This is a genomic window from Neoalteromonas flava (genome assembly GCF_002807685.1).
GTDB lineage: Bacteria > Pseudomonadota > Gammaproteobacteria > Enterobacterales > Alteromonadaceae > Alteromonas_E > Alteromonas_E flava.
In genome coordinates this window covers 173,015-230,685 of the sequence record NZ_PEAX01000006.1, presented here as the reverse complement: position 1 = coordinate 230,685, position 57,671 = coordinate 173,015, and the positions used below count along the sequence as shown (strand labels likewise).

Sequence of the window (57,671 nt, the reverse complement as noted above, 5' to 3'; positions counted from 1 at the left end):
CAGTCACTTTTGGTCTTATTGCCCTTGGTCGCAAGCTAGGTGGCGGGGCGATGGGGCCCTGGCAACTCGCTTGGGCGCGCATCCGTCGCCGCGCCATGGATAATTCGGTACAGCTAATCAGTTTCTCTATTACCATCATGCTGCTCTTGGTGGTATTGGTTATGCGCAATGACATGATTGCGCAGTGGCGGGCGCAGTTGCCTGAAGGCACGCCAAACTATTTTGTAAGTAATGTTACCGAGGCGCAAAAAGAGCCGTTAATTGCCCAGTTCGAGCAATTTAATGTGCGCCACGACGATTTCTTCCCGGTAGCGCGCGGGCGATTTGTTGCCATAAATGATGAACGTATTCGTACTGAAGTCACCAAAGAAGGTGATGAGCAGCCCCGCGAAGGCCGCGATGGATTGGGGCGTGAGGCAAATTTAACCTGGGATACCCAATTACAAACCGAAAATCGAATTGTCGAAGGGCGTTGGTTAGATGCATGGCAACCCGGGATGCCGCATGAGGTATCGGTAGAGTCAGAAGTAGCACAGCGTTTGGACATCAAACTCAATGATAAATTGACCTTTAATATTGGCAGTGAAATTGTCGAGGTCACGGTGACCAGCCTACGCGAAGTCAATTGGCAAACCATGCAGCCGAACTTTTTCTTTGTGCTGCATCCCGCAGCAATGGAATCCTTTGCGGCTACTTACATTACAAGTTTCCATCTGGACCAGTCGCGCAAGGCTGAGATCACCCAAATTATGCAGCCTTTTGCCTCGGTAACCTTGTTTGATGTTGATGCGCGTATTAACCAGCTCAGAGAAGTCGTCGACCAAGTCTCACTCGCGGTTGAGTTTATCTTAATTCTGGTGTTGGCAGCAGGAAGTTTGGTATTGATCGCGCAAGTGCAGGCGAGCATGGATGAGCGTCAGCAAGAACTCGCCATTCTGCGCACGCTGGGTGCGAAAGGGAATTTGATCCGCTTAAGTGTGATCTTTGAGTTTTTGATCATCGGCATTGTCGCAGGCTTTATGGCAGCACTGGCCAATGAGTTTAGTTTGTGGTTACTGCAATCCCAAGTATTTCAAATGGAAGCGAGTGTGCATCTGGAGTATTGGTTAGTCGCTCCTGTGGCTGGCGCCATTGTCGTTGGGTTACTCGGGGCCATTGGTTGTTGGCGCTTATTGGCGCTAAATACCACAGCTCTTTTACGACGGATGGTGTAATTCGCTGGCGTTGTTCAGTACAACACTTTAGTTCATTGTGGCCCAGAGGGAACTGGGCCAATAAGGTTATTGCCCACGAATGTCTTAAGACAAGGTTTCTCTATTTACCTGCAGAGCTTTCTGGCAGAAGGAATGGTGCCTAGATATTGCCGAAACCTTCCTGATTTAACCAACTAAAGGCATCAATGTAAGTTCGAAAGTAGCGCGCGTGATAGAGTTCATCAGGCGGCATCATGGCGTCAATCTGAAACACTTTCACCTGACTCTCATCGATAACATAGGCTTCTCGGCGTAAGCCCATGGCTACCTGTTTCTCTGTACCCGCAGTGATAACGTCTTGAAATTCGGGGGTGCCTAACTCCCATTCGCGCACATCAACAATGGTCGCCCAAGGGCGCCCATCAAGCGGTGCGATCAGAGTTTCCACTTGTTCTAAAAACTGATGTGCCAAGCGCTCATCCCAACGGCCAATGGCAATTAACTCGATAATGTCGCCATTGCGTTCGAGTTGAAAGCTTCCTTGATTTCCTGCAAATCCTGTCATGACTTTATCTTTGTTTTCTACTACTGCTCATTAATAGTAGGCCATGGATCTAATAGCGTACAGGTGAGGGCGAAAATTGTTTTAGTTTTTTTTAATATGGAGTTAACTAAATGATTTTATTGAGAGAATATTCTATTAGCGGGCGGCTATTTTGCAGGTTTTAGCCGCAGATGCAGCGACCACGCGCGGATTAAAGCAAGCAAACTTAAACTCTCCAGATAATCGTTCCCGCTGTTAGGTTAATTCGGTTAACGCATCCTCAAGGTACGGGAATAGAAAGTGAAAGTCCTCACGCAGCAATGCCTGCGGCACAACATTTTGCCCGTAAACCAATAAATCAGCGGCTTCTCCCATCATCGCTCGGAGTACAAACTCTGGCATGGGAAAAATGCAGGGACGATGTAAGGCGCTGGCCAACTTCTTGGCAAACATTTTATTGGTTTCCGGGTGAGGCGCGGTCAAATTATAGATACCTGCACTGCGTGGGCGCTTAAGTAGATGATGAATAGCATTCACCATGTCGCGAATATGGATCCACGACATATACTGGTTTCCAGAAGCGATAGGACCGCCCAGTCCGCATTTGAACGGGAATAACATCTTGTCTAAGGCTCCGCCATCCTCTGCTAGCACGATACCGGTGCGCATAATACATACCCGGGTTTTTGCTGACTGAGCCTGTTGTGCTAGTGCTTCCCATTCTCGACACAACTGATGGGAAAATTCGTCATAGGGTGCATCGAAGTCTTCATTAATCGGAGTATCACCCTGTCGACCGTAATAGCCAATGGCTGAGCCGCTGATAAACACTTCTGGCGGCAGCCGGCTGTTATTGATGAGCTTAGAAAGCTGCTGGGTGATCCCCAAGCGGCTCTCACGGATCACGGATTTCTGCTGTTCGCTCCAGCGCTTATCGACGATGGGTTCACCGGCCAAGTTTATAACCGCATCAAAAGCATCAAGGTGTTGCAAACCATCAAGGTCAGTAATGAATTCACAGCCTTCGGGTAGAGTTTGTGCGGCTCTCGTTCTGTTGCGTGTCAGCACGGTAAAACGGTAAGACGCGGCATACTGCTCGATAAAATATCGTCCGATTAAGCCCGTACCACCCGTCACCAAGATATTCATTTTAATTAGCCTTTAGTGCATGAAAGCATGAGTGAAACAGAATCTGAAAAACGCAATGCATGCGGCTTATCAACTTCAACCTCAGCATAACTAACCCATGGATGTTCTGCCGCGATGGCCAATACATCTGCGGTGAGTTTTTCGAGCAAATAAAAGCGATTGTCCTCGACCAATTTGATGATGGCTTTGGTTATCGTCTTGTAGTTAAGCGCATCATCCATTTGGTCACTGTTGGTGGCTTGCTCTGCGTCATAATGGATCTTTACATTGACCACTACATCCTGCTTATTTTTGATTTCATCTTCATTAATGCCGATGTAGGTGCGCAGGCGCAAGTTTTTGATCCGAATGGTCGCTTGGTTTAATTGCATGGATTAGTGCTGTCCTTTTAATAGTGTTCAAAAATGGCAAGATTTGTTAGTTTGTCTTATCCCGCACGTTATTGAAATAGTTATGGAATTAAAATCACCCACAGTCAAAGCTCTGATTATCATGGCTTGCGTTATTGTTGTCTTAGCTGGTTTAAAAGCCGCTAGTGAAATTGTTGTGCCATTTTTACTTTCAGGGTTTATAGCCATTGCTTGTAGCCCTGTGATCCATTGGGCCAACCGCTACAACATTCCGCGCTGGCTATCTGTCTCTCTAGTTATACTGTTAATTGTGATATTTGGTTTCATGCTAGCAGGTTTAGTTGCCCAATCTATGTCTGAATTTAGACGCAACCTCCCCGAATACAGTGCCCAATTAAGTGAGCAGTTTACTTGGGTTGTGACCCAACTAGAGGCTTTAAACATCAGTTTGAATACTGATCTACTCCGCGAGCATCTCGACCCGGGTATGGCAATGTCGATGACCACCAATTTACTGGGCGGCCTTGGGGGCGTGCTGTCTAATTTATTTCTGATCTTGTTAACCGTTGTGTTTATGTTGTTTGAAGCAGACTCCATGCCACGGCGCATTCACGTTGCATTAGCAGACCCCGACATGAAATTGAATCATATCGACCGCTTTATTCGTTCGGTGAATAGCTACTTAGCCATTAAAACGCTAGTGAGTTTAGCCACTGGGCTAATAATTGGGATCTGGCTATGGGTACTTAACGTCGATCATTTCTTACTCTGGGCGGTGCTGGCTTTTTTACTTAACTATATCCCTAATATCGGGTCGATAATCGCGGCTATACCAGCAGTATTGATGGCCTTTGTGCAATTTGGCTTTGGTATTGCAGGCCTCGTGGCTTTGGGTTTTGTGTTGGTTAATACCGTTATGGGCAATGTCATTGAGCCACGTTTAATGGGGCGGGGGCTTGGTTTATCAACCCTGGTAGTATTTTTATCATTGATATTCTGGGGGTGGCTCTTGGGTAGCGTGGGTATGTTGCTCAGTGTACCTCTAACCATGATTGTTAAAATTGCGCTTGAAACACGCAAAGAAACGCAATGGTTGGCGATCCTCCTGAGCAGTGATGATGATCAAATTAAGGCTTCTGCTTAATGGGGTAATTGCACGGTAAAACGAGCGCCGCCAAGTGGGCTGCGCTCAATCCTTAGCTGGCCGTTGTAGGTTTCCATTAAATCAATCACCACGGCTAAGCCGATCCCTTGCCCTTCGGCGTAAGTGTCGAGCCGTTCACCACGATTTAAAATAGCATTAGCATCGGCTTCATTAATGCCGCTGCCGTCGTCATCCACGTAGATGTGAATGCTGTCTGTAAACGTATTAGCGCTGATTTGCACTGTATTTTGTGCTGATTTGCAGGCGTTATCCAGCAAATTACCAAATAGTTCCATCAAATCGGTTTCATCGGCTTTGACACCCAAGCCTGGCTCGATATCACAGCCTAGGGTCAGTGACTTTTCTGCATACACTTTACGCATCGCGCCCACGAGCTTGCTTAAGGTATCAGCCAGCAATACTGTGGGATAACGCTGCGCGTTGCCACTCACTGCGCGTTTGAGTTGACGCTGGATAATGGCATTGATCTGCTGTAATGGTTCGTTAATATGCTCTGGTAACTGCGGCGTTGATTGGATAACAGCCAGTGGCGTTTTCAAGCTATGGGCGAGATCGCCCAAGCTGTTTTTATAGCGTTGGCGCTGCTGTGCTTCGCTGTTTAACAGTTGGTTAATACTTAACTTCAGGGTTTCCAGTTCGGGTGGGTAGGTTTGTGTGAGTTTTTCAATTTCGCCGCGTTCAGCGGCGCGAATATTCCCGATAATACTGTCTACCGGTGCCAACACGCGGCGAGTAATAAGGATAATGGTAGCCAATATTAATAGACTCAATACGCCGAGCCATTGCCACAAAGTGTTAATAAAGGTTTGTCGATTCTGTTGAAATTCGGCGTCTTCGTTAATGACAATAAACGATACTGGCTTAAACTGGCCGCGATCTTCATATTCAACGCTGTAAGCATAATAAAACGCGTTCACTTGGGTGGCATCAAAGTCGCGCGTAATGACAAAATCACCGCGTTGTTGTTCGTCACCAACGGCGGGCAATTGTAATTGAGCCGGATCGCTATAATCCAGTGCTGATAAACTGCGCCAAACCACTTCCTGCTGCCACACAATGTAACCTATATAGCCCGAACCCAGTAGATTCAGTTTTTCTTCAAACAGCTGTTGCGGCATGTAGGGCACACTGTCATCGAGTTCAAACTCGCTGATCATGGCTAAGCTCATTAGCTTTAACTCGTTGAATTTGGCTTGTTCTAGGCTGGTGGTATAGCTACGCTCAACTGTGAATACAAAGCCCGGTACAATGATCACAAGACTTGCAATTGCTAGCAATAAGCTGCGAACGCGCAGAGATAAGCGTTGCATAGGAGTGCTATTAAGCGTCGGACATTTGTCGATTTAACCGGTAGCCGCGCCCACGCAGGGTTTCTATCGGTTTGAGATGGCCGTCGGGATCAATCTTTTTACGCAAACGCCCTACAAAAACCTCAATCACGTTGCTGTCTAAATCGAAATCCTGATCGTAAATGTGTTCGGTCAGTTCGGTTTTGGATACGATCTTACTTGGATTCATGAGTAAGTATTCCATCACTTTATATTCGTAGGCGGTTAAATCCAGGACCCTGCCTGCCACGGTTATTTCTTCACTGCGTGTGTCCATGGCAATGGGACCCAGCTCGATCAATGGATTGGGTTGTCCCGATGCACGTCGGATCAAGGCTTTAACCCGGGCCAGTAGCTCCTCGTTATGGAAGGGCTTGGTTAGGTAATCATCGGCTCCGGCATCTAGTCCTTCGACCTTTTCCTGCCACCGGTCACGCGCAGTTAAAATAAGTATGGGACATTGTACGTCAGCGGAGCGTGCCTTGCGGATCACCTCAAAGCCATCCAGTTTGGGTAACCCAATATCAATGATGGCCAAATCATAGGGGTGCTCTTGGATCAAGAAGAGGGCTTTTTCACCATCATCAGCAAGATCAACACTATAACCATTGCTGCGCAGGAAACTATCCAGTTGCATTAACAAACGACTATCGTCTTCGACTACTAATAATCTCATCGTTTGTCCTTTTTATCTTTACTGCGTTTAACGGATCCAGACTGGTTATCGACATCCACCGAAACCACGCGGCCAGATTTTTGTAAAACTTTAACGCGGTACTTATCTTGGCGTTTTTCAACTTTCAACACACGTCCATTGACTTGTGCACGGGCTCGCTCGGCCGCTTGAGTTTTATCAATCTTTTCGGTCTTTGCCGCTTCGTCTTGCTTTTTTTGCGCCAGCGCAGGTGAGGCAGTGAATAGAAAACTACCGAACGAAAGAGTGACCATAAGCAAACATAACCGCTTTAATCGCATACTTTTTAATTTACTCCGCGCTTTTGTCAAAGATTGTACTGCATTGTATGCCATAAGCATACGCTAGCAGCATGAATGCTGGCTGAACTAACTTAAATCCACTTTACCGCGCAGTTGTTTGTTAAGGCCGTGGCGCTTTTTGGCGTCCATGCGCCTCTTTTGCGAGGCGCGAGTGGGTTTAGTCGGCTTGCGCGGCGTTGGCACATACGCGGCGTGTTGAATGATTTCGACCAGCCGTGCCAGAGCATCTTTGCGATTAGCTTCCTGCGTGCGTTGCCGCTGGGCTTTGATGATCAATACCCCGTCTTGATTCACCCGCGAATCAGACCCCTGTAATAATTTACTTTTGATGCGCTCTGGTAAACTTGAGGCAGTAATATCAAAGCGCAAGTGAATGGCCGATGAGACTTTGTTGACATTTTGACCACCGGCGCCCTGTGCACGCATTGCACTAAGCTCAAGCTCATCCAGAGAAAGGCTCAGGTGTTGATTGATAATTATGTCTTCGGCCATGGGGTTTATGGTGTGCCTAGGGAAGCACTTTTTTAAACGGTTTTACCTGCACCGATTCGTATACCCCAGCACTAAAGTAGGGATCGGCATCCGCCCATGCTTGCGCTTCCTTGAGGCTAGCAAACTCAGCAATTACCGTACTACCGGTAAATCCAGCTTGAGCTGGGTCATCAAGGTCTGCGGCTGGATTGGGGCCGGCGACAAATAAACGCCCCTCAGCATTGAGTGCCTCCAAACGCGCTAAATGAGCAGGACGTGTTTGCAACCGCTGCGCCAGAGAGTCAGGCGCATCTTGAGCGAAGATAACGTATAGCATGAATAATCCTTATCAATCCTTGTGTGTGGCCGCTTTCATTGCACTGACAAATTGCGCAAGTGAACGTAACATTTCGGTTTCATCGTGCAAGTGTTTGGCGATGATGTTGACTGTTGCTGAACCTGATATGGCACCCGCAGCTCCCGCTTGAATGGCTGATTGTACTTGTTCTGGAGTAGAAATTCCAAAGCCCAGTAACGGTGGCGCAACCTGATATTGGGTTAGCTTGTCGATAAGCGCTTTTGCGGGCACGTCAGCAGCAGTTTCAGCACCAGTCACGCCGGCGCGTCCAAGCAAATAAGTGTATCCAGCGGATAACTTACCGATGGCTTGCAAGGTTTCTTCGGTTGCATTCGGTGGCGCGATTAGGATTTGCTCAATATGGCGTTGCTTGGCAACATTAATAAAGCGGTCTGCTTCACGCAGCGGCACATCAGCAATCAATATTGAGTCAACGCCGGCCTTCGCTGCAGCGGCATAAAACGCCTCAGCGCCGCGCTTGAGCACTAGATTGCTGTACAAGAGCAAACCAATGGGTACATCACCATAGGTCTCACGCACACGTGCAATAATACTAAAACAGTCGTCTGGCGTGACTTTATTGGCCATTGCTCGAATACTGGCGGCTTGAATGGTGGGGCCATCGGCAATCGGATCTGAATAGGGAATGCCGAGCTCCAGCGCATCAGCACCGCTTTCAATCAATTGGCAGATGATCTTGTAAGATGTTTCAGGATTGGGGTCACCTAACATCACGAAGGGCACAAATGCACCTTGATTATCTGCGTTTAAACGGCTGAACATTGCTTGATAACGTGACATTAGGCATCTTCTCCCAGAATATTGATAACGTGGCTTAGGTCTTTGTCGCCACGGCCTGATAAATTGACCACGATTAAGGTGTCGTCTTCGGCTTCATCTGCCATGTTAAGTGCGTGGGCGAGGGCGTGGGAGGATTCCAAGGCCGGAATGATCCCTTCTTTGCGCGCTAATAACTTAAATGCGTTTAGCGCTTCATCATCCGTCACGGCAACATATTCAGCGCGACCCGTTTCCGCTAGGTAAGCGTGCTGAGGTCCAACAGCGGGGTAATCCAAGCCAGCCGAGACCGAATAGGATTCTTCGATTTGGCCGTCATTGTCTTGCATAATAAAGCTATACGCCCCGTGCAATATGCCTTTCGAGCCAGTACAAATAGCGGCGCCGTGTTCGTGGGTGTGGAGGCCTTTACCTGCGGGCTCAACGCCAATGAGTCGCACCGAGGGCTCGTCAATGAAGTCAGCGAACATCCCGATGGCGTTACTCCCTCCGCCTACACAGGCCACGACCGCATCGGGTAAGCGACCTTCTTTTTCCATGATTTGACGTCGGGTTTCTTCACCAATCATACGGTGATATTCACGCACAATCGTAGGGAACGGGTGAGGACCTGCGGCAGTACCGAGCAAATAATGGGCTTTGTCATAGTTGGCTGACCAGTCACGCATAGCTTCATTCACCGCATCCTTCAAGGTACCAGAGCCGGAATTGACCGGGATCACCTCCGCGCCCATTAAGCGCATTCTAAATACGTTAGGGGCTTGGCGTTCGACGTCTTTGGCACCCATATAGATCCGCGCTTTAAGGCCCAATAAAGCGCAGGCTAGTGCCGTTGCCACACCGTGTTGCCCGGCGCCGGTTTCAGCAATCACTTCTTGCTTGCCCATACGTTTAGTTAGCAAGGCCTGGCCTAAAACCTGATTAGTCTTGTGCGCACCACCGTGCAGCAAATCTTCGCGTTTTAGGTAGAGTTTAACCTTCGGGTTACTCACCAAATTACGGGTGAGCGTCATTGCCGTAGGGCGACCGGCATAATCGGTTAATAGCGCCATAAATTGTTGCTGAAATTCAGGATCTTCTTTTGCGTCTAAGAAAGCCTGTTCGAGCTGATCAAGGGCAGGTATCAATAGCTCCGGCACATACATGCCGCCATATTCACCAAATTTAGAGTCCAACTTATTCATGATAATCCTGTGTTAATAAAGTTACGCTGTACGCAGGTGAGCATACAACTGATTAATTTTGCTTTGATTCTTTTGTCCGGGGGCGTCTTCTACGCCTGAATTAATGTCGATAAGCGAAACCCCGGTTGCCAATGCTTTATGGCTGTTTTTTATTCCAATCCCGCCAGCTAAGATCAATCTGTCTGGGTAGACCATGGCATTAATTAATGACCAATCAAATTCTTGGCCGGTGCCACCGCTATTTGCGCCGACTTTACAGTCAAGTAAGACCTTATCGACAACCTGCCACAGTCGATCGGCGCCATCGGTCAGCACACTGGGTAGAGCATCAGGGGCAGATAAGCTGGCATCAATGCCAATTGCCCGCCAAATTTCGCAATCATCACCGAGCACGTTTTTGAGAGCAGTGATTTGCTCAAGGGGTTCATTGCCATGTAATTGCACTGCAGCTAGGTTGAGCTCGCGCGCACAATGCGCGATAAAATCAATGGGTTGATCAACAAACACACCAACATAGGCATTCGCTGCAGCAGCAACGATCCGCTTGGCTTGTGCGAATGAGATCTTTCGTTTGGACTTTTCGGCAAAGATAAGCCCGACATATTGCGTGGGTAAGGCACTGAGTAACTGAGCGGTTTCTACATCGGTTACTCCACAGATTTTGGTCGCTGGGTAAACTAAACGCTGCACTGCTCGGCGTAAATCGGTTTGTGCCATCAACGCACTACCGACTAGAAATCCATCGCATAGTGGAGCCAGTCGTTGTACATCAGCCTGGGTATAAATACCACTTTCTGAAATTACCACATGCGGATAATCCACATTAGCTAACATCGGCGTTAAGCGTTCTGTAGTAGCTAAATCGGTGCTTAAGTCACGCAAATTGCGATTGTTAATGCCGATGATATTGGCTTTCAGTGCTATCGCCCGCTGCATTTCTTCAGCGTTACTTACTTCGGTCAGTACTGCCATATTGTAATGTGCAGCCAGATCAGCGAGGGTTTGATATTGTGCATCGTCTAGCACCGACAACATCAGCAATACTGCGTCAGCGCCATAATAACGGGCTAAATGAATCTGATATTGGTCAATAAAAAAATCTTTATTGATCACCGGCTGACTAACTTGTGATGTGACCGTTTGTAGATACTCAAATTTACCGTGGAAATACTTTTCATCAGTTAACACAGAAATACAGGCAGCGTATGGCGTGTAAGCTGCTAGGATTTCGTCCAAATCAAAGTTTTCGCGGATCAAACCTTTGGATGGTGAGGCTTTTTTGCACTCCAGAATGAAGCTAGAACCCGGCGCTGCAAGTGCGGCAAAAAACGACTTAGTCGTGGGTTTTAACTGATCGACAAATTGTTCCAACGGAAAGGTTCGTATGCGCTGGTCGATTTCTGCGCGTTTATCTTTGACAATGGTTTCGAGCACATTAGCCATCTAGTCGTTGTCCTTTGGGTTTGTTTGACTCAAGCGCGCGGCTTGCTGAATGGTTTTTAACGGTAGTCCGGCGTCCAATGCGGCAAGCGCAATGTCTGTCGCCGCTTTAAAGGTATCTGCTTTACCACTGAGCTTGATCAGCGCCGCAGCATTGATTGCGATGGCGTCACGGTGGGCGGATTGGCCGTTACCACTGAGTACTTCAGCGATCAATTGACGGTTCACTTCGGGTTCATCACCCTTGATGTCTTCCAAGCTATAAGTCGGCACACCAAAATCACTAGGGGTCAATTGGTAATGAGTTTGTTGACCGTCATTAACTTCAATGATCTGAGTTTCACCGTGAATAGCAATTTCATCCAAGCCGCTGCCATGTACGATCATGGCATGCGGTAACGCTAAGCGCTGGGTCACATCCGCGTAAACTTGCAATAATTCAGGGCTATAAACACCAAGCACGCTATAGGTGGGTTTGGCTGGATTCGCCAACGGACCGAGGATATTAAATAGGGTACGGGTTTTCAGCGCGGTGCGCACTGGCATAGCGTGTTTGACTCCGCTGTGATACACCGGTGCAAATAAAAAACAAAAGCCCGAGTTATCTAAACTGTTGCGCGCGCCTTCGGGTGGCGCCATCAATTCGTAACCAAAGGCAGCGAACAGGTCCGCTGAACCTGATTTAGACGATACACTGCGATTGCCGTGTTTGGCCACAGGTACTCCACAGCTGGCGGCCACAATTGCCGCCGCACTGGAAATATTAATGGTGTTGTGGCCATCGCCGCCGGTACCAACAATATCGGCAAACGCATAGTCAGGGCGTGCGAAGGGGGTTGCGTTGGCACGCATGGCATCAGCTGCACCGGCGATTTCTGCGGCTGACTCGCCTTTAATCTTGAGTGCGATCAACAATGCTGAGAGCTGACTCGGATCCAATTTGCCTTGCATCACATTACTAAAGAGCGCAAAGGTGGTGTCTTGATCCAGCGATTCTCCACGATAGAGTTTTTCTAAATTGGCAATGACCTGTTGATTATCCATCATCGTGTTAAAGCTCCTCGTTGTTAGCGGTCGGCTGTGTTAGATATTCAATACTTTGCATAAGCAACTGACTGCCTTGGGCTGTGAGTATAGATTCGGGATGAAACTGAAAACCGATCATCTTTTTTTCTGGGTGATACACCGCCATAGGTAGTTCATCAACTTCTGCAATCACTCGTAGTGAGACGGGGAGTTCGGTTCCAATCAACGAATGGTAACGTGCCACGTTGAGTGGATTGGGTAACTGCTTAAAAAGCGCCGGCATACTGTGGTTTACTGCTGAGGATTTACCATGCACCACGCTGTTGGCTCGGACCACTCGACCACCGCAATACTCCACGATGGCTTGATGACCTAAGCAAATACCGATCACTGGGAAAACGCCAGCGCACTGGGCTAATAATTCTGGCATACAACCCGCTTCAGCGGGGCTGCCCGGGCCCGGTGATAACACTAATACAACGGGATTGCTTTGCTGTGCCGTCTGCATTTGCTTGAGGATAACGGCAGGGTCTACCGTATTGCGAAAAACTTTTACATTGAGCGCCAGTGCGCGTAACTCGTCGACCAGGTTATAAGAAAAAGAATCCACATTATCCAACAAAAAGACCGTAATCATAGTGCCTCTCCTTGTGCTTGCTCGGAGCTAAATGCCGATACGATGGCACTGATGACCGCTTGCGCTTTGCTGCGTGTTTCATCAGCTTCTGCTTGCGGATCGGAGTCGTAAACCACTCCTGCTCCCGCTTGAATATAGGCGATTTCGTTGCGCACAAAGGCACTGCGGATCACGATACATGAGTCCATATCGCCAGTGCCGGTCAAATAGCCCACGGCGCCTCCGTAACTGCCGCGACGTTTTTGCTCGACCTCACGGATCAGGCGTGCCGCGCTGACCTTCGGCGCACCAACTAAAGTGCCCATGTTCATGCAGGCTTGATACGCGTGCAGGGCATCCAGGTCATCGCGCAGCTGGCCGACAACTCGTGATACCAAATGCATTACATGCGAGTAGCGGTCCACCTTAAGTAAATCCTTAACAAACCGGGTGCCGGGCTGACTCACTCGGGCTACGTCATTGCGAGCTAAATCAACCAACATTAAATGCTCGGCCTTTTCTTTGTGATCATCGCGCAATGAGAGCTCTATACGACTATCCAGATCGGCGTCTAAACTGCCATCGGCGCGTTTACCGCGTGGGCGGGTTCCAGCTATCGGGTAGATCTCAACAATGTTGGTGTCAGCGCTATACTTTAAAGCTGATTCCGGTGACGCCCCAAACATACAAAAATCATTATCCTTAAGATAAAACATGTATGGGCTCGGGTTTTGTTGGCGTAATTTAGCATAGGCTAACATTGGATCAGGGCAGGGCAATGAGAATGTGCGTGAAGGCACAACTTGGAATATATCCCCGGCAAGAATGTGTTCTTTCAAGGCATTCACGTCGGCAATAAATTCACTATCAGTTTTATCTACTTGCAAGACGCCGCTCTCTGCCACCGGGTTAAACTTTGGTAATGCGCTGGGTAATTCAGTTAGCGCGGCTTTTATAGCTTCTACCCGCTGGCTAATACGTAAATAAGCGTTTGCCACCTGAGGGCCAGAGAAAACGCTGCCTAATACGTTGGTTGTGCGTGTTTGATGGTCAATTCTCAATAACGTCTCGGCAACATAAAAAACGTAGTCAGGACAGGTGTTCTCGCTTTTAGCAACAGCCGGCAGTTGCTCGAATGTGGCTAATAAATCATAGGCAAAAGCGCCACCTAAAAATACCGCGTGAGGGTCATTGCGAATCGCTTGAATGTGCTGCAATACCAAGCGCAGAGCATCGAAAACTGAGGGCTGTTTTAGACGTTCGTCTTCGTCGATGTCGCTGGCTGGTGGGAGACATTGCAAAGTGATGTTGTTGGCGCCTAGGGTTTTCTTTATTGTTGTTGGGCACTCGGCGTCAATCAAAGACAAGATATGCTCACCGTTTTCACTTAATGCCCGACACACCACCGTATCCTGGTTACATTCAAAACGCAGCGCAGCGTCGACCAAAATAATGCTTTGCAGGTTGTCTTTACTTTCAATTTCAGCAGATTCCAACAGCACGGCATATTCACTGTCGGCACATAATTGCTGAAAGGCGATAAGAGGATCCATGACATACTGGGCTGCTTGGCAAATGGATTCGACTTTGCCAACTTGATTACCCAAATCCGCTAAACTCATGTAATTTTTCACTCCTGCAAAAACAAAAAAGGCCCGTTAAAAACGGGCCCATAATTTCTCAACGCACACACGCGCACCGCCCGTTAATTCAGGGAGTGCCACCACCAGATGTTTGCTTGTGTCATGTGTTGCGTCATAAAAATCTACTTAACTGTTGCTTAGGCTTAGGATCTTTCTTGCCATCCACGTATACTATGCCTATAGAAGAAAACAAATCAGCGCTTGTGTCAACCGTAAATTTCTCCAATCAGCAAAAAATCGACCTGCACACCCATACGCGTTGTTCGGATGGCCAGCTTACCCCCGCTGAACTCGTAATGCGGGCCCACACTATGCAAGTGGATGTGCTGGCAATTACCGATCACGACACCGTGTCTGGGGTAGCAGCAGCACGAGCGTTTCAGCACACGCAAAAACGCCCGCTTAGCATCATCAGTGGCATTGAATTATCTACTCGCTGGCATGGTTTCGATATTCATGTGGTAGGTCTTAATGTGGATGAAGATAATCCACAATTTCTTGCGCGTTTGGCCCAACAGCACGCATGCCGTGAGCAACGCGCGATTAAGATTGCCGATAAACTTGCGAAGTGCGGAATGCCAGATGTGGGTGAGGCAGTGTTAGCAATGCAGCACACAGAGCAGGTGACGCGTTCACATTTTGCCAAGGCGATGGTGACCCTCGGCCACGTAAAAGATCCGGCACAAGCGTTTAAACAATACTTGGGCAAGGGCAAGCGCGCCCACGTAAGCCCTCAATGGATTGCGCTCAGCGAAGCGATTGAGTGGATCCACGCGGCGGGTGGGCAGGCAGTATTGGCCCACCCCAGTCATTACTCTATGACCACAAAATGGCTGCGCCGATTGGTGGCAGAGTTTTCCTCTGCGGGCGGTGATGCTATGGAGGTCAACTATCCTAACTTAACGCCAGATAAACAACGTTTGTTGCTGGAAATGCTGAGCGAAAATAACCTAAAAGCGTCAGTCGGTTCGGATTTTCATATGCCGAGCCGCTGGACAGAACTGGGCCGTCGTTCAAGATTACCTGACGGCGTGATGCCAATATGGCATGATTGGCCCATTATCGATAATGCATCTTCACAGAGAGACTCATGAGTCAGTTTTTTTACGTTCATCCCGATACCCCGCAAGCGCGGCTAATAAAGCAAGCGTGTGAGTTAATTCGGCAAGGTGAGGTAATCGTGTACCCAACAGATTCTGGGTATGCCATTGGGTGTCAGATTGATAACAAGCAGGCGCTGGAACAGATTTGTCGCATTCGTGACATCGGTAAAGACCATAACTTTACTTTGATGTGCCGCGATATGTCGGAACTATCGCTCTATGCCAAAGTCGACAATACTGCTTTTCGGCAAATAAAAAATAATACCCCCGGGCCTTACACCTTCATTTTGAAAGCCACCAAAGAGGTGCCTAAGCGCCTGCAAAATCCCAAGCGTAAAACGATTGGGATCCGGGTGCCAAATAACCCGATAGCACTACAATTGTTGGCTGAGTTGGGTGAGCCCATCATGTCAACGACCTTGATCCTGCCAGGTGCTGATATGGCTGAATCTGATCCAGACGAGATCCGTGATAAATTAGAACGTCGCGTTGGCTTAATCATTCATGGTGGCTACCTTGGTGAACAACCCACCACCGTGGTCGACATGTCTGAAGGCGATTGTACAATTATTCGCTATGGTAGTGGCGACCCGAGTCCTTTTCAGTAATGAGCGATAGCGAGCACGATCCTCTTTCCCAGCCGGTTCAGCAGCCGCTGCCACTGGCGTTTGTTAATGGGCAAGCGGTGATTGAAAAGCCCGAGGATTTGTATATTCCTCCGGATGCGTTGGAAGTTATCCTTGAAACATTTGAGGGGCCGCTGGATTTACTACTCTATCTGATCCGTAAACAAAAATTCGATATTGTGAACATGCCCGTGCTGCAGGTGACCAAACAGTACCTCGAGTATGTTGACATGATGCAGGATCTAAAATTGGAGTTAGCCGCCGAGTACTTATTGATGGCGGCGATTTTGGCCGAGATTAAGTCGCGTATGTTGTTACCCAAACATACTGAAGATGACGAAGATGAGGGCGATCCGCGGGCAGAATTGATCCGCCGTTTGCGTGAATATGAAGTCGTTAAACAAGCGGCTGAAGAACTCGACCAACTGCCACGCGCAGAGCGTGATGTGTTTAATGCCAAAGCCATTGCAGCAGATGATGTCACGCCAATAAAAATTATTCCGCAAACCACATTGCGCGAGTTGGTATTGGCGATGCACAGCGCCATGCAACGTGCCAAGGCCTTTGAGCATCATCAAATCGCCCGTGAAGTGCTCTCTACCCGCGAGCGTATGGCGAAAATTTTAAGCGTACTGAAGCATCAGGAATATACACCGATGCAGCAGCTTTTTACGCCACAAGAAGGTCGCAGTGGTGCGGTAGTGACCTTTTTGGCCATCTTAGAATTAGTGAAAGAAGGCTTGATCGATTGTATTCAGGCACAACCCTTTAGTAATGTGCATGTGCGGTTAAGCAATGATGAGTAGGTTACGATGGCAAAAATAAACGCTACGCAATTAAAACAATTAGTTGAGGCGGCCATTTTTGTTGCTGATGAGCCGCTATCTAAGGCACGCATGCAAACCACAATATTGGTGGACTTTTCAGTTTCTACCCAACAGTTAAATAACGTCTTGGAAGAGTTGAAGCAAGACTATGCTGCACGTGGGATCCAGCTGCATGAATTGGCCTCTGGTTTCGCCTTTCGTTCATTAGACTCGCTTAGCCCATTCTTATCTAAATTGTGGCAAGAAACAGCCCCTCGTTACTCCCGCGCGCTCCTTGAAACCCTAGCATTGATTGCGTATCGCCAACCTATTACACGGGGTGAAATTGAAGAAGTTCGTGGTGTAGCAGTGAGTAGCAATATTATCCGCACGCTGACCGAACGCGAATGGGTTCAGGTTGTAGGGCATAAGGAAGTCCCGGGTCGACCAGCATTATATGCAACAACTGATCGGTTTTTAGATTACTTTGGGTTAAAATCGCTCGCTGAGTTACCCACTGAAGCGGCCTTTAATGCGCTGGTTGAAGAACAAGCTTCGTTGTCGTCAGGTACGACAGAGTCCAACAACGAACCGCCAGCGCCTACCAATAATGAGCAGTTACATTAATGAGTGAAAAATTACAGAAAATTCTGGCGAATTATGGCCTAGGCTCACGTCGGGAAATGGAGAAATGGATCGAGCAAGGGCGCGTTTCTGTTGATGGTAACGTTGCGGCTCTTGGCGACCGCGCAGCGCCAACTGCACAGATCCGCGTAGACGGCCACATTATTTCCGGGCTGAGTAAAGACAGTCATTGTCGCGTGTTGATGTATAATAAACCCGAAGGCGAATTATGCAGCCGTAGTGACCCTGAAGGACGTCCCACTGTGTTTGACCGCTTACCGCAGATCCGTCCGGGGCGTTGGATAGCGGTCGGGCGCTTGGATATCAATACGTCAGGTTTACTTTTGTTTACCAATGACGGTGAGCTTGCCAATCGCTTGATGCATCCGAGCCATGAAGTTGAACGGGAATACAGTGTCCGCGTCTTTGGTGATGTGAATACCGCGCATCTTAAGGCACTGAAAGCAGGGGTAAAACTCGACGATGGTATGGCTAAATTCACCGATATTAAAGCCAAGCCCCGTGCCAGTGAAGATGAAAGCTTAAATCATTGGTTTAACGTAACCTTATCCGAAGGGCGCAACCGTGAGGTACGTCGTTTGTGGGAGTCACAAGGATTGCAAGTCAGTCGCCTGATCCGGGTGCGCTATGGCAAGTTAGATTTGAAGAAACGCCTACCACAAGGAGCGTGGATTGAACTTGGCTTGGACGACATTAATGCTCTGCGCAGCATGGTGCAATTGGCGCCTGAAACCGAATCCAAGGTAGTCGAGCATATGAACCAATTGGATCACGCGCGATTGTCGCGAATGCGACGTTCAGTGAAGAAACATAAATTAATTAAGTCACGTACCCATAAACCAAAGAAAAGGACACCGCGTAAATAGATGGATACCAAGGACGGAGCTTTACCACAACAGAGCGCGCAAAATGAACTGTACGGCATCAAGGGTTGGCTAATTCTAGTGGCTATTGGCGTGGTTGTCGCGCCAATCCGCCTAGCGTTGATTTACGTGCCGCTTTATTACGGCATCTTTACGGATGGCACTTTCACTGTTTTAACGTCGGTTGACTCTGAGGCATATCATCCACTTTGGGGGCCATTATTGATCGGCGAGGCGTTGTTTAATACAGCGATGTTTTTAGCCTCTGCGTGTTTGATGGTCCTGATGTTTATGAAGCATCATTGGTTTCCAAAATTATTCATCATTATTACCGTAACGAGTGTTGTTTTTATTCCCTTTGATGCCTGGTTAGCGTCATTTGTGTTAGTCGATGAACCTATCTTCGATGCAGATACGACAAAGGAATTCGCCCGCAGTGTCATTGCGACTGTGATATGGGTGCCTTATATGTTGAAGTCAGAGCGCGTGAAAGTCACTTTTGCCAAGCGTACTGCCCCACAATCCTTGCCCATAGCCATTACCGCGCCCAAGGTGTATCTGCAGCAAAAGTAAGATATGCATTTGGGACTTGACCTTCGATTGACTCGAAGGTCTAGGCTACACCAATGTTAACTTGTGGAGCGCAGTCGCTATGCCTGACTTACTAACATCGACCCGTTTATTAAATTATTCACATGCCGATATTCAGGCACTAGTTTCAAGCCGGCAGTGGCGCCAATTACCTGTGTATGAACGCATTGGTGCAATCTATGATTTTGTCCGCAATGAAATCGCCTTTGGTTACAACGCTGACGATGCAATTTCAGCGTCTCAGGTATTGCATGATGGCTATGGTCAGTGCAATACCAAAACAACTTTACTGATGGCGCTGTTTCGTGCCGTGGATATACCCTGTCGCTTTCATGGCTTTACCATTCACCAAGCGTTACAGAAGGGAGCTATTCCACACTGGCTGTATGCGTTAGCGCCACAGAAAATCATCCACAGTTGGGTAGAAATTGAATACGCTGGTCAGTGGTTAGCCTTGGAAGGTTTTATTCTAGACCACGACTATCTAAAGGCGATCCAGCAAAAATTTTCCCATCACCGCGGGGCTTTTTGTGGATATGGCGTCGCCACGCCTGATTTACACTCGCCTCCAGTGGAGTGGCAGGGGAAATCAACTTATATTCAACAGCAGGGAGTGGCGGATGATTTTGGGATATATGCTTCACCGGATGAATTTTATGCTGAGCATGGTACTAATCTGCGCGGGCTGAAACGTTGGTTCTATCAATGGATAGGGCGCCACTTGATGAACTGGAATGTGGCGCGGCTGCGGACCAACCGTTCAGATTGTCTGGCCCCCCAAAGACCATAAATCAGCAGGGGGCCTGCCAATGACTATTCACCAAAGTGTTTTATGACTTTGTCATGGAGTTGCGGATCAGCAAACTCTAGTTTAACTGGGCGATGTAATACGATATTCCCGCCGACGGTTGAGTCAGCATCAATTCGCAGAGTGGGGCGGTCGTTGTCCCACTGACGGCTGTTATTGCGTTCATATATAATATCGCCACTGACCGACGTGCCGCGTTGCAAATGGATATCACCATTAATGGTAATAATATCGTTGTTTACCGCGCTCTCATTCAATTCAATATCACCGTTGACGGTTTTTATCATGCCATTGATAACCCCATGAGCAGCGATTTGAATATCGCCATTCACTGATTCGATACCATGTTGGTTACTAAAATGTTCACCGGCCTCAATATCGCCGTTAACCACGTCGATACTGCCCACTGAGACACGCTCGCCAATTTCAATATCACCATTCACTGACGACGCACGCTCGGCTTCCACGCGGTCGTGCAGCTCAACGTCGCCATTGACAGAAGAAACCTCACTAACCTGCTTACCAGCACTGACGCTTACGTCACCAAAAACACTGCTGACTTCGTGATCATCTGAGTCCCAATCATGGGCATCGGCACCGACGTGGATAACACAGCCACTCAACATTATTCCCATGCTGATTGCGATGGTTGTTCTTTTAAACCCTGTGAATAAAGTATTCATGTTTTTCCTTTACGTTATGTTGTCATGATAAGCACAAATAAGCAGAAACCGAGCCACTTATATTAAGTTTAATTATCAATGGGTTAGCGTTACATCGTCGCCGCACAGATATATTAATGAGTGGAATAAACGATTTATTAGCGAATTTGATAATTACAGAGAGTAAGTCGTATAGAGGAGATAAAAGGTTTAAAAACTAACAAAGATAAATCGCTCAAACGCGATAACTAAGGAGCATTACTTCCCCCAAAAAAGAGCGTCATCCCATTGGAAAACGGGGCCCACTTTGTTCAACCGTGAATTAAAAATATCAATACTATAGCCGTCGTATGAGTTTTTCGTTTGGGGTTTCAAGTGCTGTAGAGAGGTCGTGACTTTCGTCACGATGACACGGTTCTTTGATATTTCATACGTCTGAAATACGGGCTCGACATATCCTGACATTATTGAGAACGACGGGCCTATGGAGGTACTCAAGAGACTGTTAGATTTGATTCGGCTCTATTACTGAAAGTGTCAGGTTAGGTTGTTACTTGAATATCTAATTAAAAAAGCTCAATGTCATCGTCACCAACTTCATCTTCAGCGGGTGACTCTGTCATCTCTGGCGCACTGTCATCAACGAGGTTTTGGGCACACTGTTTTAACAAGTCAACGACTTCACCGAATTTTTCATTACTCTGATTGTTGTCTAACTTTTGTTCAATCAGCTTGATAAAGAAATCTTCTTGTTCGTCGGTCATTTCCAGTTGATGAAAACTCAGACTGATACTTGTGGCTATACTTTCTAAATTCTCGCGGCGCTCGATTTCCATTGTTTCGATAGCCTTGGTCACTTTATCGATGGTTTCGTTTAGCGATGCACGTGTTTTATTCATGGTTTGAATATTCATAAGTGCGGTAAAACGGGTACCCAGCGCAGGAACGAGCTTAGCGAACAGATCGATAGCTGCATCGTAGGAGTTGGTGCCTTCGGTGGGCATATTCTTAACTAAAATCGATGAATTGTTTTCATTAAAGATTGCGCGTTTACCAAAATTATAAATCCGGCCATGATTGTGGAGCAATTGGAACACTTTCTTTTCATTATCAGTGCAAACTTTAGTATCAACGTCAAAGGAATAATTCTCGACCTCCGTTCGAAACTCAACGGCACAATGATAGCCTTGTGCGAGTAATCCATTAACTAAGGTTTCCATAAATGTCTCGACATTTTGGCAACGATTGAGTCGCGCCAGTAGCTCTAGACCAGAGCCGTACGCAGATGCCTGTGTCATGGCCATTTCCGCAAGATTGCGTACGCTTGAGTCTTTTTGCTGCAATGCCTTGACTTGGTCGATGTCTCTAGACATCCGCATCAAGCGTTGATGGAACGAGACAACATTAAAAGGCTTAACAATGTAGTCACCAGCTCCAAACGAGAACGCTTGTTTGATGGTTTCATCGTTTTGATCACCAGATAACACAATAATGCTGGGGCGGGTGTCTGCTTTCAACGCCTCTACGTACGCACAAATATCGAGTCCAGATTTCTTAGGTAAGTGAATATCGATTAACACAATGTGAAAAGTGATTTCTTCAATCGCTGAAATCGCTTTTTCGCCGTCGTCGACGATAGTTAAATCAAAGTCCTCTTCAAGCATAAGCTCAAGCACAGCTTGTAAATCAGTGTCGTCTTCTGCGATTAAAACCTTGTGTTTTGCCACGCACACCTTCCTCGATGAACCTGAATTTCCGTTGAAACAAACCATGGATTTTTCTATCCATTACAACCATAGCCTAGCATTCTGAATTTTATAAATTTTTTTTAAGAAATTTTGCAAAATAGTTTGTTTATTTTTCCATCCTACTGCTATACCTATTAACAACAACGCTACTCGTTAGTTTTTTTGCGCCTTACCGGCAACGTTCAAGCAATGCGAGTTTTGTTCAATACATTAGTTGGTTAGTTAAATATAAAGTTTGAATAACTGGGAAGTAAAATGGCAAAAATTTTGACTGTGGATGATTCTGCGTCGATGCGCGCAATGGTGACATTTACCTTAAGTGAGCAGGGGCATGAAGTTGCAGAAGCTGAGAATGGTCAGATCGGGCTTGAGGTCGCAAAATCTCAGCAATTTGATTTGGTTATTTCAGATGTCAATATGCCGATCATGGATGGCATCGAGTTGATCACGCGCTTGCGACAGGAACCTGCGTATAAATTCACCCCTATTTTAATGCTTACGACTGAATCCGGGCAAGATAAGAAAATGGAGGGTAAACAAGCTGGTGCAACGGGGTGGGTGGTTAAACCTTTTGACCCGCAGAAATTGGTAGCTGTTGTTAACAAGGTGCTTAAATAAGGCGTTCATATGTCTGATCCAATGGAAAAATTTCGTCAGGTATTCTTTGAAGAAAGTGCTGAAGCATTAGATTCCATTGAGCAACATTTGTTGGGCTTGGATATTAGTAATATTGAGTCTGAAGTTGTGAACGATATATTCCGTTCAGCACACTCGTTAAAGGGTGGTAGCGCTACCTTTGGCATGAGCCAACTCGCAGAGTTTACCCATTTTATGGAAACTCTGTTAGATATGATTAGGGCCGGTCAGCGGGCATTTACCCAAGATGTTGTTGATTGCTTGTTTGAGTGTCTGGATTGTTTACGCAATCTGGTCAACCATTACGAGATCGACGAAGCAGTCAATGCGGAATTAATCGAAGGTGTCAAAGTTAAGCTGCAATTACTGATCGACGGCGAGTCGCCAGTTGTAAGCGCAGCAAGCACCAATGCAGATGCCAATCCTATCCAACAGTCGCGCGACCAAGGTCATCAATGGGAAATTACCTTTTCCCCTGATCCCAAATTATTATTATCGGGCAATGAGCCATTACGCTACATTGAAGAGCTTGCCGAATTAGGTGATATCACGGTTGAGTGTGACACCGATAGAGTACCCGATCTGAATACATTAGAGCCCCTTGATCTATATATTTCTTGGCGAGTGACATTGAACTCTGGCTCGGTTGTCAGTATTGACGATTTGAAAGAAGTATTTTTGTGGATCGAAGATGAGGCCGAATTAACTTATCGCTGTTTAGATGAGCAAAGCTCGGATATTCAGCAAGCAGTCGACATAGCACCGGCTAGTGCGCCTGCAGCTGCGGAGCCGGTAAATATGGTCGCTGAGAACTCAGCCTCGAGTAACCCAAAAGCGTCAGAATCAACAGCATCAGCGAAGACCAAAAAAGCGAACCAGTCAATCCGGGTAGAACTGTCTAAAATCGATGGCCTCATTAATCTTTTGGGTGAGTTAGTTATTACTCAATCGATGCTCAGCACTTTTAATGACGCTGAGAAGTTCCCCCAGTTACAGCGCTTGCAGGAAGGCTTGGGTCAGCTTGAACGTCATACTCGAGACTTACAAGATGGCGTTATGCAAATACGCATGCTACCCATTGATTTTTGTTTTAGCCGATTCCCACGCATGGTGAGGGATCTGTGCAAACAATTGAGTAAAGAAATAGACGTTGTGATCAGTGGCGAATCGACAGAAGTTGATAAGACGGTGATCGAAGAGTTGACTGACCCAATGGTTCACTTAGTCAGAAACTGTATTGATCATGGCATTGAAAAACCTGATATTCGTGAAGCTCAAGGAAAGCCTCGCCATGGGACGCTCAAACTGATTGCTTATCATCAGGTCGGAAATATCATTATCGAGGTGAGTGATGATGGCAAGGGGCTTGATGTAGAGCGGATCCGGGCTAAAGCGATTGAGAATGGGGTTATCAGCCAAACCGAGCGAATGTCAGACCAGGCGATTAAAGAGCTAATTTTTGCGCCCGGTTTTTCAACTGCCGATGCCGTAACTGATCTCTCCGGGCGAGGTGTGGGCATGGATGTTGTGAAACGCAATATTCAGTCCTTAGGCGGTCAGATCGATGTGAAGTCTGAGACGAATGTCGGCACCACGTTTAGTATTAAATTGCCGTTAACGCTGTCGATTCTAGATGGACAACTAGTGAAAGTGCGCGGAGAAACTTTCGTCATTCCCATGCTTGCAATTATCGAATCTATTCAAATTCAACGAAATGTTATCAACGAAATTGGCACGCAAGATGTGTCTTTTAAATGGCGCTCACAGTTTATCCCCTTATTGAACCTCGCTGAAACTTTCGGCGCTGGAGCTTCAGACGCCAAATCAGACGAATTGCTGGTGGTTGTTGTTGAGCACGATGGGCAACATTTTGGCCTTATTGTGGATGAATTGGCGAATCATCAACAAGTAGTGGTGAAGTCACTTGAGGCTAATTATATCAAAGTTGATGAGCTATCCGGTGCAACCATACTTGGCGATGGCTCGGTGGCGTTAATCTTGGATGTGGGCGCACTTATGCGCAGGCTGAAGGTGCATTGATTATGCAGCAAGAAGTGGTAGACGCTGACGTCAGCGAAGAAACCGAGCAAAAGTCAGAATGGCTGAGTTTTACCTTGGGCAAAGTGACGTATGCAGTTGATATCTTGCGCGTTCGCGAGATCCGTACTTGGGAAAACATGACACGAGTTCCCTACGCAAAACCCTTTATTTTGGGGTTGATCAATATTCGTGGAGCCATTGTTCCGATCATCGACCTGCGTTGTCGTTTTGATTTACCGAGTCGTGAGGCCGATAAAGAAACGATCGTATTAATCCTCAACGTCGTTACCGAGCCAGGTGAAAAAACCATGGGGATAGTGGTTGATCGTATTTCCGATGTGGTGAACTTAACCGACGATGAAATTAAAAGTGCCGAAAAATTCGATTTATCAGTCGATGACAGATTTGTAAGAGGAATTGCTGACATTCGCGGAGCGATGTCAGTGTTGTTAGATATTGATGCAATGCTAGATATAACAGATTTTTAACGCGTACAGTTAAATGAGGAATAAACAATGAATAACAACCAAAACAGCTTTATTCTGCTTGCCGCTTTGCTGGCGGTTGCCGGATTAGGCGTTTCACTTTGGCAGTTTCAACTAACGCCATGGGTATTCGCGATATTCATATTCCAAGTGATTACGCTATTTGCCGCTATGGCCTTTTTCAATAAAGCTAAAGCCCAACAGGCCGAAGTGCTCGCCGATTCGCAAACGATTTTACAGCAAAAAGAATCAGCCGCGTATCAATTGAACGCAGCGGTTAAAGGGCTATCGACTAATCTAATGATGGCTGATTCTGAACTTAACATTACCTTTGTGAACAGTACTTTACAGAGAATGTTGCAGTCCAACGAAGCAGAAATACGTAAAGTGTTGCCACAATTTAATGCCGATAAGTTGATTGGTGTAAATATTGATACTTTCCATAAAAATCCCCAGCATCAACGGCAAATGCTGGCACGCTTGACCTCGACGTATGAAACCACAATTCAGGTTGGTGACTTGCATTTTGGGTTAGTCGTTAACCCCCTATTTGATAGCAACAATCAGTCGTCAGGCTTTACCGTTGAGTGGCATGATTTGACGCTAAAACAGCAGCAGGAAATCGAACAAAAAAATACGGCTCGCTTACAAGTTGCATTGGATAACGTTAATACTAACGTGATGCTGGCAGACAATAACTTCAACATCATTTATCTCAATAAAAGTTTGATGCAAATGATGAAAGACAACATTGCCACATTTAAGTTAATCAGACAGGATTTTAATCCCGACGCACTGGTTGGTGTAAACATTGATACCTTTCATAAAAATCCTAGTCATCAACGTGCACTTCTGGAGAAACTCACTGATACCTATCAAACCGAAATATCACTGGGTGAGATGGTGTTTCGATTAACTGCTACGCCGGTCATTGATAAAAGCGGTGAGCGCATAGGTACTACGCTTGAATGGGCGGATATTACTGCCGATAAAAAGCAAGCTATTATTGCGGCGGATAATGCCCGTGTACGTTCCGCATTAGATGGGGTCTCAAGCAATGTGATGGTCGCAGACGCTGATCTAAATATTGTTTATATGAACAATTCTGTGCGCGAAATGATGAAGGCGGCCGAATCAGATTTACGCAAAGAGCTACCTAGTTTTGATGCGAATAACTTGCTGGGTAGAAATATCGATCAATTCCACAAAAATCCCGCGCATCAGCGTGGCATGCTGGAAAAATTGCAGTCAACCTATAAAACACGGATCCAAGTGGGCAGACGACGCTTTGATTTGATCGCGAATCCGGTATTTACAGCAAACAATGAACGCATAGGATTTGTGGTTGAGTGGGCTGATGTAACTGCCCAAGTTGAGACCGAGCAAGAAGTAGAGAAATTAGTCACCAGCGTGGCACAAGGTAACTTAGGCGCATTAATTGCCACTGATAATAAGCAAGGATTCTTTCTCAACATTGCAAACGGCCTAAATGAACTGTCGCAAACGGTGAATGCCTTCGTACGTGATGTGAATACGGCGCTACAGCGCATGTCCGAGGGGGATATGCGAGTGCAAATAGTGGATGATTATCAAGGTATGTTTGGTGAGGTCAAAACCGCATTAAACGACACGACGCGCCGGTTAAACAGTGTCATCTCTTCGATCAAAACCAGTGCCGACTCGATCCGTTCGGCCAACCATGAATTATCGCTGGGTAATGATCAACTGTCTGAACGGACTGAGAAACAGGCATCTAATCTTGAAGAGACAGCAGCAAGTCTCGAAGAGTTAACGGGGAATGTGAAGAGCACTGCTGAAAATGCATCAACCGCGAACCGTGCAGCTGAGGAAGCCAGAGTTAAAGCGAATAAAGGCGAACATATCGTGCTGAACGCAGTTAAATCAATGGGTGAGATCACTGAAAGTTCGAATAAGATCAGTGCCATCATTGGTGTGATAGATGAAATCGCGTTCCAAACTAACCTACTTGCACTTAATGCTTCTGTGGAAGCGGCGCGAGCTGGCGAGCACGGGCGAGGCTTTGCGGTAGTGGCCAATGAGGTACGTAATTTGGCTCAACGTTCCGCCACTTCTGCGAAGGAAATTAAAGAGCTGATTGACGATAGCTCATCTAAAGTTAATACCGGCAGCGATCTGGTGAATCAGTGCGGCGAATCGCTTAAGGAAATTTTGGCCAACATAGACCAGTTGTCTTCGCTGATTGCCGACATGGACAACGCTACTAACGAACAGGCTAGTGGTATCGCGCAAGTGAATCAAGCGGTTGCAGAGTTGGATGATATTACTCAGCAAAATGCGGCTTTGGCTGAAGAGGCTTCCTCGGCAAGTCAATCTTCAGTGCAACAAGTGGATGAGATGGTAGAGCGTGTGTCCTTCTTCCAGGTTGAGGATGATGGCAGTGATGTTCCGATGGCAAAACCAGTCTCAAAACCCTTGGCTAAAAAGCCAGTAATGAAAGCACCGCCGGCTCAGGCGCCTAAGGCAATAAAGCCGACTTATCAGTCGAATGATGAAGAATGGGAAGAGTTTTAGCCCATGAATATAGCTGCAGACGCAAATTTTGAGCTGCTGAGTTTGGACGTCGGTGGTGATTTGTTTGCGATCAATATCACTGATGTGCAAGAAGTTAGAGTATTGGAAGGGGTGCGAAAGTTACCTGACCTTCCTGCTGGCTGGCTAGGAGTCATAGACTTTAGAGACTCTATAGTACCAATAGTCGACTTGAGGGTTGTCTTGGACAGTGATGATACAACGATTGGCGATAAAACTGTGGTGGTTATTGTACAAGCAAAAAACGATGCGCAATCACGTTTGCTTGGAATTGTGGTTGATGCTGTGTCGGACGTGATGACGGTAAAACAAGCGGATATTCGTCAACCACCGAACGTCAAGAATATTAGAAATCGAGTTATCTTGGGGGTTTTCAAACGCGCTAAAGACATCATCTTACTGCTGGATATTGAACAATTGCTCGAGTCCACTGATTTTGCTGAAGTGCGATCACAAATATCGGATGTAAGTAATAACCCGTAATGACCAGAAACATCAGTTTCGTGAATCAAAAAGGTGGTGTCGGAAAAACCACTATGTGTGCCAATCTGGCAGATGCTTTGGCAATCAAAGGGCATAAAGTTATTGCGATAGACATGGACCCACAGGGGCATTTGAGTCAGCACCTTGGTTGCATGGATAAGACAGTGCCTGGAGTGTATGAGGTGATCCAAGGAGAGGCGCAACTTTCAGAAGTCTTTATAGAGTGCGCGGATAATCTTCGCTTGGTCGCGCCAGGTGCCAAATTAATGCGCTTGGAGAGCGTGCAGATGAGCCCTGGACGGGGCCTGATCATGCGCAAAGCGATAGCAAAAGAGAGTGGTTTGGATGCGGATTTTATTTTGTTTGATTGTCCTCCTTCAAATGGCTTTTTGGTGATTAATGGAATAGCAGCATCAAACGAGCTGTTAGTGCCAGTAACGCCGGACTTTTTGGGATTAAGTGGGCTGTCAGAAATGACCAAACAGATACAGCGTTTTGAAAAGGTCATGGGGCAATTCGCGCATTTATGGGTAGTGATAAGTCGCTTTCAGCATCGCACCGTATGCCGCGAAGCGGAGGAAAAAATCAGACATTATTTTGGCGATAAAGTGGCTCATCAAGTGATATTTGAACGTGCAGCAATTGCTGAAAGTCCAGGTCATGGACAATCAGTTATTCGTTATAGTCAACGTAGTTCTAGTGCTGATGATTTTATGGCGTTAGCAAGCGAGCTGGAGAGAGGCAATTAACATGAGTAAGAATAACAATAGCAATGACACTGAGAAACTCGGCCACGATCCACTAGAATGGTTGCAGGAAGAGGGAAACGAGGAAGATCTTCAACCAATCGCTGCGCCCGCAAAAGATAACGATGTAGAGTCAGTAGCGCAGGGTTCAGAAGAAGATTCTCAAGCCGCTGGGAGTGAGACTGTTAGAGAACCAGAACCAGAAGACGTAGGCTCGAATGGCAGACTAAGCCCTGAGTCTTCCCTAACAGTGCAATATGCAGAAAGTTTGCATCAGCAGATTATGGCTGCGGTGCAAGCTAGCTCAACCGAGCCGTTGGCGATTGACTTATCTCAGGTGACCCATGTTGATTCGAGCGGTTACCAACTGTTGATTAGTGCCTTTAAAACCTGTCAGTCAGAAAGCCGAAGTCTGCGATTATCTGGCGTTAAACAGGAGTTAGTCGAACAATTTAGGTTGTTAGGTGATCAAACATTGGCTGTCTGTATGGAAGCAGTTGATGACTAGAAGTAAAGAGTTTGCTTTTACTTTTGAACATTTTGATACGTTGCGAAAGTTAGCGTACGGGTATTCGGGAATTCATATTACCGACGATAAGTTCGAAATGTATTACGCACGTTTAGCTAAGCGATTGCGGGCTCTAAAACTAACTGAGTTTGCTGCTTATATTAAGTTGGTCAAACGTGATCCTGAAGAGTTCTCAGAATTTATCAACGCCATTACCACCAATGTGACGGCTTTTGAGCGCGAGCCCCATCATTTTGTGCGTTTGGGTCAAGAGTTGGAGCAATACTCGCGGCGAGACTTGCGTATTTGGTCTGCTGGATGCAGTAGTGGGCAAGAACCTTATAGTATCTTGATCAACAGTTTGCCCATTTGCGAACGCCGCAATATCGATATTAAGTTACTCGCCACTGATTTGGACACCAATGTTTTAACCAAAGCGAAGCAGGGGATTTATCCCTTGGAAGACATAAAAAACTACTCAGACGCGCAAAAGAAGAAGTTTTTTCTAAAGGGTAAGGGGGCTAATCAAGGGCTGAGTCGAGTTAAACCAAAATTGACTGATTTAATTGAATTCAAACAATTAAATCTTTTTAATCCTTGGCAGATTAATCAATCCTTTGATTTCATCTTTTGCCGTAACGTTCTGATCTACTTCGAAATGCCGAAAAAACTTGAGATCATTGCTCGTTTCAGAGCGAATCTCAAAGTTGGCGGGATTTTGTTTCTTGGGCATTCAGAGTCCATCCCGCGCACGGAAGAGCATTGGCTTAATATTGGTAAAAATATGTACCAATTAAGTGAGTAATGATGAATACCTTACCGCGGTGTATTAGAGGCTTTGAACACATTAATCGGTATATTGACCGTAATCTAGGCATCAGTACCGCAAAAATCTTGCCCGGTGAATTTTATGTCACTCAAGACGCTGAGATTATTACTACCGTGCTTGGGTCTTGTGTATCAGTTTGTATCTATGACCTTGCTGCACAAGTGGGAGGAATGAATCACTTTATGTTACCTGCCAGTACCGCTAATTCAGGCAATGTAACCAGTGAATCTTTTCGCTTTGGTGACGTTGCGATGGAACAGTTGATTAATGAAGTTTTAAAAGCAGGCGGTGATAAAAAACGCCTTAAATTCAAAGCCTTCGGCGGTGGCCATATTATCCAAAAAATGACTTCTATTGGTGACAGCAACATCAATTTTTTAAAGAAATTCATGGCACTAGAAGGGTTTAGTTTGGATATCACTGATCTTGGCGGTCCGCACCCGAGAAAAGTTCGCTTTGAACCACAGACCGGTAAAGTGTGGGTTAAAAAGCTTGCTCACTTGCACAACGACACCGTTAAACAGCGTGAAGAAAGTTATCAACAAGCGATAGCTTCCAGCACCGCTAAATACGGTGATATTGATTTGTTTGAGTAACCCTTATGAAGCCAATACGTATCGTTATAATTGATGATTCCAAGTTAATTCAAAGCGTCTTGCACGATATATTCTCCAGCGATCCTAGAACAGAAGTGGTAGGCATAGCTGAAAACCCCCATGAAGCCAGACAAATCATAAAAGACTCCGACCCGGATGTCATAACTTTAGATGTTGAAATGCCTAAGATGAATGGCATTACTTTTCTCCGTAATCTTATGCGACTGCGACCAATGCCGGTGGTAATGATTTCAACATTGACGGCAGAGGGGGCTGGAGTAACGATAGAAGCTTTAAATATTGGAGCTATTGATTTTGTCGAAAAGCCGGCCAATCTAGCTCACTCGATAGACGCCTATCGCGACGAAATATGTGCCAAAGTCATCTCAGCGGCGAAGGTTCCCAAGCTTAAATTGCTTGAATTGCAACAACGTTTGCAGCAAGGCAGTGTAGCAACAACAGGTACAAGTACATCAAGCTCTACGCCACAAAAGTTACCGCTATCGAGTGTTGCTGGTCTGAAAATCTGTGCGATCGGCGGATCGACCGGAGGACTAGAAGCGTTATCAAATCTTTTATCGCGGGTCAGATTTAATGGACGCGAAACCATTGTCGTGTGTTTGCATTTACCCGCCGGTTTTACAGCCTCCTATGCCAAGCGGTTAGATTCGCTTTTACCTGTTGTTGTAAAAGAAGCGGTCTCCGGTGAATCTCTTGAGCAAGGTAAAATATATATTGCACCTGGCGGGAGGCACATGGAAGTGGCCAAAAAGGGAAGTAGCTTTTGTGTACGGTTAAATGATGATGAGCCTGTGAATCGTCATCGACCGAGTGTGGATGTTTTATTTGACTCAGTTGCTCAAAATGTTGGCTCCGGTGCAATTGGCATGATTTTAACCGGCATGGGAAGGGACGGTGCGCAGGGACTTGCCAACATGCGTGCAGCTGGCTGTAAAACATTTGCCCAAGATGAAGCCTCATCGGTGGTATGGGGAATGCCAGGCTCTGCCTTTGAAATAGGGGCGGTAGAACAACAAAATGTGCTCCCGCTGGAAAAACTCAGTGCGTGTGTCGAGCATTACTATCAACGTCGATAGTGAGCTCTTGTTAACGAGGACTTATCATGTTTAGACTTATTTATGTCAGTGATGTCAATCAGGATCTACTAGACTCGGATGCTTTAGCGTCTTTGTTAACCAAGGCGCGTAAAAACAATGCAGAATTGGACCTGACCGGCATGTTGTTATGCGACTATGTGAATTTCTTCCAGGTGCTGGAAGGCGACGAACAACAGGTCCGCAAATTGTTTGACGTGATAAAGCGAGATCAGCGCCATACAAATGTTGTAATTGTTGCAGAAGAGTCCTGTTCTGACCGGCTTTTCGGTCAATGGCGGATGGGGTTTTCAAGTTTAGAGAACGTAGATAAACAAGATTTATCAAGACTTAATGCTGAGGAAGCAAAAGCCCTCGCTGCAACCTATGCAAATTTTCACGAAAAGTCGTAAACCAAGTGAGTAAAAAGTTAATGGAGTCAATGGTTGCGTTAACACGCAACAAAGATATTGATTCACTTGAAGCAAGTCTATTATTGACGTTGGTCGATTTTATTCCCGATTCCAGTATCACCCTGTACGATTGTGAGTTCGCCAATGATGATTCACGGACTAGTATGCGCTTATGCGTAACCGCAAACGAGGGTGTCATCGATTTAAGTGCCACGCAGCATAATGACAATTTTGGTCAATTAACTCAGAGAATGAAAGACACCATTGAGAGTGGCTTGGGCATGTTTATTCAAAGTGACGAAGGCTTGCAAGAGCACTGGTTGGCACAGACGCTGGGAGATGGTCTATATGCTATCTTACGTTTAACCGTCACAAAAAGGTTAACTAAGCATGAATTGTTTCTGGTGCAAGCCTTTTTAAAAGTGTATTCGAATTATGCCACTATCATCGCTCTTAGCGAGAAGGATAAGCTGACGGGGCTATTAAATCGGCATTCTCTGGAACGTCGTTTTCAAGGACTTATAGCCAGTCAATTAAAAACTCCACATCAACATGAAGAAGGCTCAAATAAAAGGCAAGAAGTATCAACTGAGCAACTGTGGTTAGGTGTTATCGACATCGATCATTTTAAGCAGGTGAACGATGTGTACGGACATCTTTGCGGGGATGAAGTTTTGCTTAAGTTGTCTCAGTTGATGCGCGAGTGGTTCCGCAAGACTGATTTATTGTTTCGCTTTGGGGGCGAAGAATTTTTAATTTTATTGCAGCCAATAAAACAAGACAGTGCTGAGAAAGTCTTTGATAATTTTCGCCAATGGATAGCGCAACAAAAGTTCCCATTAATCGGTCAGGTGACACTCTCCATAGGTGTCACTGCGGTAACAGCGAATGAATTTTTAAACAACGTAGTGTCGCGTGCAGATAAGGCCCTGTACTTCGCCAAAGAACAGGGCAGAAATCAAGTCGCAGTGTATGAGTATTTGCTGCGAGCGGGTGTATTTAGTGAACAATCGGTGACAGAAGGTGACATTGATTTGTTTTAGTTCGTGTTAAATCTTTGATGAAAGGTAATAGAGCGCTACTTATTTACTTGGTAGCGACGTAATTGAGAAATATTTCTAATCGGGTTGCAATTGGCGAACTATACTTTACTAGGTTACCTACATAATGCACTTTAATTGAGGCCGTCAAGCGACCTCCCAGAGTTAGCGGAGTTATACAATCGAAAACATAATGCACAAATTATGCGCAGTCGCAGTACAGTGGATCCGGCGTTATTAATAGGAAAATGCAAAGAATGATAAACGTAACTGATAGTGTTGAGAGTATAGACGGTCGGCACATCGTGGTCGTTGATGACGATGTTGAAATTTTAGAAGTTACAAAGCTTTTACTAAAGTCTGATGGCGCTCGAGTCAGTGAGTTTTCGAATGCCGAAGAAGCCTTAAACTTTATTAGCGGAAATGCTGACAATATCGATATCGTTATGACTGATCAGTCCATGCGTAGCCATATGCAAGGAGACGAATTAGTGCAACGCATTACGGCTAGTTGGCCAGCGATAAACTGCTTAATTATGACGGGGTTCGCTGCGCACAAGAAGCTTGAGCGGGTCAATGTTAAGGTCATGCAAAAACCCATAAACCACAGTACGCTGGTAAGTCAACTAAAGAGTTTTTATGTCAAGTATTAAGGCGATTGCTCCATCCAATAGTGATTTTCTTGGCAAGATGTTGGCAGATTCAGCCTCTGTTCTCATTTGGATTGCCAATACTGACAAAGAATGCATTTATTTTAATCAAGCTTGGCTGGCTTTTCGTGGCCGGTCGCTGGAACAGGAAATGGGATATGGATGGGCCAAGGGGGTCCACCCAGAAGATTATGAACGTTGCATTAGCATCTATTCTCAAGCATTTGAACAACGAGAGCCGTTTAATATGGACTATCGCTTGTTGGCGGCAGATGGCAATTACTATTGGATCAGAGATGAGGGGCGTCCTTACTTCGATGAAGATAACGTATTTCAGGGCTATATAGGTTCTTGTTTTGAGGTGAGTGACTTAAAGGACGCTCAATCGAAAATACTGCAAAAACACAAGATGGAAGCGCTTGGGAAGTTGGCTGGAGGCTTAGCCCATGATTTTAATAACAAACTGGCCGGTATCATGGGGTACGCACAGTTAATTTCTACGTTGTCGAGTGAAGAAAAAGCGAAAAAGCTGGCTGATAACATCGTACGGATTTGTGAGAACACAGGGCAAACAACCAAGACCTTATTGGAATTTGCAAAGAAGCGCGAGATTGTCACTTTTAAGTTTGACGTGCACCGTGTCGTCAACGCTGCGGTGCAACTATTGCAGCACACACTGGATAAGAAAATTGAGATTAAGGTTAGCTTAGAGGCAACTAGTTCGCATGTTCGTGGTGATGAAGCAGCAATAGAAAATGTACTTCTTAATCTTTGTTTCAATGCAAAGGAAGCTATTCTAGATTCCGGTACAATTACGGTATCTACCACCAATGTTGAGATTGATAATACGCAGCGTGACAATCGTTACCCTGATCTTGCTAAAGGCCAATATCTTTTAATCACGGTGGCTGACACTGGCATCGGTATTTCGACCGAGGATATGCTTAAGATATTTGACCCGTTTTTTACTACCAAAACAGACGGTACTGGGATGGGGTTGTCTTCTTCATTTGCGACGATCCAACAGCACGAAGGTCATATCTCTGCTGAGCCAAACACTCCGGAAGGCTCTACCTTTAAAGTCTTGTTACCGATCGCAGCGAGTTAAACTGATTAGTTATCTATACAGCTTTTTTGATAATTAACTGTAGATGGCTATTGATCGAGTGGAGTCATAAAGTCTTCGGACAATTCGAAATCACCCTCGACTGTAGAAATTTTCTCGTTCTCGAAGCGCACGATCAATGATTTTTTAAAGTCATCGCCACGCTTTTTCATGCCGCGTTTCATTTCGTAAACGTAGTACCAAGTGTCATGATCAAATGAGTCTTGCACAACGGGGTTACCCAAAACATATATCACTTGCTCCTTGGTCATGCCAATGCGCAATTGCTTAACGTCGCGATCATCTAAAAAGTTACCTTGAGGTACGTCAATACGGTAGATCCAATTTGAGCAACCGGACAAAAGAGTAGATATTACAGCGATAACAGCAAGAAACTTCATGAGAACCTTAATTTAACGAGAAAACAAAAACGATAGCCTGCGCAATCGGGTACGCATGCTACCTCAGCAGCATATGACCAATCAACTGCTAAATAGTTCTGGCTTGGCGAAAATTAACACTCAGTAATGGTCTTCTTTTGGTGAGAGAGTTAGGCCAGACACCGTTCCTTGTTGAATAACACTGCCAGAGCAAGATTTTCGCGCTGAGATTATTCTTTGACTATAATTTACCCAAACAACATAGAGATGTCGTAGCTGTAACGTGTTTCAACGATTTTGTTTTATCTTAATCATCATGCTGCAACTGCAATTCGTCGTGAATGCAGCTCCAGAGTCCGTTAAAGTTTGCATGATGGATACTGATCTTTTCCCTCTCTGGCGTCAGCCCAGAGATGAAAATCAAACTCACCCGGGTATTAATATAGAATTACAACAATACATCAGTTACCAGTTGGGTCATTCAATTGTTTGGGTGAGGGCACCTTTTCCACGTTGTTTGGTATTACTCAAACAAAACGAGGTTGATCTTCTGAATGTAGCCAGTTACAGCCCAGAACGAGAACAATATGGCCTTTACCCCAAAATTAATGGTGCCATCGATATTGAAAAGCGCCTGAAAAGCGATGCCTATCATGCTTACACGCTGCAACACAGTCACGTTGTATGGGACGGAGAAAGCTTCTCCCATATACAAGATAAGCCTATTGCCATTGAAATTGGTGCTTCAATCCGAAAATTCCTGAATGAGAAAACTATTCCTGTTTATGAGGTAAGCCGCGTGGATCAAGCATTTGGAATGCTTGAATTGGGCCGAGTGAGTGCGGTAGTGACCAATAAGTTTAATGGATTGTCGTTTATCTCTACTGATGTCAAAGAACTGCCAGTTCCAATAACGACAAAGCCCTATTACATCATGATTTCAGAAAAGTTCCATCGTGATTATCCAGAATACGCCGAACAAATTTGGGAGCATTCTAAAGATGCACGAGAGGCGCTATATCACGGCTTATTAAAAAAATACGGCCAATTTGAAGATTGGCCGCCGTAATCTTTAGTCTATATTCAGTCGGCTAGGTTTCCTGTTGTCTCTGGCGTTTGTTTTACCAGCAGAAAATACATCACTATATGTCGTCTAAAAACGAGAATTATGCAACCGCAGCGAGCAGTGAGCGTGCATTAGAAATCGCACTCTCGGTAACTGTGTCGCCGGCTAACAATCGTGCTAGCTCATTTACGCGCTGTTCCTTCGCTAACTCAACAATCGCAGTTTCAGTTGAATTTGTATCTGTATCGGCGTGTTTACTCACGTACAATTGCTGATCGGCCTGAGCGGCAACCTGCGGTAGGTGAGTGACACACATGACTTGAGCTTGTTTGCCCATGCGGCGCAAGAGTTGACCGACAATGCTCGCGGTAGGCCCACTGATACCAGTATCAATTTCGTCAAATAATAACGTGGGAGACTGCTCTTTATCGGCTGCAATGGCATGCATAGCAAGGCCGACCCGAGCTAATTCTCCACCTGAAACCACTTTGTCTAAACTGTCTGCTGCTTGACCAGGATTAGTTGAAATCAATACTTGGATATCGTCAATGCCGGTCGCCGATAATTTCTCAGCGTTACTGTGTACAGCAATGGTTACTTTGGCATGTGGCATATTCATGCGTTGAATCGATTGCTCCAACTGCTTCGCTAGCATCGGTGCTGCAAGCTGACGTTGTTCTGAGAGTTTTTGACAGTGCTCGATTGCTGCTTGCTGCAACATGTCAAGCTCGTGTTGAATGCCATCAAGTTCGTCGTCTGCTTGATTAATTGTGGCAAGCTCCTGCAGCAGACTTTGGTGATGACTGTATAGAATTTCAGGCATGACTCCATGCTTACGCGCTAATTCATTGGCTTTATCGTAGCGTTGTTCAACCTGTTGCATGCGCATCGGGTCAATGTCGAGTTCATCACAATATTGGCGTAATTCACGCGCAGCCTCTTCAACCTGAATATTGGCCTCAGTCAACAAACTAACAATCGGCGTAAGCTGTGCATCGCTGTCACATAAATCGCTTAAGCTATCGATACTTTGCTGGATTGCTGCGCAGGCGGAAAACCGTTCATCATCATAAAGCCGATGAAAGCTTAATTGACTTTGCTCCAATAAGCTTTGACTGTTGGATAAGCGTTTGTATTCAACTTCGAGCTCACTAAACTCATGCTCCGCTAATGCAAATTCATCTAATTCGGAAACTTGATAGCTCAATAAGTGCTTACGGTCGTTGCGCGCTTGGGCATGCGCCTGCAACGCTTCAAGTCGCAGCAGGGTTTGCTGGTATTGCTTATAGGCGCTTTGAGCATTTGCCACTAATTCGTGATTGTCTGCAAAAGCGTCAAGCAATTGCCGTTGAACCGTTGGCTTTAGTAATTGTTGATGACTGTTTTGGCCATGAATGGTAAGCAGTAAAGCACCCAGCTGTTTCAGTTGCTGGAGTGACGCTGCGGTGCCGTTAATAAAGGCTTTTGAACGTCCCTCTGCAGAAATAACTCGGCGAATAAAGCAGGTATCTTCCTCAAACAATTCATGTTCAGTTAACCAAGCTCGCGCCTTGCTGTTCTGGCTAATATCAAAATGAGCGATGATTTCGGCTTTTTCGGCGCCACTACGCACCATCCCTGCCTCCGCTCGATCACCAATACATAACGAGAGGGCATCAATGCCAATGGATTTTCCAGCGCCGGTTTCACCGGTAATTGCACTTAATCCCTTCTTTAAGCTGATTTCGATGTGCTTGACTACGGCAAAGTTCTTGATCGTTAAATGAGAAAGCATACAGACACCTATATATCTATACAGTACGTGTGAATATATACAGTGTTGAGTGTTTGGTAAAGAGATTTTGTTGGAATTGTTGTTTTTAAAGTGGCGATTCTACCCCACATAAGAGTATTTCTAGCGTCGCCAATTTACCTGTATATGCAGCGCGATTACTCAATAAGTAATGCCAGCTCAATTATGAACCTCGGAGCGTACAGCAGTCTATAGCCAATACCTAGCAATGGCTAGTTGCAACCAGTTTTTTGTAGACTCAGGTACAATGATTTAGCTCCTAGCGAAGCATGGTAGAGGTTGATAATAAATAATTACCCGATTGCGGACTGCTGCTTTTTATACGAGGACGGGGTGGTACCCGCCACGTTTTTAAATGCTTTGCTGAACGTGACTCGATTACTGAATCCAGACTCAAACGCAATGCGCTCCAAAGTCCAATTCAGTGCTTCATTGTCCATCAATTGGATGGCATGTTGCACCCTGAAAGAATTGATTAACTGATAAAAATTAGTTTTCATGGTTTGGTTAATGACTTGCGATAAAGTATGCGCTTTAATGCCGGAAACTTTAGCCAGGTCTGTTAAACTTAGGCTGTCGTTCAAATATAACTGCTTCTCATTTATTAACTGTTCAATTTCTTTAGCCATCATTTCCGCTGCGGTTTCGGGTAAGGCCGAATGAAAATATTTGACGTTACCGGGCGTCGTTTGAGCGTCGTGTGTCGGTTCTGTGTAGTGCTGCGCAATTTTATGTTCTTCATGACTAAACACTAGGTTAGGGCGCTGTAAGCCAATGTAGCCAATGCCTACTACCATGGCGGCGACGAACAATAGCCACACATCGCTGACCAGCGACAAAGTGCCAATATCCCAGAACTGCTGGGCGATAAACAAACTAACCCAAATAGCTTCTAGCGCTAAAAAGGCGACAACAAGCCATCTAAAACTTTGCACAACAGACTGACTATTATCTCAACGTAGGTTGGAAGCTGTGGCGGCGAATAAATTGATTTTACGCCAGGCCAGAAATAGATAAATCGAAAGGTGGATTTTAATGCTCAAAAACAATGCTACAAAAATAATCGGCAAAGCGTTTACTTCCGCTTGCTCGGAGAGCATTTTCCACATGGCGATTTTGGCTTCAGACCCATTAAATACCGATGGCGCGTTATATAACCATAACGCGATTGCCGGAATAAAGTGCATAATCATTACACTGCGATTGCATATTGGGTTACCCGCCAAGGTATTCGCGTAAATCCACAGTAAAGGGCCGATCCAAAGTACCTCTCCTGGTAACAAGTCCATACTATGCGACAGGTAAACATATAGACCCGTGTACAAGACGCCGCCTTCATACAATTTATAACTAATCACTGCCGCTACAAGCGCCAATATTCGACCGGGTGAGGCTGCAGCAGAACGCCGCCACAATGACACGCACAGCATTAAGGCATGACTACAGGCAATAAAATAAACCAGCCCTAATAAGGTTTGATACATGACTGCATCCAATAGTGAACTTTGGTTCCAAGAGTAGGTGATCGTAACGTTAACATTGTAAATCTCAAGCGAGATTAACATGTGTTTTTGGCATTTTAAGTAATTTAGTCTTGTCCAAACGAATAAGAGAGAAGATTTTATGTTTACCGCCAACCGAGGCGTTCGAGTAATCGCCTTCATGAGTTTACTATTATCCCTGCCAGGGATAAGCAAAGCTGCTGAACAATCAAACTTCGCTACCAATAAACTGGAACAGTATGAAACCTCTTACTTTCGTCACATTATGTTTCGGGAAAGTCCTTACGCGCCATACCGTGGTATTTATCCGATAGATGAAAGCACGCCACCCAATTTTGCTCACTATCAATTCAAGCAAGATGCGCAAGGCCGGATCACGCGAATTACCTATCAGCAAAATAACGCATTGATCCGCGGCAATGAAGTCTGGGATTAGTTTATCTGGTTTGCACCAAGAGTGGATATTGCCTATGCAGACGATAGCGAAATCCACACCTATTACAATAGTGAAGGGATACAAATCGCTGCGCACGGCAATGTATACAACTCGATATATGAGTTAAACGATAATGGTCAACGCATTGCGCTTCGTTTCTTTGATCAACATGGAAATGCTTCGGAAAGCGAGTGGAGTGTTCATCGCTATGAGTGGCGTCATGCCAATGGCAATGTGTATGAAAAGCGTTTTAATTTGAATGACGAACAGCAGCCATTGCGTCCGGTATTAACCTTTTACGAAGTTGAGCTCGAATATGACCGAGACGACAAGTTGGTTTTTATGCGCAATTTAGGTCTAACCGGAGAACCTACCAATAACGAATCAGGAGCGGGTATCGATCGGATCACCTATGACCACAAGGGTAACTTTATCCGTTGGCAGGTATTCGACAAAGATGGCAAACCTGTTGAGGGCAACCGTCCGATGGTACACCTTGGCGAGCATTTGTATGATGAATATGGCAACAAAGTCGGCATGAGAGGTTTTAACCGTTATGGGAAACAGATCCCGTTTAGCTGGGGAATCTTTGAGCACGCACGCACGTTTAACCAGTATGGGAATATGGTGGAGCACGCAATGTACAATGCTGACGGTTCGTTAAGTCGGCATATGCTGATCGAATACAATCCGGCACAAACAGAAATTACCTGGTTGAAGGCATTGAATGAGCTGGGTCAGCTTGTGAATAGTCCAATGCTAGGTGGTGCCGCAGCGTTGCAGTATGAATACCGTAGTGACGGTGACGTCGTTAGACACCCGTTCAACGCTGATATGAGCGCGTTCAATCCACCTCAGCAAGATACGTCAGAGTAAGTCATGTTAGTTTCATTCTCAGCGCGCACTCTGACCACGTTTCTGCTAATTATTGCTGGCAGTTGGTGGACGAGTGTAGCAGCGGCGGCAACCAATGCATTTGACAACGCCGCTGGCGCTATTATGCACCAACTTAGTCAACAGCCACTACAGCCGGTCCAATTAGACTTTGCGGAATTTCTGCGTATGTTTCAGCCGGACAAACAGCGCAGTTTATTGGAGCTTGCTGAATTGACGGCGCAAGCACACGCACTTGAACCACTGGACGCTTGCCAGTCGATTACTCAACAGAGTCTACTATTTCAGTTACAACTGATGACCGAACGTCGACGTTTGACGCGCACGGGCAAGCCGATGTATGTGGGCGCTTTTACGCCGATGCCCAATGGACGTGAATGGTACCTGCACTGGTTAGCGTCATGGCTACAGCAAAATGTTGCGTTGACCGAATTACAAGGCATAGCTCATGCTGAGCTCGAACGTGTCGAACTGTTGCGCCTTCAGCTGGCAAAAAATCAGCTCCCCAAAGGAGGTAACCAAGCGTTTTCGAGCAACCAGCACAACACTATAGTTAAGGCGTTTCGGCAAAGAGAAAGTATTGTCAACGCTCATTTACCGCACCTGTTTAGCTTCGATTTACGAGTTGAACCAGTCAATATTGTGCCGTCCAATTTACCCAAAGCGTTTCCTGCCCCCGGTATTTATGACCCCGCCAGTGATACTTTCATTTATCACTTACAAACCAATGAGTTGCCTGCAGCCCATATGGATTGGTTATTTATCCACGAAGGGGTTCCTGGGCATCACTTCCAGCATACGTTGGTTGACCAGATTGCATTATGCCCCTCACTCAAAGGGATCACTATGCCAATGGTTATGCTAGAAGGTTGGGCAGCATATGTTGAAACCTTGGGGCCAGAAATGGGTCTATTCAACGATAAAGCAAGCTATGCATATGCGCTCGAATGGCGCACGTTGCGTGCCTTGCGCGTGTTGATTGATATCGGTATTCACGCCCACGATTGGCCTGATGATCATGCCGAAGCTTTGTGGCAACGGTATTTGCCCGATGCTCCAAACATAATGCGACGAGAAATTGCACGGATAAAACGCTGGCCTGCCCAAGCCATTACTTATGTATATGGAAAGTACGAGATCGAACAAGCGCTACTTAAGTACGCCACGCAGCAAAATGTAAAAGCGGTGCGCAGTGTTATTTTTCAATTGAGCAATCACAACCCATTGGCACTAGATTTTGTGCATCAATTCATAACTTCTACTGCAGTTAAAGCGGAGACCACTTCATGATTTCAGCAATTAAGCGTCTAACGCTCATTTGTTCCATATTCTTTTTAGCATACGCCATCCACGCGAATGAATTACCACGCTCGGTGTTATTGGGGGTCGGCCCTGCACAGTCGGACAATATTGGCGGAGTTGTGGTTGGCCATATTGCTCCGCATAGCACAGCTCAATCGTTGGGATTAAAGATCGGAGATCGAATTACCCATATTAATCGTCAGTCCTTGTCGCATTTCGCTGATTTAGTTGAGCTGATCAAAAACATGCATGCCGATGACCCCATTAGTTTGAGCGTAACGCGTGAAGACCAGACGCTGCAATTAGATGGAAGGGTGCAACCTCGCCCCTACGAAGTGAGTGAGATTGCGGATGTGAGTTACGAAACAGTCGAATTTGCCGGCAACATACTCCGCGCAATTGTCCATACTCCTAAAGCACGTCGTGTCAACGAAGTGCTTCCTACCATCTTTTATATCCAAGGATACACCTGTGGTTCAATTGATTTAGGTATGACCCCCAACAGCTCCTTATCACAGCTGGTAAATCAATTTGTCGAAGCCGGTTACATTGTGTTTCGGGTCGAAAAGCCTGGTGTCGGTGACAGCCTGTCACCTCGTGATTGCAGTTCGATTGATTTTACCGAGGAATCTCAAGCTTTTGTGCATGCGCTGCGTGCGCTAAAACAACGTGAGCAAGTAGATCCTAACCGTATCTATTTGTGGGGGCATTCTTTGGGAGTATTGCACAGTGCGGTCATGGCCGACCAAGAAACGGTTGCGGGGGTTATTGGTTATGGCGGTGTGTATAAGCCATGGTATGACTACATGCTCGACATATACTCACAACAATCGGTCAAGCATTTTAACGTACCTACTGAACAAGCAAAACGCAACACGGGCATTGTAAAGCCGTTTCTGAATACGTGGTTAAATACCTCAATGCCTTGGCAAGAGGTCCTCACCCAGCCTGATAATCAACCTGCACTCAACAGTGGTTTATTACCCATCAATGGTGAGCAAATTTTTGACCGCCACTACAGCTTTTTTCGCAATATGAATGGGTATGATTTCCAATCCATGTGGCAGCGTATTGAAGCGCCTGTTTTGATGCTACATGGTTCGCTTGATATTCAAGCCATTAGCGCCGACTGGGCAAGCGCTATTGTCGCTGCAAACGGAAATTCATTCAGTGATTCAAGCATCATCAAAGGCGCTGAACACGCATTTATGCGTTACAGCGATGCACAGCAATATGCCAGTGCCAGAAGTTCAGGGCGTTTTAACCCTAACAACACGGGAGACCGTTATGACACTCGTATCGCTGAGAAGACATTGGCGTGGATTGCTACCTTACCTAAACATTCGGGTAAGAACCAACTGAGCTTCTATGACCAAGCTCACGACAAAGCATTTGTTGGCAATGGATTTATTATTTCACACAACAACACCTTGTACGCAGTCACAGTAAAACATGCGCTGTTAGAAGCGGAAACACCACAGATGGAACATGTGAGTATTGAACAAGCGGTACAGCAATGGTCACTAGCGCATCATCAAGGAAGTTCAGCCCCCATCATCTTGGGCAAACTGCTCAATGCAGACCCTAATGAGCCGATTGACATGTTAGTCTTACAACGTGATTGGTTAGTGTTTGAGCTAGACCAAACGCAGGTTGGTGGCTTTTTAAAACCTCTGACTATGCGTGAAACGGCATTGAGCAATGACGAGCGAGTGATTGCGGTTGGCTGTACCTACGCCACCCAAAAAACGTGTGACCAAGACACTTACGCTGGTCACTATATTGAAACGGACGGTAATAACCTTCGGGTTAAAATGGCTAACGTAGACTTCTCGACTTTGCGAGGCTTAAGCGGCAGCCCGGTGCTAGACAATAACGGACAAGTTGTCGGTATTGTATCAAATGTATTGCGGTCTAAAACTGGGAATGGCTTTGATTTCGCACCGGCAACCACGGACTACCTCAAACAGGTATTCAATTCAATCAGTAGGGAGGGTTAGTTACTTGCAGTGCTGCACATAGCTGGATGCGCTATTGCGCAATGGACTCAGTACAATTTACTGCCCCAGCCGAGCTTATTGCGCAATACAGTGAAGTAGCTGTAACCTTTTGGGTGTACCAGTGATAATTGGTCGGGGTTCTTGCGAATACGGATTTCGTCTCCGGGTAAGACCGGAAGTACGATATGACTGTCACAGCTGACTTGTAGGTTAGAGCTATTGACCTTTGACACACGCATTGACACTGTCGAGTTTGCATCGACCACAATAGGGCGACTACTTAGCGTATGAGGGAACATAGGTACTAACGTTAGCGCATCAAGCTTGGGCATCAAAATCGGTCCGCCTCCAGAGAGGGAATAGGCCGTAGAGCCTGTTGGCGTGGCTATGATCAAGCCATCTGAACGTTGCGAAAACACAAAGTGGTCATCGATGTAGACTTCGAACTCCATCATGTGCGCCACTTTACCGTGGTGCAAAACTACTTCATTGACCGCTGAACTGGCGCTTTTCAACTGTTCGTGGCGATACACTTCGACTTCTAATAAGAAGCGTTGCTCGGTTACCGATTCGCCGGCGAACAGTAAAGCCAGTTGCTGCTGAATTTCATCCGGGTGAATATCGGTTAAAAATCCTAAATTACCACGATTGACGCCGACCACCGCCACGTTAAAGCGCGCTAAGACTCGGGCGGCGCCGATCATATTGCCATCACCACCCACGACGATGGCTAAGTCCGCTTGTTTACCAATATCGACTAAACTACAACTGGTTAGCCCTTGATTTGGGAAGTCCTTGGCAATGTGCTCTTCGAGCAAAATGTCACAGTGTTGCTCGCGCAAAAAATCAATAACAGCAGAAAGACTCTGCTGCGCACCTTGATGAGCAGGTTTGCCAATTAGTCCGACGGTTTTGTAGGTCATGCGAAATTGCGAAGATTTTTAGTATCAAAACACTAGCATACTTCATGGGGAACACAAATCTTGATTTTTTCTTCCGAAATACAAGGCTAACACCCAACTGGTTGAGGAGGGGCCACCTCAACGTTAGTGGCACACTAGTTGACCCGATTACTGCCTATCGACAGGTCCAGCCGCCATCCAAAATCAGTGTTTGGCCGGTGATATTACGCGCGCTGGCAGAGATTAAAAACTTGGCACTATCAGCCAATTCTTGGATATCGATAAAGGCTTTCTTGGGCATGGGTTCCAGCATGATTTTGTTGATCACATCCTCTTCCGAAAGATTATTCTCCTTCGCTTGTGCCGCGATCTGTTGTTCCACGAGAGGCGTTTTCACATAGGCAGGACACAATGTATTGATGGTGACATCGCAGTTACCGGTTTCCAGTGCGATGGTTTTGGCAAAACCTAATAGGCCATGCTTAGCGGCGACATAGGCTGATTTATAGGGTGAAGCGATTACTGAGTGGATCGATCCCACATTGATGACCCGGCCGAAATTTTGTTGCCGCATATGCGGCAGTAACGCTTGCGTTAATAGTGCTGGGCCAACCAACATCACTTGGATAAGCTGTTGCCATTTGTGGGCCGGAAAGTCTTCCAATTTTGCCACGTGCTGAATACCGGCATTATTGACCAGGATATCAATCGGTGTGGCTTGCAGTTGCGTTGGTAAGTGTGCAACCTGCTGTGGGTCACACACATCTATTTCAATCGCCTCAGCATTGCCACCCGAGGCGATAAGCTTATCTGCCGCCTGTTGCGCTGCGGTTAGCGATAAATCTGCAATAACACAATGATGGCCATCTGCTGCTAGGCTTTCAGCAATACCAAAACCAATACCACTGGCACCACCTGTGATCAAAATGTTGCGTCTAGTCATTATTGTTAGTTCCCTGATTGTTGTGACCGACTATTGAGCTGTTCAATCATGTTGGTGATGGCAACCACTTGCGCAGCTTCTGAATTTGCATAGTTATTACCACTGTATCCCCACCAGTCCCAGCAGCCTTGCGGGTTTAGCGGCATAATCATTGAAGTTTTAGTTTGCGGGTAAAGCACGACTATTCGGTTAGTTTCCGCCCAAGCATTCAATCCCGTTGAGCTCGCGTATGTGTCTCCCACGGCTTGCATGTTTTGATTGCAGCCGTGGAAACTGATGTGTAAACGACAGTCTTCAGCAGCACAAGCGGTAGGAATATACACATAGCCTGATTCGGCCAACCCATCTGCCGGTTCTCCACCCAACGCATGTTGATCAAAGCGATGTAAGTTTTCGGGTAACCCTGTGGCTTTGGGATTCAGTTCTCCCAGCAGTGCTTGCAATAATTCACCAGCAGCGTCATACCCACAGGCACCCAGGTAGGGCGATTCTGAGACCGAACAGCTACTGCCTTGATCTTCCGTGGGGAAGTGGTGAGCAAAGGGTTTGTCGTCGATGTACGTCACTGTGCCATTGGTGACCCAATGTTGATACTGGGCGACTAATGCATCAGCGGCACCGCGATTTACTGTGCTGTCTTGGGTCCCATGTAGGATCCACACCCGATCATCGGCGAGGTTATCCAGCGCTGGCAGTAGGCCAGCTTTGGCATATTCTTTAGCCTGTGCCAGCAGGTCAGTAGTGTCGATAGGGCTATTCAGTTTAGAAACGCATTGTCCGAGTGCGATGCCAATATCCCCCTGAGCGCAGTAATATGGGCCAGTACCAATCAGTGCAGCGCCATTGATCCAGTTGCTATTGGCTAAATGGAACTGAGTCGCCATGTAGCCGCCCGACGATAAACCGCTGACAGTGGTTTGGCTCAGGTCTAGGGCTAACGGGGGAAGTGTCTCGCTCGCTTCAGTTACACCCGAGAGCGTAATTAAGCCAGTGATTATTGTAGGAACTAATTTTTTCATGCTGATTTCTCACTTTTATTTTACAGCAGTGGTTGGCGACTCTATGGCCAAAAACTCGCGAATGGTGGCGGCGTGTTGTGCGATGCCTAAAACACCTTCAAGATGTCCTAAATCACCAGCAAATTCATGGTAGGTGGACGATTTATCCAATGCCTGCAATTGTTCATGGGCGTGTTTGGCAAGGTGTGGCATAAGTAGCAGGTCTTGGCTTGCTGGTAGCAACAATGTTTTGGCCTGAATACGTGCTAAGCCATGGGTTAAATCACCTTGTTGACCGGCCAAAAATAATTGGCAGGCACGAACTAGATACAGCAGGTGATTAGCATCCATCAATTTAGCGCGCTCGGCCGCGCGCTGACGCAACCATGCCGTAATCGTATGTTCTGCATTAATATCCATCAGGGGCTCAGATTGCAATGGATAATGTCCAAGTTGCTCGCCTTGCTGCTGAAAGAAGCTGGGGGTGAGGGCGTCTTGGGTAATAAACATGAGGGTCGCGGTTAAGCCGGCCAGGGGCTTGGCTTTGCCGTAATAATCTCCTTGGTGCCAGGCAGGGTCGAGTTTAATTGGGATCGCCCATTGCTCTAATAGCGTTGTGGTCCATGGGTCGGCTTGCGCAGCTCCAATCACTGAAATTAAGCGGGGTACCCAATCAGGATAGGCGCTGGCCCATTCAATAGCTTGCATAGAACCCATTGAGGGCCCCGCCACAGCATAGAGCTTTTCAATGCCCAAGCTCTCCAGCACACGTTTTTGAATATTGACTAAGTCGCGCATGGTGATGACCGGAAAGTTCAGGCCGTACGGTTTGCCAGTGGTGGGATCTATTGACGCTGGTCCGGTGGTTACCACATTCGAGTCATGCACCGACAGATTCGCCAAAGAATCCACACTGATCACGAAAAAGCGATCAGTATCGATGGCTTTGCCAGGACCAATGATGGCATCCCAGTAGCCGGCAACAGGGTCATCTGGGTGATATTTACCTGCCGCATGAGAGTTACCGGTAAAATAATGAGTGATCAGGACCACGTTGTCTCTTTGCGCATTCAGAGTCCCGTAGCTTTCCCAACCAACGCTGACTTGGGGAAGGGTTTTACCGTTGAAAAAGGTGAAATCCTGAGTGGTAAACGTTTGCTTCGTTGTCAATAGTGTTTCTGCATTGCTGTGGAAACTTACTAGCAACAGTACCCATAAGCTCAGGGCTCCACACCACTTAGGGTTGTTAAACACTCGCATAATCGCTCTCTAGAATAAAGTGAACAGGGTGATCGCCATGACTAAGCCAATCGTAGGCACAACTACCGTCAGAGCAGCCAAAGGCCAATACGCAGCTTGATGCGTTTCACCGCAGATCGCTCGGATTGTGGTCACTACATAACCATTGTGAGGGAGTGAATCTAACGCCCCCGAGGAAATAGAAACAATCCGATGCAACTCTTCGGGATCAACGCCTTGGTCCATGTAATGTGGACCAACCAAGGGTAACGCAATCGCTTGACCGCCTGATGCAGAGCCAGTCAAACCGGCGATAACACTGACCGCAATTGCGGCGCCGATAAGTTCATTGCCGGGAATTTGTGTCATCACCTCTACTGTGGTTTGGAACGCTGCTGTCGATTTGGCAATCGAGCCAAAACCTACCACAGCAGCCGTATTGCCAATGGCGAGCAAGGCACCCGTAGTACCCAGATGGACAGCTTCGGAAAGGTTATGAAAGTGCTGAAAATTAATCGCCATCAGGGTTAGAACACCGCCACCCAAGGCCACAATCAATGCAAGTTGTGCCAAACTTTCGTGCAATGTAAACGATAAAACCAAAACCACGATCAGCGGGACTATTCCCGTCAGAGGATGCGGATAGTCGCGCACCGGGATTTCCGGGTCGGTTTTGCGAGCTTCGAATCTTTCGCCATTGGCAACTGCTTTGCCAATCATTCGCTTAAGCCACATATAACCGAATAAGGCCATAAATACCGCAACCACAAAACTCACTTCCCAGGCGGCAAATGGCGAAGTCCCCAAATATTTAATCGGGATCCAGTTTTGGATTTCGGGCGAGCCTGCCGAAGTCATGGTAAAGGTGACGGAACCAAATGCCATGGTGGCAGGAATAAACCGGCGCGGTAGGTTGGCATCTTTAAATAAACTCAGTGCCATTGGATAGACTGAAAAGGCCACAATGAACACACTGACACCGCCGTAGGTCAATATGGCACAGGCCAACACGACTGCTAATACCGCACGATGAAACCCCAGTTTATCGACAATCCATTTGGCTACTGAATCGGCTGCGCCGGTATCTTCCATAAACTTGCCAAACAAGGCGCCAAGTAAAAACATAAAGAACCAGGATGCGATGAATCCAGTAAAGCCTTGCATATAGGTAGTGACAAAATTGCCGTCACCGAGAAAGACGGGCAATCCACTGGTTAGCGCAACGATTAGCGCGCACAAAGGGGCAGCAATAAACAAGTTCATACCGCGTATGGTTAGAAAAATAAGCAGCGCTAAGCCGCCAATTAATCCAATTAAACTGAGCATAGTAAAGTTTCCTAATTGAGTACTGTGACCGCAGACTCCTGAAAACGAAGTTCATTGTGGCGGGATCGAAGATTTATGCCATAGTACCATCGTACTACATACCTTAACGATTTTTTCACATAGATTTAACACCAGACCGTAGCCCTGTAATTGTGTTTAAAACCACTAACGATATTAAAAAAGGGACAACCCTATGTACCAGCAAAACCATAATCAACCGTTCGCTAAACGCGCATGTGCCGTTGCCATTAGTGCGGCATTAGCGGGCTTTAGTTTCAATGCAATCGCGCAAGATCCAGCCACTGTCGAAACAGCAGAAAGTAATCCAAAGCTTGAACGCATTGAAGTAACCGCGCGCAAAACTGTCGAATCGTTACAGGAAGTTCCTGTCGCTATTACTTCAATTGGCGCCATGGAACTTGAGCAAAAAGGCATTGCGGTGTTAACCGAATTACAACAGTTTTCACCGAACACAACGTTGCAGACTAGCCGTGGTACCAACTCTACATTAACGGCCTTTATTCGCGGCTTGGGTCAACAGGATCCGCTATGGGGCTATGAGCCAGGCGTTGGTATTTATATCGATGATGTGTACCTCGCACGTCCGCAAGGGGCTGTGCTCGATCTCATGGATGTCCAGCGCATTGAAATTCTGCGTGGTCCGCAAGGCACGCTGTATGGTAAAAATACCATTGGTGGTGCGGTAAAATATGTCACCAAAGAGATGACTGGAGACCTTAACTTTAATGTTCAAGGTACGGTGGGCAGTTACTCCCAGCGTGATGTTAAGGTTACTGGCCAAATCCCAGTGGTAGATGACACTTTTTACATAGGTTTTGGTTATGCTGATTTAAGTCGTGACGGCTTTGGAACCTATTTACAATCAGCAATCCCCAATCAGGATCTCGAAAACTATAATAAAGATCTTTGGGCAGCACGTTTATCCGTCGAGCTGCGTCCGGCGGATGACTGGTTTATCCGTATTGGCTGGGATAAAACCAAAGATACTTCAAATGCGAAGGGCGGCTATCGTTTAATGCCGAGCCTGCTGACTGATGCACCGGTGCCTGACAGTGTGTTTGATTCGTACACCAGCTTACCTACATTCAATGAAGTCACCCTTGAAGGAATTAACTGGTTAGTCAGGCATGATTTCTCTGAAAATCTTGAATTGAAGTATATTGGCTCATCGCGTGAAAGTTATTCGCCCACCAATATCGATTTTGATAATACTGCGTTGGATATCTTCGATGTTCCAGCCGAATACGATGACGAGAATACCACGCATGAACTGCAAGCCAATTACAGTGGTGAAGCCTACTCCATTGTGGGTGGGGTCTATCTGTATGATGGTGAATCTTGCGGTAACTTTGATGCGGTTCTCGGCTTTTTGGGACGGGCAGCTTTCGGTGTCCCAGGTTTAACGCGTGAAGTTACTGGCTGTAATAACAGCGAAAGCTGGGCGGTCTATACGCAGGCTAATTTTGATTTAACTGAACAGTTGTCCATGTCAGTGGGTGCGCGTTACACCGATGAGGAAAAGTCAGCTACAGTCAATAACGGTTTAATCTTTGCCAATGTTTATCCTTACAGCGATTGGATCCCCGGCTATCAGCGTCCAGCGGGAGACCTAGTGCCACAGGTTCTCGGTAGTGATAGTGACGGCGATGGCGTGCTCGATGCGCCAGCGGTGGAGAGCTGGTCACGCTTTACTCCGCGGGTAGGCCTAGAGTACCAAGTTGATAGAGACTTGATGTTTTACGCTAGTTATTCACAAGGCTTTAAATCTGGCACATTTAATCCGCGAGCCACGATTAATGAACCGGGCGTTAAACCGGAGATCGTAGATTCCTATGAAGTGGGAATGAAGAGTGATTGGGGAGATAATTTACGCGCCAATATCGCTTTGTTCACTTATGATCACAGCGATCGGCAGTACATTGGTATTGAAGGTAACAGTGATGATCCAACCGCACTGTTGCAACGCTTGCGTAATGCTGCTGAGACCTCTGCCAAAGGAGTTGAGGCTGACTTTACCTATGTTGCTACCGACAACCTGCAGTTTGGTCTAAACATTGGTTATATCGATTTTGAAATCAAACGTAATGACGCCATCCCACCGTTAATCGGTCTTTCGAATACCCCTGAGTTAACTTACAACTTGTCAGCAGGCTACGTGTTAGAGAGCGGTGTTGGTGATTTTGTATTTAGCGCTAACTATTATCATCGTGATGATTACCTGATTTTTGAAACCAGTGATCTTATCCAGCAAGACGCCTACGGTATGTTGAATCTAAGTGTTAGCTGGGAAAGCCAAGAAGGCAATTGGTTTGCTAGTTTACATGGTAAAAACCTGACTGATGAAGAATATGTGATCGGCGGCTATGACTTTGTCACTCGCAATGATGACGGCACTTTAGGTCCAGGCTTGGGCGGTGATACAACCTTGATTGGTTACTATGGCGATCCCCGCACAATTCACTTGACCGTAGGGTATCGCTTCTATTAAGTTCGCTTGTGTGTGTTGTGGCGGCTTCGGCCGCCTTTTTTGTTTTGAGGGTAACCATGCAAACATCTTCTGCTTGCCATGTTCTGATCGCCGATGATCATCCGCTATTTCGCGCTGCCATGAAACATGCGCTGGGAGACATTATTGTTGGCACACTGTATGAAGCGGAGGATTTTTATCAGGCTAAAGAACAGTTGGCAAATCATCCGGAGATCGAGCTTGTATTTCTAGACTTAGCAATGCCGGGTAATCAGGGTTTGACGGGGTTAAGTCAGCTGCGTTTGGATTATCCCAATACCTTGGTCGTGGTGGTGTCTGCACAAGAAGATATCAATCTAATTCGGCGCGCAATCACCCTGGGCAGCAGTGGATATATCCCGAAGTCAACGCCATTGCCGATCATCTCAACTGCAGTAAAAGCCATTCTGAATGGAGATACATGGCTACCGGCAGATATCGATGTTAACGCAGAAGAACCCCACGATCCGCAGGCAGAGCAATTTGTCACCCGGCTGAATCAATTGACGCCGCATCAGTTTAAGGTACTCAATCTGATGGCCAATGGATTATTGAATAAGCAAATTGCTTATGAGTTGGATATTTCTGAATCAACAGTGAAACAACATGCGTCGGCAGTTCTAAAGAAATTAGGCGTTATCAATCGCACTCAGGCCGGTGTTTTGTTTAAGCAAGCACTACAATCTGACGAGTAAAAAAAACCGGTAACTGAGTTACCGGCTATCCGTTTGGATGAATAAGAAGCAAGGTGCTTCTTCAGGGTTGGAACGGGAGAATCCTGGACTATTGAGATGATTCTTCTTGTTGAACACGCTGAAATAGCGCGTCTTTTAAAAATACCCGGCGGCGTTTTTGTTCTTCCAGGTACTGGTCAGTCGTATTTTTTTCACCTGACTCAATCGTATACACTTCATGATCAATTTCATGGTATTCGTCAAATTGCTTAGCAAAATGTAGGTCATGCATTTTTAAGTGTCTAATGGTGTGATGATGGTCGGGAAATTCTTTCAACAGACTGTGTTTTTCTAACGACATTTTTGGCTTCCTGTATTGAGATTACAGGGTCAGTATGGGGTAACTTGCAGAAGAATTTATTGATCTATGTCAGCAACTGAGTGTGTCTCACGCAGTCTTAAAACCTGTCCGAATAAGGGCTTGGCTGTTTAGACCAATAAGTTTTTAAGTAAGCGTTTAAGCGCCATTGGCTTGACCGGTTTAGGTAAAAACGTCAGGCCAACATTTAGCGCTTGATCTTTGACATTATCATCGCGATTAGCGGTGGTTAACACGCCAGGCACGTGACGCTGCCAGCGAGCAGAGGCATGCGTGATCACATCAATACCCGTTTCACCTGCATTTAAATGATAGTCAACAATCAGTAGATCAGGCGCTTCAATAGCAACTTGGCTGACCTGTTTACCAGATTCTGCAACGCTCACCGTCGCGCCCCAGTCGGTCAATAAATGTGCGATGGCCTTTTGAATTTGTGGGTCGTTTTCCACCAATAACACCCTTTGACCAGCAAGGAATTGTTCGCTGTGGGCTTCTACGGCGTTTTTGACTGATAACAATGCAGGTACCGATTTTACACTTTGCCCGCGTTGCACTGTTACGCTAAACATACTGCCAACATTGGGCTCTGAGTTAAGCCCAATCTCATGGTTTAGCAGCGAAGCCATGCGCTCAACAATGGTTAGCCCGAGCCCCAATCCTTGATGACTTTCGGTTTGCGTTAACTGATGAAACTCAGCGAATATAATCTGTTGATGTTGCTTATCAATACCCAGTCCATTGTCTGCGACAATTAATTTGAGTTGCTCAGAACCGTGTTTACGCGCGCCAAACACAACTCTGGGACGCTCGCTATCACGCGCGTAGCGAATGGCGTTGGACAGTAAGTTTTGCAAAATACGCCGCAGTAATTTCTTATCAGATACTACGGAGCGTTGCGTTTTTACATAGCGCAACATAACGCCTTTTTGCGCGGCAATCACGGTAAACTCTTGACATAAGGAAGCAAACAGGTCGTCTAGCATAAATTCCGACACGTTCGGTTGCAGTACTCCAGACTCAAGTTTGGTCATATCTAGCAATGTGTGTAGCAGGGATTCTGCACTACTGAGCGACTGCACGATCCCATCACTGATTTCACGTAACTGTTGTTGTGACGTTGGCGTATTAACACGTTGTGTAAGCATTGACGCATAGAGCACAGCAGCATTGAAGGGCTGCATTAAATCATGCCCAGCCGCGGCCAGAAACTTAGTCTTGCTGCGATTAGCCTGATCCGCGGCAAGCCTGGCTTTTTCCAATTCGCCGGTGCGTTCAAGAACGCGTTGCTCTAAACCTTTTTTAGCATCAGTTAGTTCGTCTTGAATGCGGATATATTCGCTAATATCTGAGTAAGTCGTTACATAACCGCCACCCGGCAATGGACTGCCATTGATCTCAATAGTGCGGTCATCGGGTTGTTTACGGATGTATTTGTAGCGACTGCCTGACCGCATATAACTAATACGTTTACTAATTTCGGCCTCGATATCGCTTACTTCGCCAAACATACCCCGCTCGGCATTGGCGCGCAGCACGCTTTCGATTGGCTTGCCCACGCTAATAAAATCACTCGGGTAGTCAAACAATTCTAAATAGCGTTGGTTCCACGCTAACATGTTTAGCTCACGATCGAGCACACTGATACCTTGCTCAATATGCTGCACCGACGATTGCAAAACTTCATGATTGAACTGCAATGTCTGCGAAGCTTGTTCTGCCAGTTCAACGCGTTCTGTAATACTACTGTTTTGTTTGCTTGCGACCGTCGACAGCAAGATCCGTGCGCCAGCAAGACCAACCTGACTGGCCAGCAATCGTTCGCAGTGCATAACTAGAGGGGCGCTAGCAATCGCTTGAGTACTATGGTCTTTAACTTGTTGAGCAAATTGGGTGAAATCGGGATCCGGTAAAATGCGTTGTAAAAGGTGGCGAAGATCGGCGATTGGGATCACCAACGAGGGTAACAATTGCTGATCCGCAGGCGTGTCTGTTATGCCAGCTGATGGACGTAGGGCAAATAGCCAATATGTAAGCAGATTAAGTAATAGGCTTAGTACCACGCTATTACCCAACGCTGCATCAGTGGGCGGTGCAGCAAAATAGTATGTGGAGGTAATGGCTGGCCACAGCATAGTGACAAACCAGCAACAACTTCCCACAAGGATCCCCATCCACGCTGACAGCGCATTACTCTTTTGCCAGAAAAACGGCAGTAATAAAGCGGGAACCAGTTGTGCCAATAATGCCATTGCGATGGTGCCGCTTTGCACCAGTGGTGCTGACTGACTGATATAAAGATGGTAGGCGTAGGCAACCGAAAGCACCACTAAAACGGTGATCCGGCGGATTGCCAATATACGGCTTGGGGCGAGTGACTGCTTGGAGCGACTCGATAAGGTGAAGCGCAGCCAGAGTGGCGTGACCAGGCTATTCGAAATCATAATCCCCAGTGCCAGTGTGGCCACGATAACCATGCTCGTGGCTGCACTGATCCCGCCAATAAACGCGATTAATGACACAGTGGCTTGGTTTTGTGCGATGGGGATTGCGAGTGCAAAGCTGTCGGTACTGTAACCGCTACCGTCAAGCAGAATATGGCCAGCTAGCGCTATCGGCAGGATAAATAGTGTCATTAAGCTCAAGTACAGCGGAAACATCCAGCGCGCGGTACGCAATTCATCATCACCATTGTTTTCAACAAAGGTGATATGAAACTGGCGGGGTAAACAAAATGCAGCACAAATACCCAGCAAAACGTGACACAAAAATACGCCGATGGCACTGTCGGCATAGATGACTTCACTTGCTTGTGGGTGATTAGCTGCTTGACCAATCAGATCCAGTGGACCATCAAACAAGAAGAAGCAAACATAAATGCCCACCGCAGTAATGCCGGCAAGTTTAAGGATTGATTCAAATGCAATCGTAGTCATCAAGCCAGGGTGCTTCTCTGTCAGGCTGAGTGTTCGGGTACCAAACAGAATCGCGAATAACGCCATCAACGCGGCTACATATAAGCCGATGCCTGATGTAGTCGCGGGTGATTCGTTGGAAATTAACGCCAATGCCAAGGTAATCGCATCTAACTGCAGTGCAATGTAAGGAATAACACCAATAAAACTAATGATAGTCACCAGTGCAGCGAGACTAAAGCGGCTGTTGTAGCGAGCGCCAATAAAATCGGCGAGCGAACTGATTTGTTGGCTTTGGCAATAGTTGGCTAACTTTTTAACCAGCGAAAAGCCAATCACAAAAACGATGATCATGCCCAAATAGGTTGGGATAAAAGCCCAACCATAATTGCTGGCTTGGGTCGTAGTACCAAAAAATGCCCATGAAGTGCAATGCACGCCCAAGGCAAGGCTATACACATAGGGGTGTTGCTGATGCTCGCGCTGGCGGCGGTCGGACCAAAAAGCGACAGCAAAAAGGGCGATAAGATACGCAATAATGACTGCAGTTACCGTCCAAAAATTAAACATAATGCGCGATAAAATGACTTCTAAAAAACCGCCTATGCATAGCGTCGAAGAACGCTTAACCTCAGCAGTTAACTGTGAATAAGACCACTTTACGCGTCCTGCTTATGGCATTCAATTGCTATCGATGTGAAAAAAAGCTGATCCTATGCGAATAAGTGATTAATTGGCGCCAACGATGAGTAGTAATAATGCATATCGGCACAGAATGTTATCGCAGGCACCCAGAAAATAGGTGATTAATCAGTTGTTTTTTGCCGAAATTCAAAATAATCCTTAAAAAGTGCAGGCATAACCCTTGAAGCCTCTGAAACTAACCCCATAAATGCCCCCAAAGTGAATAAGTTGGTCAAGAAAGTGGAGGCATGCATGAGCGAAAATCGCGACGTGCAAGACGAACAGCAAGCCCAGCAGGCTGCAGAGGTCGAACAAAACCAAGGCGCTGCCGAGTCAGTTGACGTTGAAGTCAATCAAGACGGCGCAGTAGAAGGCGAACTGGAAACCCCAGAAGAGGTTATCGCGG

The 57,671-nt window shown here is 46.3% G+C and carries 58 protein-coding genes (2 of these 58 running past the window's edge); 31 read left to right on the top strand and 27 right to left on the bottom strand.

Features of this window, described 5'->3' with window-relative positions; translation table 11 throughout:
* Nucleotides 1-1,214: the 3' portion of an ABC transporter permease gene (locus CSH92_RS14875; RefSeq protein WP_100658436.1), read on the top strand. It extends 1,303 nt beyond the left edge of the window; only the last 1,214 of its 2,517 coding nucleotides appear in the window; its start codon lies beyond the left edge, outside the window; it ends in the stop codon at nucleotides 1,212-1,214.
* Between the two features lie 139 nt (nucleotides 1,215-1,353).
* On the opposite strand, the gene CSH92_RS14870 is transcribed toward CSH92_RS14875, so the two are convergent.
* From CSH92_RS14870 to folX, 3 genes are all read right to left on the bottom strand, one after another.
* A complete protein-coding gene (locus CSH92_RS14870) occupies nucleotides 1,354-1,758 on the bottom strand; it encodes a hypothetical protein (RefSeq protein ID WP_100658435.1) in 405 nt (134 codons plus the stop codon).
* Between the two features lie 234 nt (nucleotides 1,759-1,992).
* Nucleotides 1,993-2,886, bottom strand: coding sequence for a TIGR01777 family oxidoreductase (locus CSH92_RS14865; RefSeq protein WP_100658434.1), 894 nt, complete (start codon nucleotides 2,884-2,886; stop codon nucleotides 1,993-1,995).
* A 5-nt stretch (nucleotides 2,887-2,891) separates the two neighbouring features.
* Complete coding sequence (gene folX, locus CSH92_RS14860; RefSeq protein ID WP_100658433.1) at nucleotides 2,892-3,257, bottom strand: dihydroneopterin triphosphate 2'-epimerase; 366 nt, start codon at nucleotides 3,255-3,257, stop codon at nucleotides 2,892-2,894.
* 82 nt (nucleotides 3,258-3,339) lie between these two features.
* Between folX and CSH92_RS14855 the strand changes: the two genes are divergently transcribed.
* Nucleotides 3,340-4,380 carry an AI-2E family transporter gene (locus CSH92_RS14855; RefSeq protein ID WP_205662189.1) on the top strand — a complete coding sequence of 347 codons (1,041 nt, stop codon included), beginning with the start codon at nucleotides 3,340-3,342 and terminating at the stop codon, nucleotides 4,378-4,380.
* Here the strand turns inward: CSH92_RS14855 and CSH92_RS14850 are convergent.
* The 11 genes from CSH92_RS14850 to CSH92_RS14800 all read right to left on the bottom strand — a co-directional run bounded on the left by CSH92_RS14850 (nucleotide 4,377) and on the right by CSH92_RS14800 (nucleotide 14,240).
* Nucleotides 4,377-5,711, bottom strand: a complete 1,335-nt coding sequence (locus tag CSH92_RS14850) for an ATP-binding protein (protein ID WP_100658432.1) — start codon at nucleotides 5,709-5,711, stop codon at nucleotides 4,377-4,379. The two genes, CSH92_RS14855 and CSH92_RS14850, sit on opposite strands and share 4 nt — an antisense overlap.
* Before the next feature lie 10 nt (nucleotides 5,712-5,721).
* Nucleotides 5,722-6,405 (bottom strand): response regulator transcription factor, encoded by a 684-nt coding sequence (locus CSH92_RS14845; RefSeq protein WP_100658431.1) that lies wholly within the window; start codon nucleotides 6,403-6,405, stop codon nucleotides 5,722-5,724.
* Nucleotides 6,402-6,704 (bottom strand): PepSY domain-containing protein, encoded by a 303-nt coding sequence (locus tag CSH92_RS14840; protein ID WP_100658461.1) that lies wholly within the window; start codon nucleotides 6,702-6,704, stop codon nucleotides 6,402-6,404. Before CSH92_RS14840 ends, CSH92_RS14845 begins: the two co-directional genes overlap by 4 nt.
* An 87-nt stretch (nucleotides 6,705-6,791) precedes the next feature.
* The gene (gene arfB / locus CSH92_RS14835; protein WP_100658430.1) at nucleotides 6,792-7,217 is read right to left on the bottom strand and encodes an alternative ribosome rescue aminoacyl-tRNA hydrolase ArfB; all 426 of its coding nucleotides are present in this window, start codon (nucleotides 7,215-7,217) and stop codon (nucleotides 6,792-6,794) included.
* Between the two features lie 16 nt (nucleotides 7,218-7,233).
* A complete protein-coding gene (locus tag CSH92_RS14830; protein ID WP_100658429.1) occupies nucleotides 7,234-7,533 on the bottom strand; it encodes a YciI family protein in 300 nt (99 codons plus the stop codon).
* A 12-nt stretch (nucleotides 7,534-7,545) separates the two neighbouring features.
* Nucleotides 7,546-8,355 (bottom strand): tryptophan synthase subunit alpha, encoded by an 810-nt coding sequence (trpA, locus tag CSH92_RS14825; RefSeq protein WP_100658428.1) that lies wholly within the window; start codon nucleotides 8,353-8,355, stop codon nucleotides 7,546-7,548.
* The gene (gene trpB / locus CSH92_RS14820; RefSeq protein ID WP_100658427.1) at nucleotides 8,355-9,536 is read right to left on the bottom strand and encodes a tryptophan synthase subunit beta; all 1,182 of its coding nucleotides are present in this window, start codon (nucleotides 9,534-9,536) and stop codon (nucleotides 8,355-8,357) included. The genes trpA and trpB overlap by 1 nt, the downstream gene beginning before the upstream one ends.
* A gap of 21 nt (nucleotides 9,537-9,557) precedes the next feature.
* Complete coding sequence (gene trpCF / locus CSH92_RS14815; RefSeq protein WP_100658426.1) at nucleotides 9,558-10,979, bottom strand: bifunctional indole-3-glycerol-phosphate synthase TrpC/phosphoribosylanthranilate isomerase TrpF; 1,422 nt, start codon at nucleotides 10,977-10,979, stop codon at nucleotides 9,558-9,560.
* Nucleotides 10,980-12,023 (bottom strand): anthranilate phosphoribosyltransferase, encoded by a 1,044-nt coding sequence (gene trpD, locus CSH92_RS14810; RefSeq protein WP_100658425.1) that lies wholly within the window; start codon nucleotides 12,021-12,023, stop codon nucleotides 10,980-10,982.
* Between the two features lie 4 nt (nucleotides 12,024-12,027).
* A complete protein-coding gene (locus CSH92_RS14805; RefSeq protein ID WP_100658424.1) occupies nucleotides 12,028-12,639 on the bottom strand; it encodes an aminodeoxychorismate/anthranilate synthase component II in 612 nt (203 codons plus the stop codon).
* Nucleotides 12,636-14,240 carry an anthranilate synthase component 1 gene (locus CSH92_RS14800; RefSeq protein ID WP_100658423.1) on the bottom strand — a complete coding sequence of 535 codons (1,605 nt, stop codon included), beginning with the start codon at nucleotides 14,238-14,240 and terminating at the stop codon, nucleotides 12,636-12,638. Before CSH92_RS14800 ends, CSH92_RS14805 begins: the two co-directional genes overlap by 4 nt.
* Nucleotides 14,241-14,464: 224 nt before the next feature.
* On the opposite strand from CSH92_RS14800, the gene CSH92_RS14795 reads away from it, so the two are divergent.
* The 7 genes from CSH92_RS14795 to CSH92_RS14765 all read left to right on the top strand — a co-directional run bounded on the left by CSH92_RS14795 (nucleotide 14,465) and on the right by CSH92_RS14765 (nucleotide 19,685).
* Entirely contained in the window at nucleotides 14,465-15,355 is an 891-nt protein-coding gene (locus tag CSH92_RS14795) for a PHP domain-containing protein (protein WP_240612830.1), read from the top strand.
* Entirely contained in the window at nucleotides 15,352-15,972 is a 621-nt protein-coding gene (locus CSH92_RS14790; protein WP_100658421.1) for an L-threonylcarbamoyladenylate synthase, read from the top strand. The genes CSH92_RS14795 and CSH92_RS14790 overlap by 4 nt, the downstream gene beginning before the upstream one ends.
* Nucleotides 15,972-16,796 (top strand): segregation and condensation protein A, encoded by an 825-nt coding sequence (locus CSH92_RS14785; protein WP_100658420.1) that lies wholly within the window; start codon nucleotides 15,972-15,974, stop codon nucleotides 16,794-16,796. The genes CSH92_RS14790 and CSH92_RS14785 overlap by 1 nt, the downstream gene beginning before the upstream one ends.
* A 6-nt stretch (nucleotides 16,797-16,802) precedes the next feature.
* Complete coding sequence (gene scpB, locus CSH92_RS14780; protein ID WP_100658419.1) at nucleotides 16,803-17,423, top strand: SMC-Scp complex subunit ScpB; 621 nt, start codon at nucleotides 16,803-16,805, stop codon at nucleotides 17,421-17,423.
* On the top strand, nucleotides 17,423-18,307 hold the full coding sequence (gene rluB, locus CSH92_RS14775) for a 23S rRNA pseudouridine(2605) synthase RluB (protein ID WP_100658418.1): 885 nt from the start codon (nucleotides 17,423-17,425) through the stop codon (nucleotides 18,305-18,307). The genes scpB and rluB overlap by 1 nt, the downstream gene beginning before the upstream one ends.
* Complete coding sequence (locus CSH92_RS14770; protein WP_100658417.1) at nucleotides 18,308-18,877, top strand: DUF2569 domain-containing protein; 570 nt, start codon at nucleotides 18,308-18,310, stop codon at nucleotides 18,875-18,877. It abuts the gene before it with no gap.
* A 79-nt stretch (nucleotides 18,878-18,956) separates the two neighbouring features.
* The gene (locus CSH92_RS14765) at nucleotides 18,957-19,685 is read left to right on the top strand and encodes a transglutaminase-like domain-containing protein (RefSeq protein WP_100658416.1); all 729 of its coding nucleotides are present in this window, start codon (nucleotides 18,957-18,959) and stop codon (nucleotides 19,683-19,685) included.
* A gap of 23 nt (nucleotides 19,686-19,708) precedes the next feature.
* On the opposite strand, the gene CSH92_RS14760 is transcribed toward CSH92_RS14765, so the two are convergent.
* Nucleotides 19,709-20,386, bottom strand: coding sequence for a DUF4097 family beta strand repeat-containing protein (locus CSH92_RS14760; RefSeq protein ID WP_100658415.1), 678 nt, complete (start codon nucleotides 20,384-20,386; stop codon nucleotides 19,709-19,711).
* A 545-nt stretch (nucleotides 20,387-20,931) separates the two neighbouring features.
* Nucleotides 20,932-22,092, bottom strand: coding sequence for a response regulator (locus CSH92_RS14755; RefSeq protein ID WP_164084762.1), 1,161 nt, complete (start codon nucleotides 22,090-22,092; stop codon nucleotides 20,932-20,934).
* Nucleotides 22,093-22,368: 276 nt separating this feature from the next.
* On the opposite strand from CSH92_RS14755, the gene CSH92_RS14750 reads away from it, so the two are divergent.
* The 14 genes from CSH92_RS14750 to CSH92_RS14685 all read left to right on the top strand — a co-directional run bounded on the left by CSH92_RS14750 (nucleotide 22,369) and on the right by CSH92_RS14685 (nucleotide 35,312).
* A complete protein-coding gene (locus tag CSH92_RS14750) occupies nucleotides 22,369-22,731 on the top strand; it encodes a response regulator (protein ID WP_100658413.1) in 363 nt (120 codons plus the stop codon).
* A gap of 9 nt (nucleotides 22,732-22,740) precedes the next feature.
* Nucleotides 22,741-24,789: a chemotaxis protein CheA gene (locus CSH92_RS14745; RefSeq protein ID WP_100658412.1), complete on the top strand. Its 2,049-nt coding sequence runs from the start codon at nucleotides 22,741-22,743 to the stop codon at nucleotides 24,787-24,789.
* A 2-nt stretch (nucleotides 24,790-24,791) separates the two neighbouring features.
* A complete protein-coding gene (locus CSH92_RS14740; protein ID WP_100658411.1) occupies nucleotides 24,792-25,277 on the top strand; it encodes a chemotaxis protein CheW in 486 nt (161 codons plus the stop codon).
* A 27-nt stretch (nucleotides 25,278-25,304) separates the two neighbouring features.
* Complete coding sequence (locus CSH92_RS14735; protein ID WP_100658410.1) at nucleotides 25,305-27,827, top strand: methyl-accepting chemotaxis protein; 2,523 nt, start codon at nucleotides 25,305-25,307, stop codon at nucleotides 27,825-27,827.
* Between the two features lie 3 nt (nucleotides 27,828-27,830).
* Entirely contained in the window at nucleotides 27,831-28,328 is a 498-nt protein-coding gene (locus CSH92_RS14730; RefSeq protein ID WP_100658409.1) for a chemotaxis protein CheW, read from the top strand.
* A complete protein-coding gene (locus CSH92_RS14725) occupies nucleotides 28,328-29,077 on the top strand; it encodes a ParA family protein (RefSeq protein ID WP_100658408.1) in 750 nt (249 codons plus the stop codon). The genes CSH92_RS14730 and CSH92_RS14725 overlap by 1 nt, the downstream gene beginning before the upstream one ends.
* 1 nt (nucleotide 29,078) lies before the next feature.
* Nucleotides 29,079-29,582 (top strand): STAS domain-containing protein, encoded by a 504-nt coding sequence (locus tag CSH92_RS14720; protein WP_100658407.1) that lies wholly within the window; start codon nucleotides 29,079-29,081, stop codon nucleotides 29,580-29,582.
* Complete coding sequence (locus CSH92_RS14715) at nucleotides 29,575-30,387, top strand: CheR family methyltransferase (RefSeq protein WP_100658406.1); 813 nt, start codon at nucleotides 29,575-29,577, stop codon at nucleotides 30,385-30,387. Before CSH92_RS14720 ends, CSH92_RS14715 begins: the two co-directional genes overlap by 8 nt.
* On the top strand, nucleotides 30,387-31,007 hold the full coding sequence (gene cheD / locus CSH92_RS14710) for a chemoreceptor glutamine deamidase CheD (protein WP_100658405.1): 621 nt from the start codon (nucleotides 30,387-30,389) through the stop codon (nucleotides 31,005-31,007). Before CSH92_RS14715 ends, cheD begins: the two co-directional genes overlap by 1 nt.
* Before the next feature lie 5 nt (nucleotides 31,008-31,012).
* The gene (locus tag CSH92_RS14705; RefSeq protein ID WP_100658404.1) at nucleotides 31,013-32,104 is read left to right on the top strand and encodes a protein-glutamate methylesterase/protein-glutamine glutaminase; all 1,092 of its coding nucleotides are present in this window, start codon (nucleotides 31,013-31,015) and stop codon (nucleotides 32,102-32,104) included.
* A gap of 26 nt (nucleotides 32,105-32,130) precedes the next feature.
* Nucleotides 32,131-32,514 (top strand): BLUF domain-containing protein, encoded by a 384-nt coding sequence (locus tag CSH92_RS14700; RefSeq protein WP_100658403.1) that lies wholly within the window; start codon nucleotides 32,131-32,133, stop codon nucleotides 32,512-32,514.
* A gap of 29 nt (nucleotides 32,515-32,543) precedes the next feature.
* Nucleotides 32,544-33,557: a GGDEF domain-containing protein gene (locus tag CSH92_RS14695; protein WP_164084761.1), complete on the top strand. Its 1,014-nt coding sequence runs from the start codon at nucleotides 32,544-32,546 to the stop codon at nucleotides 33,555-33,557.
* 254 nt (nucleotides 33,558-33,811) lie between these two features.
* A complete protein-coding gene (locus tag CSH92_RS14690; protein ID WP_164084760.1) occupies nucleotides 33,812-34,207 on the top strand; it encodes a response regulator in 396 nt (131 codons plus the stop codon).
* Nucleotides 34,194-35,312 carry a two-component system sensor histidine kinase NtrB gene (locus tag CSH92_RS14685; protein ID WP_100658400.1) on the top strand — a complete coding sequence of 373 codons (1,119 nt, stop codon included), beginning with the start codon at nucleotides 34,194-34,196 and terminating at the stop codon, nucleotides 35,310-35,312. Before CSH92_RS14690 ends, CSH92_RS14685 begins: the two co-directional genes overlap by 14 nt.
* A gap of 47 nt (nucleotides 35,313-35,359) precedes the next feature.
* Here CSH92_RS14685 and CSH92_RS14680 read toward each other — a convergent pair whose 3' ends face one another.
* The gene (locus tag CSH92_RS14680; RefSeq protein WP_100658399.1) at nucleotides 35,360-35,710 is read right to left on the bottom strand and encodes an outer membrane protein assembly factor BamE; all 351 of its coding nucleotides are present in this window, start codon (nucleotides 35,708-35,710) and stop codon (nucleotides 35,360-35,362) included.
* Between the two features lie 262 nt (nucleotides 35,711-35,972).
* Here CSH92_RS14680 and CSH92_RS14675 point away from each other — a divergent pair, with 262 nt between their 5' ends.
* A complete protein-coding gene (locus tag CSH92_RS14675) occupies nucleotides 35,973-36,758 on the top strand; it encodes a substrate-binding periplasmic protein (protein WP_100658398.1) in 786 nt (261 codons plus the stop codon).
* A gap of 97 nt (nucleotides 36,759-36,855) precedes the next feature.
* On the opposite strand, the gene recN is transcribed toward CSH92_RS14675, so the two are convergent.
* The 3 genes from recN to CSH92_RS14660 all read right to left on the bottom strand — a co-directional run bounded on the left by recN (nucleotide 36,856) and on the right by CSH92_RS14660 (nucleotide 40,112).
* Nucleotides 36,856-38,529, bottom strand: coding sequence for a DNA repair protein RecN (gene recN, locus CSH92_RS14670; protein WP_100658397.1), 1,674 nt, complete (start codon nucleotides 38,527-38,529; stop codon nucleotides 36,856-36,858).
* Nucleotides 38,530-38,840: 311 nt separating this feature from the next.
* Nucleotides 38,841-39,482 carry a helix-turn-helix domain-containing protein gene (locus CSH92_RS14665; RefSeq protein WP_100658396.1) on the bottom strand — a complete coding sequence of 214 codons (642 nt, stop codon included), beginning with the start codon at nucleotides 39,480-39,482 and terminating at the stop codon, nucleotides 38,841-38,843.
* Between the two features lie 18 nt (nucleotides 39,483-39,500).
* Entirely contained in the window at nucleotides 39,501-40,112 is a 612-nt protein-coding gene (locus CSH92_RS14660; RefSeq protein ID WP_100658395.1) for a hypothetical protein, read from the bottom strand.
* Nucleotides 40,113-40,209: 97 nt separating this feature from the next.
* On the opposite strand from CSH92_RS14660, the gene CSH92_RS14655 reads away from it, so the two are divergent.
* The 4 genes from CSH92_RS14655 to CSH92_RS14640 are packed head-to-tail and all read left to right on the top strand — an operon-like array spanning nucleotide 40,210 to nucleotide 44,681.
* Nucleotides 40,210-40,485: a hypothetical protein gene (locus CSH92_RS14655; RefSeq protein WP_124916971.1), complete on the top strand. Its 276-nt coding sequence runs from the start codon at nucleotides 40,210-40,212 to the stop codon at nucleotides 40,483-40,485.
* Nucleotides 40,486-40,506: 21 nt separating this feature from the next.
* Nucleotides 40,507-41,361, top strand: a complete 855-nt coding sequence (locus CSH92_RS14650) for a hypothetical protein (RefSeq protein ID WP_100658393.1) — start codon at nucleotides 40,507-40,509, stop codon at nucleotides 41,359-41,361.
* 3 nt (nucleotides 41,362-41,364) lie between these two features.
* On the top strand, nucleotides 41,365-42,669 hold the full coding sequence (locus CSH92_RS14645; protein ID WP_100658392.1) for a DUF885 family protein: 1,305 nt from the start codon (nucleotides 41,365-41,367) through the stop codon (nucleotides 42,667-42,669).
* Entirely contained in the window at nucleotides 42,666-44,681 is a 2,016-nt protein-coding gene (locus CSH92_RS14640; protein ID WP_100658391.1) for a trypsin-like peptidase domain-containing protein, read from the top strand. Before CSH92_RS14645 ends, CSH92_RS14640 begins: the two co-directional genes overlap by 4 nt.
* 47 nt (nucleotides 44,682-44,728) lie before the next feature.
* On the opposite strand, the gene nadK is transcribed toward CSH92_RS14640, so the two are convergent.
* The 5 genes from nadK to CSH92_RS14615 form a co-directional block, all read right to left on the bottom strand.
* Entirely contained in the window at nucleotides 44,729-45,604 is an 876-nt protein-coding gene (gene nadK, locus CSH92_RS14635) for an NAD(+) kinase (protein ID WP_100658390.1), read from the bottom strand.
* A gap of 154 nt (nucleotides 45,605-45,758) precedes the next feature.
* Nucleotides 45,759-46,526: a 3-hydroxybutyrate dehydrogenase gene (locus CSH92_RS14630; RefSeq protein WP_100658389.1), complete on the bottom strand. Its 768-nt coding sequence runs from the start codon at nucleotides 46,524-46,526 to the stop codon at nucleotides 45,759-45,761.
* Nucleotides 46,527-46,531: 5 nt separating this feature from the next.
* Nucleotides 46,532-47,545: an extracellular catalytic domain type 2 short-chain-length polyhydroxyalkanoate depolymerase gene (locus CSH92_RS14625; protein WP_100658388.1), complete on the bottom strand. Its 1,014-nt coding sequence runs from the start codon at nucleotides 47,543-47,545 to the stop codon at nucleotides 46,532-46,534.
* A 15-nt stretch (nucleotides 47,546-47,560) separates the two neighbouring features.
* The gene (locus CSH92_RS14620) at nucleotides 47,561-48,784 is read right to left on the bottom strand and encodes an E22 family MetX-like putative esterase (RefSeq protein WP_100658387.1); all 1,224 of its coding nucleotides are present in this window, start codon (nucleotides 48,782-48,784) and stop codon (nucleotides 47,561-47,563) included.
* Between the two features lie 9 nt (nucleotides 48,785-48,793).
* Nucleotides 48,794-50,089 (bottom strand): GntP family permease, encoded by a 1,296-nt coding sequence (locus tag CSH92_RS14615; RefSeq protein ID WP_100658386.1) that lies wholly within the window; start codon nucleotides 50,087-50,089, stop codon nucleotides 48,794-48,796.
* A 193-nt stretch (nucleotides 50,090-50,282) separates the two neighbouring features.
* Here CSH92_RS14615 and CSH92_RS14610 point away from each other — a divergent pair, with 193 nt between their 5' ends.
* Complete coding sequence (locus tag CSH92_RS14610) at nucleotides 50,283-52,598, top strand: TonB-dependent receptor (protein ID WP_100658385.1); 2,316 nt, start codon at nucleotides 50,283-50,285, stop codon at nucleotides 52,596-52,598.
* 56 nt (nucleotides 52,599-52,654) lie between these two features.
* Entirely contained in the window at nucleotides 52,655-53,311 is a 657-nt protein-coding gene (locus CSH92_RS14605; protein ID WP_100658384.1) for a response regulator transcription factor, read from the top strand.
* Between the two features lie 88 nt (nucleotides 53,312-53,399).
* Here the strand turns inward: CSH92_RS14605 and CSH92_RS14600 are convergent, their stop codons facing one another.
* Complete coding sequence (locus CSH92_RS14600) at nucleotides 53,400-53,651, bottom strand: HP1242/YdcH family protein (protein ID WP_100658383.1); 252 nt, start codon at nucleotides 53,649-53,651, stop codon at nucleotides 53,400-53,402.
* A 128-nt stretch (nucleotides 53,652-53,779) separates the two neighbouring features.
* Nucleotides 53,780-57,151, bottom strand: coding sequence for a PAS domain-containing hybrid sensor histidine kinase/response regulator (locus CSH92_RS14595; protein WP_100658382.1), 3,372 nt, complete (start codon nucleotides 57,149-57,151; stop codon nucleotides 53,780-53,782).
* 366 nt (nucleotides 57,152-57,517) lie between these two features.
* Between CSH92_RS14595 and grpE the strand changes: the two genes are divergently transcribed.
* Nucleotides 57,518-57,671, top strand: partial view of a nucleotide exchange factor GrpE gene (grpE, locus tag CSH92_RS14590; protein ID WP_100658381.1) — the 5' end (the start) only. 488 nt of this gene lie beyond the right edge of the window; 154 of the gene's 642 nt are visible here — the first part of the coding sequence; it begins with the start codon at nucleotides 57,518-57,520; its stop codon lies beyond the right edge, outside the window.

Coding starts and splice junctions, on each gene's coding strand:
- CSH92_RS14870 (WP_100658435.1), bottom strand. CDS start 1,758: ATGACAGGATTTGCAGGAAATCAAGGAAGCTTTCAACTCGAACGCAAT.
- CSH92_RS14865 (WP_100658434.1), bottom strand. CDS start 2,886: ATGAATATCTTGGTGACGGGTGGTACGGGCTTAATCGGACGATATTTT.
- folX (WP_100658433.1), bottom strand. CDS start 3,257: ATGCAATTAAACCAAGCGACCATTCGGATCAAAAACTTGCGCCTGCGC.
- CSH92_RS14855 (WP_205662189.1), top strand. CDS start 3,340: ATGGAATTAAAATCACCCACAGTCAAAGCTCTGATTATCATGGCTTGC.
- CSH92_RS14850 (WP_100658432.1), bottom strand. CDS start 5,711: ATGCAACGCTTATCTCTGCGCGTTCGCAGCTTATTGCTAGCAATTGCA.
- CSH92_RS14845 (WP_100658431.1), bottom strand. CDS start 6,405: ATGAGATTATTAGTAGTCGAAGACGATAGTCGTTTGTTAATGCAACTG.
- CSH92_RS14840 (WP_100658461.1), bottom strand. CDS start 6,704: ATGCGATTAAAGCGGTTATGTTTGCTTATGGTCACTCTTTCGTTCGGT.
- arfB (WP_100658430.1), bottom strand. CDS start 7,217: ATGGCCGAAGACATAATTATCAATCAACACCTGAGCCTTTCTCTGGAT.
- CSH92_RS14830 (WP_100658429.1), bottom strand. CDS start 7,533: ATGCTATACGTTATCTTCGCTCAAGATGCGCCTGACTCTCTGGCGCAG.
- trpA (WP_100658428.1), bottom strand. CDS start 8,355: ATGTCACGTTATCAAGCAATGTTCAGCCGTTTAAACGCAGATAATCAA.
- trpB (WP_100658427.1), bottom strand. CDS start 9,536: ATGAATAAGTTGGACTCTAAATTTGGTGAATATGGCGGCATGTATGTG.
- trpCF (WP_100658426.1), bottom strand. CDS start 10,979: ATGGCTAATGTGCTCGAAACCATTGTCAAAGATAAACGCGCAGAAATC.
- trpD (WP_100658425.1), bottom strand. CDS start 12,023: ATGATGGATAATCAACAGGTCATTGCCAATTTAGAAAAACTCTATCGT.
- CSH92_RS14805 (WP_100658424.1), bottom strand. CDS start 12,639: ATGATTACGGTCTTTTTGTTGGATAATGTGGATTCTTTTTCTTATAAC.
- CSH92_RS14800 (WP_100658423.1), bottom strand. CDS start 14,240: ATGAGTTTAGCGGATTTGGGTAATCAAGTTGGCAAAGTCGAATCCATT.
- CSH92_RS14790 (WP_100658421.1), top strand. CDS start 15,352: ATGAGTCAGTTTTTTTACGTTCATCCCGATACCCCGCAAGCGCGGCTA.
- CSH92_RS14785 (WP_100658420.1), top strand. CDS start 15,972: ATGAGCGATAGCGAGCACGATCCTCTTTCCCAGCCGGTTCAGCAGCCG.
- scpB (WP_100658419.1), top strand. CDS start 16,803: ATGGCAAAAATAAACGCTACGCAATTAAAACAATTAGTTGAGGCGGCC.
- rluB (WP_100658418.1), top strand. CDS start 17,423: ATGAGTGAAAAATTACAGAAAATTCTGGCGAATTATGGCCTAGGCTCA.
- CSH92_RS14770 (WP_100658417.1), top strand. CDS start 18,308: ATGGATACCAAGGACGGAGCTTTACCACAACAGAGCGCGCAAAATGAA.
- CSH92_RS14765 (WP_100658416.1), top strand. CDS start 18,957: ATGCCTGACTTACTAACATCGACCCGTTTATTAAATTATTCACATGCC.
- CSH92_RS14760 (WP_100658415.1), bottom strand. CDS start 20,386: ATGAATACTTTATTCACAGGGTTTAAAAGAACAACCATCGCAATCAGC.
- CSH92_RS14750 (WP_100658413.1), top strand. CDS start 22,369: ATGGCAAAAATTTTGACTGTGGATGATTCTGCGTCGATGCGCGCAATG.
- CSH92_RS14745 (WP_100658412.1), top strand. CDS start 22,741: ATGTCTGATCCAATGGAAAAATTTCGTCAGGTATTCTTTGAAGAAAGT.
- CSH92_RS14740 (WP_100658411.1), top strand. CDS start 24,792: ATGCAGCAAGAAGTGGTAGACGCTGACGTCAGCGAAGAAACCGAGCAA.
- CSH92_RS14735 (WP_100658410.1), top strand. CDS start 25,305: ATGAATAACAACCAAAACAGCTTTATTCTGCTTGCCGCTTTGCTGGCG.
- CSH92_RS14730 (WP_100658409.1), top strand. CDS start 27,831: ATGAATATAGCTGCAGACGCAAATTTTGAGCTGCTGAGTTTGGACGTC.
- CSH92_RS14725 (WP_100658408.1), top strand. CDS start 28,328: ATGACCAGAAACATCAGTTTCGTGAATCAAAAAGGTGGTGTCGGAAAA.
- CSH92_RS14720 (WP_100658407.1), top strand. CDS start 29,079: ATGAGTAAGAATAACAATAGCAATGACACTGAGAAACTCGGCCACGAT.
- CSH92_RS14715 (WP_100658406.1), top strand. CDS start 29,575: ATGACTAGAAGTAAAGAGTTTGCTTTTACTTTTGAACATTTTGATACG.
- cheD (WP_100658405.1), top strand. CDS start 30,387: ATGATGAATACCTTACCGCGGTGTATTAGAGGCTTTGAACACATTAAT.
- CSH92_RS14705 (WP_100658404.1), top strand. CDS start 31,013: ATGAAGCCAATACGTATCGTTATAATTGATGATTCCAAGTTAATTCAA.
- CSH92_RS14700 (WP_100658403.1), top strand. CDS start 32,131: ATGTTTAGACTTATTTATGTCAGTGATGTCAATCAGGATCTACTAGAC.
- CSH92_RS14695 (WP_164084761.1), top strand. CDS start 32,544: ATGGTTGCGTTAACACGCAACAAAGATATTGATTCACTTGAAGCAAGT.
- CSH92_RS14690 (WP_164084760.1), top strand. CDS start 33,812: ATGATAAACGTAACTGATAGTGTTGAGAGTATAGACGGTCGGCACATC.
- CSH92_RS14685 (WP_100658400.1), top strand. CDS start 34,194: ATGTCAAGTATTAAGGCGATTGCTCCATCCAATAGTGATTTTCTTGGC.
- CSH92_RS14680 (WP_100658399.1), bottom strand. CDS start 35,710: ATGAAGTTTCTTGCTGTTATCGCTGTAATATCTACTCTTTTGTCCGGT.
- recN (WP_100658397.1), bottom strand. CDS start 38,529: ATGCTTTCTCATTTAACGATCAAGAACTTTGCCGTAGTCAAGCACATC.
- CSH92_RS14660 (WP_100658395.1), bottom strand. CDS start 40,112: ATGTTAATCTCGCTTGAGATTTACAATGTTAACGTTACGATCACCTAC.
- CSH92_RS14655 (WP_124916971.1), top strand. CDS start 40,210: ATGAGTTTACTATTATCCCTGCCAGGGATAAGCAAAGCTGCTGAACAA.
- CSH92_RS14645 (WP_100658392.1), top strand. CDS start 41,365: ATGTTAGTTTCATTCTCAGCGCGCACTCTGACCACGTTTCTGCTAATT.
- CSH92_RS14640 (WP_100658391.1), top strand. CDS start 42,666: ATGATTTCAGCAATTAAGCGTCTAACGCTCATTTGTTCCATATTCTTT.
- nadK (WP_100658390.1), bottom strand. CDS start 45,604: ATGACCTACAAAACCGTCGGACTAATTGGCAAACCTGCTCATCAAGGT.
- CSH92_RS14630 (WP_100658389.1), bottom strand. CDS start 46,526: ATGACTAGACGCAACATTTTGATCACAGGTGGTGCCAGTGGTATTGGT.
- CSH92_RS14625 (WP_100658388.1), bottom strand. CDS start 47,545: ATGAAAAAATTAGTTCCTACAATAATCACTGGCTTAATTACGCTCTCG.
- CSH92_RS14620 (WP_100658387.1), bottom strand. CDS start 48,784: ATGCGAGTGTTTAACAACCCTAAGTGGTGTGGAGCCCTGAGCTTATGG.
- CSH92_RS14615 (WP_100658386.1), bottom strand. CDS start 50,089: ATGCTCAGTTTAATTGGATTAATTGGCGGCTTAGCGCTGCTTATTTTT.
- CSH92_RS14610 (WP_100658385.1), top strand. CDS start 50,283: ATGTACCAGCAAAACCATAATCAACCGTTCGCTAAACGCGCATGTGCC.
- CSH92_RS14605 (WP_100658384.1), top strand. CDS start 52,655: ATGCAAACATCTTCTGCTTGCCATGTTCTGATCGCCGATGATCATCCG.
- CSH92_RS14600 (WP_100658383.1), bottom strand. CDS start 53,651: ATGTCGTTAGAAAAACACAGTCTGTTGAAAGAATTTCCCGACCATCAT.
- CSH92_RS14595 (WP_100658382.1), bottom strand. CDS start 57,151: ATGTTTAATTTTTGGACGGTAACTGCAGTCATTATTGCGTATCTTATC.